The organism is Lyngbya sp. CCY1209 (assembly GCF_055795065.1).
Window position 1 is genome coordinate 1 of the sequence record NZ_JAYFER010000639.1, and the last position, 57671, is coordinate 57671.

Genomic DNA, 57671 nt, shown 5'->3' on the forward strand with positions numbered 1-57671 from the left:
AAATTCCCTCGACATCAGGGTTTAAAGGTTTGTCCCTCTGAGGAAACTGTAAACAGACGAGCGCGCACTGCTATAACCCAGAATTTTCGGGGGGGGGGATTGACAAATCCTCCCAAATCTGCATCCCCCCCAATTCCCCATCTGCGAAAATCTGCGAAATCTGTGGATTGTGTAAGTATTCAAACGGACTTAATATCAGTCAGAGAAGCTGTGATTCGCTATCGCACTGAGGGGGAACAAATCTAAAAATCCCTAAAACTGATACACCGTCCCCACACTTTCCAATCCAATATCGGTATCCGGCGAACCGACGATCGCCCCCGTCCCGAAACCCGCCACGGCGGCGCCGAAACCCAAAACCCCGTCACCCGGACTCGGATTCGGGTGCAGGTAGGTGTCCAAAAATTGTCCCGTCCGCAGTTGAAATTGGAACGCCGCGCCGTAATCAAAGGGGCCGAAACCGGGTGCCCCGACGAGGACGCGGCTATTTCCCGTCATATCCAAAGACGTCCCGAAGCGATCGCCAGACCGCAATTTCGGCGGCGAATAATCCTCGAAAATCGTCCCGGTGATGCCGTCAAGCAGAAAAGCCGCCCCCGCATCCACTCCCCGCCGGTCGTCCCCCGGGGCACCGATGAGGATGTCCCGTCCGATCCCCGTCCCGGCGACAGCGTGGCCGAAACGGTCCGATCCGGGGTTGGGGTTGCGGAAGCTTTGGATCAACTCCCCCGTGGCACCGTTAAACATATAAGCCTCACCCGGACGGTTAGAACCCCCAGCACTCAGGCTTCCCGGGGCGCCGACGAGCACCCAGTCCCCCACCGCCGCGATCGCCGCCCCGAAATAGTCGTCCGGTTGGGGGTCGGGGTTGTTGAAGGTTTGCAATAATTCCCCCGTGGCGACATCAAATAAATAGGCAGTCCCCGATCGCACCCCGGAAGTGCCATCCGTCGGGGCTCCGATCGCCACCGTATTGCCGAAAGCCGCCACGCTGTAGCCGAAATTGTCAAAAGGATCGGGGGTGGGGTTGAGAAATTGCGCGATCGCCCCACCCGTAACCGGATTGTACAGATAAGCCGCACCCGTGGCGGGGGCGAGACTGCTATCCGCCGGCGCCCCGACGATCGGATTTCCCCCCCAAGTGGCAATAGACATCCCAAATTGAGAATTTCCGGCCAAGGACGAGGGATTGTTGAACGTTTGCAATAATTGTCCGCTAGGCACGTCAAACAGGTAAACGAGTCCCTGAGAACCGTTCCATCCCGGCGTTCCGACATAAACCTGGGTGCCCCCCGTTTCCACCGCCGCCCCAAAGCGGGAAAAGGCTTCCGCTGCGGGATTATCAAACGTTTGCACCGGATCGCGGGGCTCTTCGTCCGGGACAATTTCCAAAATGGCGGCGGCGGGTTCGACCAAAACGGCGGTTCCGGTGGGATCTTCCAGGGACAGTTGCAGGGTTTCGGGGTACTCCACCACGCTGTCATCCGCGATCCGGATTGGGACGGGTTTGGGGCCGAGTTCGCCGTTCTCGAAATTGACGATAATCGGGCCGAGATCCACGCCGTCGGGGGGGAGGGGTGTTGTGGGGGTGGGAACTACCGTGACGCCGACGGCGCCATCTTCGCCGCCGGAACGGACGACGGTGACGGGTTCACCGCTGCCGTTTTCCTGAATTTCAAATCGGGGGGACTCGAAGGCGAGGACACCGGGGACGAACAGATCCGATCGCGCAATATTATCTGGACGGACGCCCCGAACCACCGCGAGAATTTCCCCGCTTTCGGCTTCGAGGATCGTATTATTGGCGTTATCGGGTTCTTCGACAATATTTAACCCGTCGATGGGGGTGTCGCCGAGGAGGAAAATGGTATCTTCGCCGGGGGTAAAATCGAAGATCTGGTCCGCTTGGGCGATGGTGGTGACACCCAATCCGGCTTGGATAAAAAACGTGTCGTTGCCGACACCTCCGGCCAGGGTATCGCTGCCCAAATTGCCGAAGAGGCGATCGTTTCCGGCTTCTCCCAGGATGCGATCGTTCCCCCGTCCGCCGAATATTTCATCATCGCCGTCCCCACCCGTGAGGAAGTCGTCCCCCGCTTCGCCATAAATCAGGTCGTTTCCCTCGTCTCCGCGAATTGGGTCGCCCTCGGTTCCCCCGAATAGGGTGTCGTCCCCTTCCCCGCCGATCAGGTCATCTTCGCCGGCATCGCCGCTGATGCGATCGTTTCCTTCCCCCCCCGTCAAACTGTCCCCGTCCTGACCCCCGAAGATCACATCATTTCCGGTTTCCCCGTCTATTAAATCGAAACCCGTCCCCCCCGAGAGGGTATCGGCGCCGGGTCCCCCAAACAGCGTATCCGGGTCGAGTTCCCCCAATAGCTCATCACTGCCCTCATTGCCTTCTAAATAATCGCTTCCGAGTCCCCCGGAGAGAAAATCGTTGCCGCCATTTCCGAATAATTGGTCATCGCCCCCATTTCCCCGGATGGGTTCGGAATCTTGCGACCCCCGCACCGTGTCATTTCCCCCCCGCATGAAGACTCCGAGGGGGAACACTGCCAACTCGTTCTCAAAAAACGTCACATCTTCGGGGATGTCTTCCCCCACCAGGCGAAGTCGTCCGGTAATCGGGTCGGTTTCGGGTCTTAATACCATGTTAAAAGGGCGATCGCGGCTCATTAATCCACAGCAACCAACACGGTATCATCTTTGGGTGCCAATTGTCCGATCGCCCCCCCATCGCCCCGACTATTGCCTATTGCCTTTTGACTTTTACCTGTTTCCAAAACTCGTCAATACTGACAAAATTATACCCCCGCCGCAACAATTCTGGAACGATTTTATCGACCGAGGCGGCGACATCGCACCCGCCAAAGTAGCCGTCGTGGAGGACGACGATCGCGCCGTTTTTCGTCTGCCGCAACACCCGGGAAACCACCGCATCGACGCCCGGTTCCACCCAGTCTTCCGGCACCACCGACCACATCACCGTCCGGTAGCCCCATTCGGCGAGAAGTCCCAAGGTTTTCCAGGTGAAAAAGCCGTTGGGTGGGCGGACATATTGAAGCGTTTTTTGGTCGATGCCACAAGTTTTATGGATGGTTTCTTTTGTCCTTTCCAAAGTTTGTTTTAATTCCTCTTTTCTCAAACGGGTAAATGAGAGATGCTGGTAGCCGTGAATTCCGATAAAATGCCCCCGGCGATACACTTCTCGGGCGACTTCCGGATGGCGATCGACCGACACTCCCAGCCAGAAAAAGCTGGCTTTGATGCCGTATTTATCCAACACATCTAGTAGTTCGAGCGTGTACCGGGGATGGGGGCCGTCGTCAATGGTCAGGGCGATTTCTTTTCGCGATCGATTGCCCGTCCAGAGGCTGTTCGGAGAGATGAGTCTCAACAGGGGATAAAGGAGAGGATAGAAAAAGGCGAATTGGAGTTTGATTCTGGGTTTTAGCATTTTCGATGTTTCTCCAAATAGCCCTCGGGTCGATCGCCACAAATATTGGATTTGAAGATTTTCGCATTTAAAAAGTTAACAAAATGACCGATATTGTCAGCCGTATCGTTTTTGGGAGAGGCGCGAGTCGAGGGAAATGAGAGTGTGTCGTTTCATCCAGGCGCGGGAAAATTGGACCACATAGTTTTCCTGTTCGCGGGTTTCCACGGTATACTGGCGGACGCGGCGAACTTGGGCGATCGCATCTTCGGGGTCGCAGCCCAGGGCGACCAGACAGCAGGACGCCACCACCCCCGTCCGGCCCAGACCCCCCATGCAGTGGATGACCACCGTTTCACCGTCGCGCACGGCGCCGAGAATCTTCTCGACCAGATCCAGCAGGCCCTCCATCGAGGTGGGGACTTTCAGATCCGGGATCGGAAACCACCAACTTTCTATACCCCGGGCCCGCACTTCCGGCATCAAATCGGGGATGTGAACCCGTTCGAGTTCCGGCGCCTCGATCAGAGAAATTAAGATATCCGTTCGATACGCTTCTCCCAGGCGATCCAAATCTTTTTGCAAATTTCGTCGCCAGCAAAAGTGCATTCCCTGGTGTTGCTTTCCGGGGGCGAAGGTCATGCCAATTTTTCCCGGCAGTTCCACCCATTCGGAGGGCAAAAAATCGACGGCGATCGGGTCGTTTTCGGAGGTTCTGATACGGTTCATCGGCGGTTCGGGGGTGGATGTGAAACTTCCCCTCAAATTGTAATGATTTTCGTCAATTTGTCCACCTCCGTGGGGCGGTACTGTCGGGGGGACGTCGGCACCCCGGCGATCGCGTGGCGTCTAGGCCGGAATCGCCGTTACAATCCGCAGGCTTCGACCCGGGAGTAAAATAGGTGGCGAGCTTGAATTTCTTGGGTCGTGAGGGGGAGGGAATTAGGGGAATTTAACTGGAAGCCCGATTCCTCAATTTTTAAGCCCCGGTCTAGGTCATTTAAGCGGGGCAAGTGACCTTCCGGCGCCTCCAGAGAAAAGGTGAGTTTATCGTTGGGTCGCCAGCTTTCTTTTCCGTCCTCGCTGCCGGTTTCGATCCAGCGAATTAGGTCGATAAAATGAATGTACGAATCTAGATCGTATTTGCGGAGATTTTCCGGATTCAATTCGTTGCCAGTTTCCGTATATATTTCCTTCTGAACTTGGAAACCGAAGCGATCGCCAGAGGCCTCCCGCCACAGCATATCAATGACCTTGAGCTCCGGACAGGGAAAATTTCGGAGACTCTCGACATCCAGATAACCTTTCCGACCTTTGTCGCCAAATTCGAGCAGGATTTGATAGGTTTTTCTGTCGGCTTCTTTCCATTTTTTATTCCCCAGCATTTGTTCCAGAGATTGCAGCGATTCTGGCTGGCGATAACAGATTTTTTCGGGGCGCAGTAAATTGATTTCGACCCGGGCTACCTGGCCACCGACATCGACCAATTCCAGGGTTCCAAAGCCCTCGTTTAGCAGGGTATTAATTTGATTTTTAAAGGTCGTAAACTGGGCATCTTTTCTGATGCGATCGTCCTCGATTTCTTGATTCAGAGCGTCGATCTTCAAGCGATCGCCATCCTTGATGGCATCGCCGCAGGGGGAATTCGGCCACGTGTAAATCTCCAAGTTGTCCGGATTGACGGTAATTTCAATATCCTTGATATAGCCCCTGTACAGCTTTTGCCCTTCAAAATATTCCGGCGCAATTCCCAGCAACTCGCCGTAAAAATCGACCACATCTTCCGGGGAGTTGTCGCCCACATATCGATTCAAATTTACGTTTCTTAGCGTTCCATATACGGTGATCACAGATCCGAAAAATAGCCCCGCTATAAAAATCGGTAATGGGCTGAAAATTTGGTTGAAAAATGTTTCATTTTTTGTCGTTAATGACCGATATTTTTTCATGGGATATTGGGGTAGATGCAAACATCGCAGAATCGGGAATTTACTTGACATCAGTCCAATGAAAGCCAACCCCAATGCAGTCCGGTAAAACTCATTTTTTTAGGTGCTCCCCCCGGTCTTATCCCCACTCTCAAGGTCGAGTGATATGGGTCGCGGTGAGCTGGATTGAGATGAAGCATATTTCCAACCTCACGTTGAAAGGGAATTCACAAATTCGAGTTCCAGAAATCTTAGATTTGGATTGAGTCCCTGGGAATTAGACTGAATTGTAAACGCACCCTTCTCTGGCAAAATCTCAGATGACATCGCCCGTATTATACATATAACTCTAACATTTTGGAGATTTTTGTCTTCTACCTAAGAGTCGATTGTGGGGCGATCGCCACCCCCGGGGTCGATGCCGGGGGATTGTGGATTCGATCCATTTCCGTCACCTCATGAAAGATGCGATCGCCGTCCATGGGAGCGAGTACAATTGAAATGCCACCGCGTCCCCCGGACCCGCCAGTGTCGTGGCGGAAAATCACCCTTTAAAGGCGACGACCGACGATAATGAATTACCAGGGAAGTATCTCGCCGTTGGCGTGCCAAAACGTGCCACTATTCTCCAAATTGAGTTGCTCAATTCTCGCCAGCAATCCGTTGACGGACGCGGACGGGGTGATGCCGGTAAAATTGGTCATCCGCGTCTTCACCAACCCCGGGTGCAAAATGGCGACGGCAATTCCCCGGGGCTTCAAATCGTGGCAGAGGGACTTTCCCGCCATACTCACCGCCACCTTCGACATCCGGTAGCCGTAGGAACTGCCGGAGGTGTTGTCGTCAATGGAGCCCATGCGGCTGGTGATGATGGCGATTTTCGAGCCGGCGTGGAGGTTGGGGAGTAAGGCGTGGGTCACCCGCAGCGTCCCCAGGGCGTTGACTTCAAACTGGCGCCGAATACTTTCAAAATCGAGATTTTCCAGGGTGTTTCGCTTCAAAATGCCGGCATTGTTGATCAAAACATCGATCGCGGTGTCTTTCAACTGGCCGGCTAACTCGGCCACCGCCTCATCGGAGGTGATGTCGCACCCGGACTCAACCCGCACCCCCAGGCTTTCGAGTTCGGGGGTGGCTTGGCGGCAGACCGCGATCGCCGTGTCCCCCCGGTCCCGCAACTGCCGACAAAATTCCAACCCGATGCCGCCCGTGGCGCCCGTGACTACATAAGTTGCCATTGTGATCGATTTTTTTTTAACTCTCCTCTCCTGTTGTACCGGGTTTCGGCTGGTTGCGATCGCGCGATCGAGACAATTTGGCAAAGTGGCGACTTCGATGGGACGGCGGCGGACGGGCGCGACGGGGCTTTATGTTATTATGAATTCATTCTAGAATCCTACTGTTATCTCAACTCGGTTTCCACCTGGGCAACCATTCTCGCGCCACCGAGAGAGCGTCCGTAAATTTGCGATCGCTGAAAATCTCACCTTTTTCACAATTCTTTGTTACCCTAAAAATCGAAACCATTCCATCGCAGGTCCGACCGAACATGATCGAAACCGCAACATTCGGCGCCGGTTGCTTTTGGGGAGTCGAAACCGCATTCAAACAGGTCGATGGCGTCACCGAGACGGCCACCGGATACATGGGGGGACACTTCCCCAACCCGTCCTATTTGGATGTCGCCGCCCGGATCACGGGCCACGCGGAAGTTGTGCAATTGCAATACAACCCCGATCGCATTTCCTACGAACAATTATTGGAGATATTCTGGAAAATCCACGACCCCACCTCCCTCAACCGCCAGGGCCCCGATCGCGGCGAACAGTACCGCTCGGTGATTTTTTACCACACCCCGGAACAAGAACGGATCGCCCGACATTCCAAACACCGACTGCAACTCTCGGGCACCTACGATCGCGCGATCGTCACCGAAATTAAACCCGCGTCGGAATTCTACCCCGGCAAGGGGGGACCGTAGGGGGGCGGGGAAGGCGGAAGCAATTGATAATTATCAATTATCAATTATCAATTATCAATTGTCAGATTCGCGATCGCTGATCCGAATCACATAAGGATGATAGGTGTTGGGCTCGTAGGAACCGACCCAAATCTCATATTTCCCCGAAAGCCACTGGCCGGCAATGCCGGGGTTCATGTCCACGAAATCATCGTTACACCAACTGCCCCCCGGCCCCCGAATCACGATCACCGTGTCCTCGCTACTCTGAACCTGCAAACTCAGATAGCTAAAAAACTCGGTCAAAAATAGCGTGTGGTCCGGCTGCTCGTCCACGTAACCGATGCAGGGGCCCGTCGGCGTCTCCTCCCGGCCCGTGGTTTCTTGGGCGGATACCGGGCCGCCGCTGAGTCCCCGGATGGTCAGCGGGTCGGGGCTGAAATCGGGCGATAATGTCAGATTTTCAAACATCGGCGTCGCACTCGGCTGCTGCAATTGAGCCGCTCCGGGAGCGGCGATCGCCAACCCGAGGGTAACAATCATTGAGCCGAAGATGATCTTTTGCGTCTTCCCAACCTTCATTTTTTTGTATGTATTTACTGTAATGACCCAAAAATCGAGTCGAAAGCCTCCCCTTTTTAGGAGTGAGCAATGAGGAGTGAGAAAAAAGTTTCTCTATTCTCTTTTCTCAGGGGTAATACTTTTGACTTTTTCCTTTTTCCTTTTTCCTTTTTCCTTTTTCCTTTTTCCTTTTGCCTTTTGCCTTTTTAAAAGAATCCCCCATCTAGATTCAAGATAGGGGAATTCAATCCGGTGAAGTCCCGGGACTTTCACTTACGTTAAACAGAATTTAATGGAAGTGTAATGATTTAAGTGATACTCACTTCCACTCCATTTGAGAATTGGAAATGTGCGGGTGAGCCTCAAAGCCGAACGATTTCCATTTAGGATTCTTCCCCCAACACTTCCGCTTTTAAAGCGTTGAACTGGGTCACGAGTTCCTGGCGGGTTTCGCTGCGGAGCAAATAGCGGTAGACGAACCAGGCAGAAAATCCAATTCCCACTAATTCCAAGGTCGGTTGAACGAAAGGAATTGTGTTGATGATATCGATGACTCCCACCAAAACCCGCAGTGTCACCAACAACACCACGATCAGAATGACGGTGGTGAGGGGGCGAGAATATTCCCCGAAAAACTGGCCGAAAATTTGCGGTAAATTGGCGATAAATGCCATCACCCGATCCGTGATGGCGGCGACATCTGTGGCTGCCGTTTCCGGGGTTCCGGTCGTCGTTTCGGCGATCGCGGCTTTGGGTTCGGTGGCCGGTTCCAATGGGGGTTCGGGCGGTTTTGCCGCCGCTACGGGTTCGGGTTTGGGTTCGGGCGGTTTTGCCGCCGCTACGGGTTCGGGTTTGGGTTCGGCCGGTTTTGCCGCTACGGGTTCGGGTTGGGGTTCGGGCTTGGCTGGGGGCTCCATTTTGTTGGCAGTTCCCGATGTCGTCGGTTTTGCGGGGGTGGGTTCTGGATTTGAAGCGGGTTTTTGAGCCGCGGGGGAATTGGTTGTGGGCGTTGTTTTATCGTTTTCTGGTTTGGATTTAGAATCCGCCATAACATTCAGCCTCAATAAATTAACGGTCTAATATCTGTTGCAAGCGGGTCAGATCGACGCCGCGTTGGTGGAGGAGAACCCAAGATTCAACCAAATCCGGGCCGTGAACGGCCCCCGTGAGGGCGGCTCTGAGCGATCGCATGATCAGGCCCTTTTTCAGTTTCGTCTCTTTGGTCACGGTTTTGACGATCGCTTTCACCCCGTCGGTGTCGAGCGGCTCGTCGGGCTCCAGTTGGTCCCGGACGGCCTCCAGAACCGCGATCGCCCCCTCCTGTTCCAACTGCCGTTCGGCCTCTTCGTCGGGCGTCACCGTCGGGGCAAAGAACCCGGAAGCCATGTCCACCGCATCTTTGAGGCGGGTCAGACTCGGGCCGATCAGGGCGGTGAGCTGTTCCAGCCAGGGGCGTTCGCCTTCCGGATCGAACTCGTAGCCCGCCTCCTGCCAGTAGGGAATCAAGCGATCGGTCAACTCCGCAACGGGCAGATTGTGGATATACTGACTATTCAACCAATCCAGTTTATCCCAGTCAAATTTTGCCCCGGCTTTGTTGACGCGATCGAAACTAAACTGTTTTGCGGCCTCCTCCAGGGTAAAAATTTCCTGGGTGGAATCCGGCGGCGTCCACCCCAGCAGGGTCATGTAATTCGCCAACGCCTCGGCCGTATATCCCAGCTTTTGGAACTCGGAAATCGATGTCACCCCGTCCCGCTTGGACAATTTCCGCCCGTCCGGATTCAAAATTAACGGCGTGTGGGCGAACTCCGGAACCGTCCCCCCCAAAGCTTCGTAGAGTAGTATCTGTTTGGCGGTATTGGCGATGTGGTCTTCGCCCCGGATGACGTGGGTGATGTTCATGTCGATGTCGTCCACCACCACGGCCAAGTTGTAGAGGGGTTGGCCGACTTCCGTCCCCGTGGCGGCTCGGGCGATCACCATATCCCCGCCGAGGTCGCTGCCCTTCCAGACCACCGAATCCCGAACCCGGTCTTTCCATCGGATCTCGCGATCGTCGTCTATTTTAAAGCGGATCACCGGCTGACGCCCCTGGGCCTCGAACGCGGCCCGTTGGTCCGCCGTCAGGTGGCGGTGGCGGTTGTCGTAGCGGGGCGCCTGATTTTTCGCCTTCTGGGCCGATCGCATCTCGTCGAGTTCTTCCGGGGTACAATAGCAGCGGTAAGCGAGTCCCGCGTCCAACAATTTCTGGATCGCGTCCCGGTAGAGGTCGATCCGCTTGGACTGAAAGAACGGCCCCTCGTCCCAATTCAAGCCCAGCCACTTCAATCCATCTAAAATATTTTGGGTGAATTCGGGCCGCGATCGCTCCAAGTCGGTATCTTCGATCCGCAAAATGAACTGTCCCCCCCGATTTCGGGCGAACAACCAGTTGAACACGGCCGTTCGGGCCGTACCGATGTGTAAGTTACCTGTGGGACTCGGAGCCAGACGAACTCGGACACTCATATCGCAATTGTCTTTGAGTTGTGCTAAATATTTTATCGCAAAAGGTGGTAAGCCTAATTTATCGCCACCAAACTCAATTGACTAATTTGTTAGTCTATCGCATTCGGGGAGTTAAAGGAACCGGGAGTAGGGAATAGGTAATAGGGAATAGATAATGGGGAATCCCTGCCATCCGTGACGCGATTGGCAATAGGGAATTGCAGTCGGCAACCGGGGACGGTTGCCCCCACAGATCTGAGATCTGATCTCCTATTTCTTGGCCCCCAGGCGTAATAGGGAATTGCAGTCATAGGGAATTGCCGTCGGCAACCGGGGACGGTTGCCCCCACAGATCTGGGATCTGATCTCCTATTTCTTGGCTTCCGGGCGTAATAGGGAATTGCAGTCGGCAACCGGGGACGGTTGCCCCCACAGAAAGGTTTATTGACCCATGCTAGACAGGGATTATGAGTAACAAATGGGTAACGGTAGAGGACTGTGGCTCCTTCATGTGCGGGCTAAAGCCCCGGTATAAGGGGAATACTTTTGAACGGGACTGACGGGGCTCGAACCCGCAACTTCCGCCGTGACAGGGCGGTGCTCTGACCAATTGAACTACAGTCCCTTGCAGTTCGCTTTGCTTTTTCGCGCAGATTCTATTATTAACTCATTTTCCGGGATTGTCAACCCCCCCGGACAATATTTTTTGGATAAAGCTTGAAACCCTTTGAGAGAAAGCGTTTGGGCGACTGGAAAGGGGCCTGGCGATCGCGAAGGCGATGACCTGGGTTTGCTGGAGGGGGTTGAAATTGTTGTCGGCGACGAAAATGAGCGATCGCCGTCCGTCGGGTAAAATTGGCCCGAAGGTCAACCCCTCCACGTTGTCCACCGCCAGTCCCAAGGTATTGAAACTCAGCAGCAGGGTTTTGGATGCCGGGGAGACATCGCCGATGTGATTTTTCAGGCTATCGACAGATGCGATATCCGTCGCCGCCGCCAGGGACACCTCGAACAGGCGGATCGTGTTCCCCGTCCCCAATGCGAACGATCGCTCCAACGCCAGCAACCGGGTGTCACTCAACGCCAGCAAGTCCACCAACCCGTTAATTCGGAACCCGCCGGAAATGATCGAACTGGCGACAACCGATTCCGTCTCATAGAGAAATTCGCCCTCGGGCTCGGCTGCCGCCAAATTGTAGCGGAGGATGCGGCTGGGACTGCCCCGGTTTTCGTCGGCTTCCGGACCGTCCTGAATCAAGGCGTTTTCGGTGGCGGTGAACAGGGTATTTCCATCGGGGGTGAGGGTGAGACTTTCCAAAGCGAGGTTATTGCGAATTCCGATATTGCGATCGCCCGAAAAAAATTTGTCGGGAATCGGCAATTCCGCCACTTCTCGCCCTTGCAAAGAGAATTGTTTAACGAAGGGGGGATGCGATCGCTCCACGTTGCCCTCGGAAGAAATCCAAAGATGATTTCCATCGAATGCAATCCCCTCCGGATCGATGCTTCCGACGGGGAAAGATTGCCCCTCGGCATCCACTAAAAACGTCACCCCCACCACTTCGATGCTATCCAATTTTAGCGGCTCGGAATTCCAATTCAATTTGAGCGTATAAAATCGGGGGGGTCCGTTGTCGCCGCGGGAGTCGGAAACCGCATAAAACAGATCTCGCCCCGCGTCGTAGGTGATGCCCGAAAGTCCCCCCACCTCCGTCTGGGCAAATGTGAACCCCGTGGGAAGCGTCGCCGTTCCCAAAACCGTCAATTCCCCGATGCGATCGGGCGCCGGGGGTGTGATTGCGGGGGATTGCGTCAGTCCCAGAATTAGGGTGAGGGTGAGAATTGTGGCGATCGGAAATTTCAGGACAAACATGGGTGGGGATGGGAGTTTATTTTATTGTAAGGGGTGAAGTGCGATCGGCTTATCCGTCAATCAATCCGGCTCTGTCCAGGGTATATTTAAACGTCTGAAGTCTCTATCAAAAGAGGCGATAGATTCATTGGATTGGCGGGCAGTTTCGGCAAGATAAGCATCGACAAAATCAACATTTTTAGTCGCCATACTGTCGAGGGCAGCTATCACCCGTTCGGCAGATTCAAGGACAATCCCTTCCGACGTTAATAAAGAAATCAAAACATCCGCAACTTCCGTTTTAGAATAACCGTAAAAAGAGACGAGTACCCAAACCACTTCAGCCACCACCAGAGAAGAGACTTTGAGAAGCAATTCGCCCCGTTCGGCTTTCTCAATGAATTGGGTAGCTCGTTCGGCTAAATGGCTCGGATCGTTGGTGATAAACCTCAGTAAAACATTGGCATCCACCCAATAGCTATTCATCCTTCCGACTTTAAATTGTTAATGCCCAAAGATTCGGCGACAGTTTGTCGAATTTCCGCCTTTCCAGGATGGGGTCGGGTCGCCGGCAAAACTCCCCGAAATTCGCTCAGACGTTTTCTTTCAATTGGACGCAAATGGATTTCATTGCCGACAACAATAAAAAGTAACTCATCCCCCTCTTTGAGTCTCAAATGCTGGCAAATTTCGGGCGGTATTTTGATTTGCCCGTCGGATTCAATCTGTGTCTTCATAATTCGGCGATCGCTATCAATTACCCGAGGCTATTTTATCATATTTTTGCTAGTTCAGCAATTTTCCCGATTCCTTCAGTTTTGAGAAACCGGGTTTCTATGAATATTTTACATGGGAACTAGAGATCCTTCTAGAAACCCGGTTTCTTCCTCCCCATCGATAACTCTAGAAACCGGGTTTCTATGAATATTTTACATGGGAACCAGAGATCCTTCTAGAAACCCGGTTTCTTCCTCCCCATCGATAACTCTAAAAACCCGGTTTCTTCCCCCCATCTTTCGAGTCAACTCTGCACAAAATCCGCCAGCCACCGCTTCACATGATACGTCGCCCGACAATCATCTTCATTGTAGCGGACGATCGCATCCAATAAAGTGCGATCGCCCGTTTTCAACCATTGTTCGTACCAGCAGACGCACTGGGCGCCGTTCGCCTTCCCATCCCGCCATTCAAAACCGATCCAGCGGGCGATCGATTTGAGGGCGTAACTTTCCACCGGCAGCGTCACCGTCTGCACGACTTGATGATGAACGTCCACCAACCGTTTCATTAGCGGACGCCACAAATAGGATGGAGTCTTGTAGAGTTTAGCGAGGCGGGCGATGGTTTTGGCTTCATAGTCGCAAAAGTGAAAAATGGGGGCGATGGGATACCGCCAAACCAGCGTCAAAAATTGCTCCCAAATCGCCTCTTCGTCCGCCATCGTTTCCGCCAGCAGCGGATAAAATGTTTCGGTGTGCGATCGCCTGTCCACCACCAAAACGCCGTGCAGGTAATCCAAATTCAGATCCGGCTGGGCTTCGATATCGAAGTATAATTCCACCGGGGCTTGCAACCAAAATGGATCGGGTTCCGAACCGTTTCTGCTATTATTTTGATCGGGAATCGTTCCGTTTCCGTCGCCCTCCGATTCGCTCCGCAAAATTGCCCGATTTTGCCATACCGCCTCGGCTTGGCGGATGACTTGCTGGGCGATGCCGTTCTCGAATTCCGGATAGAGGTTCAAATCCTCCGGCGAGGTGCGGGCGAGGGATTCGACGGTGGTGAGATTCAATGTCTCAAGTCGGGTTTGGCGATTGGGGGTAATTCCGGGTAACAAACAGAGGTGATTTTGAGATTTTGCGATCGCGTGACAGTCGGCGTGCCACTGGCAGAGGCTGCACTTTTGGCGGCTGATAAAAATCTCCGGTTCCTGCCGCTCCTGCAGCATGGTAATATAGTCTAAAATCATGTCGTGAAGTTGGGGAAGTCGTTGTCCCAAATTCATCGAATAGGGTCTGCGATCGCGCAACAGTAAAACCGAGCGATCGGGCATCGTTCCTTGAACCCATGCCAAAATTTGGGCGTGCAGGGCGGCGACGAGTTGATAGTCCAATTTGGGGCGCTTTCCGAGGCGGATATCTTGGGGAATGTAAGTCCAATCTCCAAAGACGGAAACGCCGGGTATTTTTACCAACAAATCCGGGTGGCTGAGGAGGGTGATGCCGTCGGGGAGTCGGGATAAAAATTCGCGATCGCTATCTAATATTAGATCCGATTTGTGAGTCGAAAGATCCCCCCCCGCCCCCCCTTGAGAAGGGGGGGAGTAGAGATCCCCCGCCCCCCCTTGAGAAGGGGGGGAGTAGAGATCCCCCGTCCCCCCTTGAGAAGGGGGGGAGTAGAGATCCCCCGTCCCCCCTTGAGAAGGGGGGGAGTCGATCGCCCCCGCCCCCCCTTGAGAGGGGGCTTCTTCTGGGAGTTGGGCGGGGGGTCGGTTGGTGTGAAATAATAAGACGCCGCGATAGATGCGATCGGCGCCTTGTTTCATCAATTCCAGGGTGGCTTGAAATCCGGCTTCCCAGTCTTTGTAGGGGTATTCCGGCTGGGAATAGGTGCGATCGCCGAGAACGGTTTTTCGATAGGCGCCGCTATCGGCGATCAATTTCAGCAAAAAATCGCTGGGCGGTTCTTTCTGGGTGCGATCGCCGTACACATCCAAAAAAGCCCGTCGGTGGCAGCGTTGATAAAACAGAAGCTGTTGATCTTCGATGAGCATCAATACCCGTAGAGGATTCGGAGTCGAGGTTATCCGTTATAGTAGCACCAATCCCCGGAAAGGTGGGAAGTCGGGGATCGAGTCGGACCGTTGCCTATTGCCTTTTGCCTCTTCCCTGCTATACAAGTGGATTTGGCTGCAACCTCAAGAAGATGATGAACAATTTGCCACTCGAAACCCACCGACGAAAGTTCCCCGCCTTGGAAAATAAGGCCTATTTCAATTATGGCGGACAGGGACCGCTGCCGGGTCCCGCGATGGAGGCGATCGCCCGATCCTACGAATTCGTGCAGGTTGGCGGCCCTTTTTCCCAGAAAATCAACGGCTGGGTTCAGGAGGAAATCGCCCTGACGCGGGAGGCGATCGCGGCGGAATTGGGGGTAGAATCGGGAACCGTCACCCTCACCGAAGATGTCACCGTCGGCTGTAATATCGCGTTGTGGGGCATCGATTGGCAAAACGGCGATCATTTGTTAATCTCGGATTGCGAACATCCCGGGGTGGTGGCGACGGTGCGGGAAATTCGGCGCCGCTTCAATGTCGAAATATCCGTTTGTCCGCTGTTGGAGACGCTTAATGAAGGGAACCCCGTCGAAGCGATCGCGGCCCACTTGCAGGCGAATACCCGTTTATTCGTTTTCAGTCACATCCTCTGGAATACCGGCCAGGTGTTGCCCCTGAAAGAAATCGTCGAAACCTGCCACGCGAGAGGGGTGCGGGTGTTGGCGGACGCGGCCCAATCCGTGGGGGTGCTGCCGCTGAATTTGGCGGAATCCGGGGTGGATTTTTATGGGTTCACGGGTCACAAATGGCTGTGCGGCCCGGAGGGGTTGGGGGGATTGTACGTCAGTCCCGAGGGGCGATCGCATCTGAGTCCCACCTTTATCGGCTGGCGTGGCGTGGAGGTGGATGCCAAGGGGACGCCGTTGGACTGGCAACCGGACGGACGGCGGTACGAAATCGCGACATCCGCCTATCCGCTGTTGGGGGGGTTGCGGGAAGCGATCGCCCTCCACAACAACTGGGGGACGGCGGCGCAACGGTACGGGCAAATTTGCGACCTCAGCCGCTACCTTTGGGAACGATTGTCGGAACTTCCCCGGGTGGAGTGCCTGCGGACCGCACCGCCGGAAGCCGGGTTGGTGTCGTTCAAACTCACCGACGGCACCCCGCACAAACAGGCGGTGACGGCGTTGGAGGGGGAACAGATCATGGTGCGGACGATCCTCGATCCCGACTGCATCCGGGCTTGCGTGCACTATTTTACCGAAAAGTCGGAAATTGACCAATTAATTGCCCGGTTGAAATAGCAGCCAAATCGCAAATTTTCGTTACGAAATGGGGGCGAGTGGGCGATCGATTTGCCACAATAGAGGCGTCCGAGGCAGTTCGACCATCCCAAACTGGGGGAACATCATGACGACGCTATACATCATCTGCCTGACGGTCGGCGGCGTATTCGTGGCCCTGGCCGCTTTCGCGGGACTCGACGGCGCGGATTTTGAGTTGGAATTCGATCCGGATGTGGAACTGGCCGATCGCCGAAATCCGACCGAATCCGGCGGAGTCTTGCAACCCAAACGCCGGTCGCCGCGCCTGACGATCCCCTTTTTGAGCCTGCGCTTCTGGACGTTTGGGGTCTGTTTCTTCGGGCTGACGGGGACGATCCTCTCCTTTCTCAGTCCGAGTTTAACTCCGACGGCGATCGCGGCGATTTCCCTTGCCGTCGGGGTGTTTTGCGGGGCGGCGGTCGTGTGGATTTTCGATGTCCTGCGATCGCAGCAGGCCAACAGCATGATGCAATCCAACGACCTGATCGGCCTGGGGGGGACGGTGGAACTTCCCTTCGACCGCGACAGCCGGGGCAAAGTGCGGCTGTCCGTCAAGGGTTGCACCTTCGACATGGGCGCGATGACCGAGGAAAGCCGGGAATTCTCTCCGGGCGATCGCGTGCTGGTGGTCGGAATGGAAAAAAACCGGGTCTGGGTCGTCTCGGAAGATGCCCTGAAACAGTCCCCATCTTAACGGGCCCGCCACCGTCAAGGCGTCTGCTCACTCTTTCTGGAAACCGCCATGAACCAACAATTTGTCGCATCTTTCAACCGGGAAAACGAGGTCGTCGTCGCGGAAGTGGTGCAGGCTCAAGCCCCCTTTCCGGCGACCCGCAGAAATGACATCAGCGATCAGATCGTCACCGGCTTGCCCATCGCCCTCGGCATTTTCGGGGCCTTGCTGCTGCTGTGGTTCCTTAACACCTTCATGCAGATCTGCAAGCCCAACGAGATCCTGATCCTTTCGGGCCGCAAGCACCGCAGCAAAGACGGGCGGGAAGTCGGCTACCGGGTGATTTTCGGTGGTCGGGCGATCTGCTGGCCGATCCTGGAAACCGTCAAAACGATGGATCTGCGGACCATGCCCGTCCCTGTGGAGGTCAAAAACGCCTATTCCAAAGGGGGGACGCCGTTAAATATCCAGGCGATCGCCAACGTGAAAATTTCCAACGATCTGGAAGTGGTGGGAAATGCGATCGAACGGTTTCTCGATCGCGATCGCTCCGAAATCTCCCGGGTGGCGCGGGAAACCCTGGAGGGCAACCTGCGCGGCGTCGTCAGCACCCTCACCCCCGAACAACTCAACGAAGACCGCCTCCGCTTCGCCGAACGCATTGCCGAGGATGTCTCCCGGGATCTGGTGAAATTGGGCCTGCAGTTGGATACCCTCAAAATCCAGAGCGTCTCCGATGACGTAGATTACCTCAACTCCATCGGCCGGCGTCAGATCGCCCTGATCGCCCGGGATGCGGAAATCGCCGAGTCCAACGCCGTCGCCGAAGCCGAACAGGTGGAGGCCGACTGCCGCCGCCAGGCCGAAGTCGCCCAAACCCAGGCCCGCACCTTCATCCAGGAAAAGGAAAACGAACTGCGGAAAATTCGCGCCGAACTTGAACAGCAGGCGCGATCGGAGGAAGAACGCACCACCGCTGCTGGAAAAGAAGCCCGCGCCCGGGCCGAACAGGTACTGCAGACCGTGCGGGCGGAGTTGGAACGGCTGCGCCTGGAAGTGGACGAAGTGCTCCCGGCGGAGGCCGACCGCCAAGCCCGGGAACTGCGGGCTCGGGGCGAGGCGGCGGCCCTGGCCGAAGATGCCCGCGCCTCGGCTGAAGTCAACGACCTGATCAACGCCGTCTGGCAGGAAATGGGGGCGGATGCTTCGGAACTGTTCTACTTGCAGCAGATCGAGATGGTGCTGCGGGAAGCGGCCCAGATTCCCCGCCGGGTGGACTTGCAGAATGTCAACATCATCGACAACGGGGACGGGAAAGCGATCGCCGGGTTGGTGCAGGCCTACCCCGAAATCTTCCGCCAATTCCTCGAAAGCGTCGATCGCACCCTCGGCATCAACGTCTCCCGCACCCTCGGCGACCACCGCAACGGCAACTCCTCGCCCGTTGTCGAAACGCAAAAGTAAAACCTCCTGGAGAGTCGATTATGGGAATTGTCATCGCCATACTGGCTGCATTGGGTCTAGGTACGGGGGCGACGGTGTTTATCATCCGCAACCTCCTGTACATCTGTCAGCCCAGCGAAGTGCTGATTTTCGCGGGCGGACGCCGCCCCACCGAAGGCGGGCGGGATGTGGGCTACCGTCTGGTCAAGGGGGGTCGCAGCATCCGCAAACCCCTCCTCGAACGCGCTTTTCAGATGGATCTGACCAACATGATCATCGAGTTGAAGGTGTCCAACGCCTACTCGAAGGGCGGCATCCCCCTGCGGGTGGACGGGGTGGCGAACATCAAAATTGCCGGGGAAGAACCCACCATCCACAACGCGATCGAGCGCCTGCTGGGCAAGAGTCGCAACGAAATCGAGCAGATCGCCAAAGAAACCCTGGAGGGGAATTTGCGGGGCGTGTTGGCGAGTTTGACACCGGAACAGGTGAACGGCGACAAGTTGGCCTTCGCGAAAAGTTTGCTGGAGGAGGCCGAAGACGACCTGGAACAACTGGGGCTGATTTTGGATACCCTGCAAATTCAGAATATTTCCGACGACGTGGGATATCTCGACTCCATCGGACGCCAGCAGCGGGCGGAACTGCTGCGGGATGCCCGCACCGCCGAAGCCCAGGCGAAGGCGGACGCGGCGATCCGCACGGCGGAAAATCGCAAGATGACGGAGTTGAAGAAGCTGGAAACTGAAGTCGAGGTGTCCAGGGCCGAGGCCGATCGCCGGGTCAAGGATGCTATGACGAAACGGGGGGCGGTGGTGGCCGAGTCCGAGTCGGAAATCGCCTCGGAGGTGGCGAGGACTCAGGCGGAGGTGGCGGTCCAGAAGGAACGTATCAAACAGGTGGAACAGAAGTTGCAGGCGGATGTGGTGGCCCCGGCGGAGGCGGAATGCAAGCGTGCGATCGCCCGGGCGCGGGGGGATGCGTCTCAGATCGTGGAGGAGGGGAAAGCCCAGGCCGAGGGGATTCGACGGCTGGCTGAATCCTGGAAAGCGGCCGGCCCCAACGCCCGGGAAATTTTCTTGTATCAAAAATTGGAGGTGCTGTTGAAGACGATGGCTTCCACCATCCCCGAGGTGTCCGTGGATAACGTCACCATCGTCGATGCCAGCCAGGGCAATACCGCCACCAAAATGGCCGCATTTTTTGAAGAGTTGCGCCAAACTACCGGCATCGACGTGGCCGGTGCCGTGCAGAATTTTGGCGGTCGCGCCCCCGAACCTCCCGTTCCCCCGGCGACTCCCCCGAAATCCATCAAATCTTCCCGCACCAACGGCCAAGCCGTCCGCCACACCCCGGCCTCCCCCCCTCCCAAACCGGAGGAGGCGATCGGATCGCTGCAATTGGAAGTCAAACAACTGCTCGATCGCGTGGCACAAAATACGAAGAATAACGCCGAGGCGGAGCAAGCCGTCGAACGGGCACTCCAACAGTATCCCAATTTCAAACGCCGCCTGCAAACTGTCCTGAAAACTCACGGTTCCCAGGCGGTGCGGACGCTGTTCAACCACCCCACGGTTTACATCCCCACGGCGATGTTGGAAATGTGGCTGGAACAGGATTAGCGATGGCGTTTTGAGACACTGGGTTTTGACGAGAATTGTCGGGGGCGATCGCATTTTGAGAAACCGGGTTTTTATAACCCTTGTCGGGGGTTATCAAAAACTATCATAAAAACCCGGTTTCTTCCCCCGGGCGATCGCGTTTTAGTTCGAGTCAACAATGGAAAGTTCCGAGGAGTGCCGGCAGCGATTATATGTTACACTCGTCGAGTCTCGGCGCGATCGCCACCTTTCCCCCACCCTCACAACCCGACGACGGAGCCGACAATTTCCATGTATCTTCCCCCAGAGTATTTAGAAAAATACGATATCGACATCGACCGGGAAGCCATTCTCCGAAAGCGAAAAGCCTTTCATCCCCGCCTCTTCGATCGCAAACTGCAACCCTACCGAGAAGCGGTTGAAGCCGTCGCAGACCTGGGAAGCGATGAGTTTGACGCGGCCGGTTCCGTGGTGAAAGTCGGCCGCGCGGGGGAACTCTCCGCCGCGGATCGACAACGATTTGAAGCCGCCCTGAAAACCTTCTGTCCCTGGAAAAAGGGGCCGTTTGAATTGTTCGGAACGTTCATCGATGCGGAGTGGCGATCGGACTGGAAGTGGGAACGAATCCTGCCCCACATCAGTTCCCTAAAAGGACGAAAAGTTGCCGACATCGGCTGTCACAACGGCTATTTCATGTTCCGGATGGCGCACGAAAAACCGGAGTGCGTCGTCGGTTTTGAACCCTACGCCAAACAGTTTTGGAACTTTCAACTGATTCAAAATATCGCCCGACAGGATACCCTCCACTTTGAACTGTTGGGGGTGGAAGATATCGACGACTATGCCAATTTTTTCGATACGATTTTTTGTCTGGGCATCCTCTACCACCACACCGATCCGATCAGGTTGCTGCGGAAAATGCGGCGAGCCCTCGCCCCCAAGGGAGAAATTGTCATCGACTGCCAGGGAATCCCCGGAGAAGATGCGATCGCCCTCACCCCCCGCAAACGCTATGCCAACGCCCGGGGAATCTGGTTCCTCCCCACCCAATCTGGCTTGGAAACCTGGATGATTCGGGCTGGTTTTGCTAATATCCGCGCCATTTTCAGTGCCCCCCTCTCCCCGGAGGAACAGCGACGGACGCCCTGGGCGGATATCGACAGCCTGGGGGAATTTCTCGATCCCGGCGATCGCACCCGCACCGTCGAGGGCTATCCGGCCCCGTGGCGATATTATCTCATCGCCCGACGGGGGTGAGGGGGGCGATGGTGGGGGGCGTTCGCGGGGACGGCGGCGGCTGAATTTTAAAAGTTTTGTAAAAAATGTGGATCGATCTGAAAAATTACTGATGAATCGTGTATAAATTGTAGATATTAGTTCGCGAAAATTCTCCGTCGTGATGCGGAGAGCTGTCTTCTCGGGAAAGACAATGGAATCACCGATCGAGCGGTTTCGTTTGTCCGAAGCCGCCAAAGAACAACTGATTCGACTCAAGCGCAGTACGAAAATCGAACAGTGGAACATCTTGTGTCGCTGGGCATTTTGCCGGTCTTTGGCCGAGCCGAGTCTTCCTTCTCCCGTCTCCGACTCGACAAAGGGCGGTATCGAACTGACGTGGCGAGTATTTGGCGGAGAACTGTCCGACGTCTTGCTGATAGCGCTCAAGCAGCGCTGTCACGAGGACGGTTTGGCGACCGATCGCCCAACCCTGGTGGAGCAATTTCGTCTGCACGTCCACCGGGGAATCGGCTACTTGGTTGGGGATGCCGAATCGCAGACCATTGACACTTTAACTCATTTGCTGCCGCCACCAAATCCGTAACTCCAATTACCCGAACGACTCGGTTGCTGTTGTTGCCGGAAAAGATCGCCTTCTTGGCCTCAGATGTAGCACCAGACTCATGTCCTTTTGAATTCTAAAATAATCGGCATGGCACCATCTAAATCCAGAAAATATCATAACATTATGGAAGATCTGGTCGCCGAAGAAGTGCGGCGCCAGTTGGCATTGCTGTCTCCGCGGCTGACCCAGTACATCAAACGGGTGGAGGTGGAAACCTACGCCCTGAACCGTTTGCCCCCCCTCTACGCTTCCAGCAAAGAAGGGTGGCTGCACCAAAAGCGCAAGGCGGGGAACGAATTGCCAGATCAAATTAAACAGTCCGTGCGCCAGGCGATCGCGGCTGTGCAGCGGGATCTGTTGAGAAACTCCACGCCCCTGGTGCCAGAAGAGAATGATGCGTCGTCCCCTGCCACCGCCGCCAAGACGGCCGAAAGCCGGTCGAGATCGGGTTTCAAGTCCGCCAGCGACGAATACCTGTACTGGCGCCGCGCCCGACCTTCCCACTCGGGTTAATCGGGTGAATTAGGGAACCGCCCCCGCAACAGGGGGAAAAAATGTCCGACCGGCCCCTGGCCGCGGCCGATGTGGAGGGAAAAGGCGAGGGCTTCGGTGACGTACTCTTTCCCCCGTCGTGCGGCGATCGCGGGGGGACGGCCGAGGGCGAGGTGGGCGGCGATCGAGGCCGAGAGGGTGCACCCCGTGCCGTGGGTGTGGGGGGTGTCCACCATCGCGGTTTTCAGGGTTTGAAACTGTTCTCCGTCGAACCACAGATCCACCCCCCGCAGTTCGCCTTCCATCCCCCCGCCTTTGACCAAAACCGCCCGCGGCCCGAGGGCGTGAATTCGCGCCGCCGCCTCCCGCATCTGTTCCATCGACTCCACCGCCATCCCCGCCAAGATCTGCGCCTCGTAGCGGTTGGGGGTGGCGATCGTCGCCTGGGGGAGCAACTCGTGCTTGAGGATGGAGATGGCGCGATCGTCGATCAACTGCGCCCCCGTCCGGGACACCATCACCGGATCGACAACCAGCCCCGACACCGGCAGATCCCGCAACCGGCGGGCCACCGCTTCGATAATGCCCGCATCCAACAGCATCCCCGTCTTGACCGCCCCCACCCCGATATCGGCCGCCACCGCGTCAATTTGAGCCGTCACAGCCTCCGGGGGGAGCGCATCGACCCGCATCACCCCCGAGGTATTCTGAGCCGTCACGCAGGTGAGAGCGCAGGTTCCGTGGACGCAGTGAAAGGCGAAGGTCCGCAAGTCGGCCTGAATCCCCGCGCCCCCGCCACTGTCCGAGCCGGCGATCGTCATCGCCACCGGAACCCCGGACAATCCATTTTCGACCCTTTCCATCGCCACTTGATATCAAATCCCGACAATCGACCCCAAAACACCTGCGGGCAAGGATGCCCGGGAAAATGGAGCAATTTTGTTCCGCACCCCTCCCGAATACCGACTTCCGAGTCCCGATCTCGGGTCAGCCTGCGTACCCAATAACCGGATCTGATGATTACCGGGTCGGACGGCGGCGGCGCAGGAAATCGGGGATGTCGAGGTCCGGCTGCTTGGGTTGCTGCGGCTCGGGTTGCGGTGTCGGTGTCGTTTGGGGACGCTGGAACAGCGGGTTCGTCGGTTTGGGAACCGGCGCTTCCCGTCCCGGAGGCGGCATCGTCCCCTTGTTCTCGCCGCTGAATCCGGTGGCGATCACCGTGATCTTCACTTCCCCCTGCATCCGCTCGTCGATCACCGCCCCGAAGATAATATTGGCGTTGGGATCGACCACCTCGTAAATCGTCTCCGCCGCCGCGTTCACCTCGTGCAGGGTCAGGTCGGTGCCGCCGGTGATGTTGAACACCACCCCCTTGGCGCCCTCGATGGAGGACTCCAGCAGGGGCGAAGAAATCGCCGTCAGGGCTGCTTCCCGGGCGCGGGACTTGCCCGATCCGAGCCCGATCCCGAGCAGGGCCGAACCCGCGTCGGCCATCACGGCCCGCACGTCCGCGAAGTCCACGTTCACCAGTCCGGGGATGGTGATGATGTCCGAGATCCCCTGCACCCCCTGGCGGAGTACGTCGTCGGCGTAGCGGAACGCATCCTGCACGGGGGTTTGCTCGTTGATCACCGAGAGCAACTTGTTGTTGGGGATCACGATCAGGGTATCCACCCGGGTCTGGAGGGCCGCAATCCCCTCGTCCGCCTGGGAAATGCGCCGCCGGCCCTCGAAGGTGAACGGCCGCGTCACCACCCCGATGGTCAGCGCCCCGATTTCCTTGGCCACCTCGGCCACGATCGGGGCGCCGCCGGTTCCCGTGCCGCCGCCCAAACCGGCGGTGATGAAGACCAAATCGGAGCCTTCCAAAGCCTGGGCGATCTCGTCCCGGGATTCTTCCGCCGCCTTCTGGCCGATCGCCGGATTGCCCCCCGCACCCAAACCCCGCGTCAATTTCTGACCCACCTGCAACCGTTTGGAAGCCCGGGACTGGGTCAGGGCCTGGGCGTCGGTGTTGACGGCCCAAAATTCCACCCCCGAAACCTCGCTCTCAATCATGCGGTTGACCGCGTTGCCCCCACTTCCCCCAACGCCAATCACCTTGATCTTGGCCGCGTTACTGGGAACAATATCACTACTCCAGGACTCTTCGTGAGACATGGCGTTACCATCACTATTTAAGTTTCCTAATCCTTCGTTTTTGCGAAACGGATTGGCCGATTCTGCTGCCGTCCACAAGTTGGCTTTTCCTTCTGATTGTCGTTCGCTTGGGGTGGAACCCAGATTGCTCTTATGAAGCATGATTTGATTAAGCGGTTGGGGTAGATGAATCAGTTTCAATATTGAGGCAACTCAAATTTAACTATAGGGTAAGTCGGACGAGAAACCAAGACCGAAGGTCGGGCGAAAGGGGGATTCAATCCGAGGTTGACTCGGGGGTAGAGGTGAGGGATTCCGACTGACTATCCGAAACCATCAAAACCAGGGGAGAGCCGGGATTTTTTAAGTCAATGTAGTCGATTTGACTGACATCGAGTTGTTCCGGCAATTTTCTCATCCGATCGAGAACCTGTAATTGTTCCGAAAAGCGACTTCCGTAGGACCCCAAGTGGACTGCCCCGATCTCAGTCATCAAAATAATATTAGCCGGATCTTGCCAATCAATTTCATAAACGTCAACCGGGGAGCGGCTCAGGGTCTCGTACAGTTGTTTCCAGTGCGGGCGGTACTGTTCGACCGGGCCGACGACCTTTAAATCGGGCAGTTGGTCCGTTTGTTTTAGCTCAGTATAGCTCGAGAAGGGCATCCAATTCCCCTCGGCGTCGAGCCATCCCAGGTCGGCGTCGCCCCCCCTGCGGTTCGTGGCGATCGCCGAGGAGGCGATCGCCACGGGACGCCGTTCCGTCACTTCGACGGTCAGGCGGGGGGGGAACACCTGGCGGCTGACGATCGCCTCCTCGATGGGCTGTTCCCGCAACAGGGCCTTTTCCATCGCCCGGGGTTGGATCTGCCAGATGGACTGGGGGTAGGACAGGGGCAGGCTGGAGCGGATCATCCGGTCGGAGAGCAAATAGTTCCCCTCCACGTCCACCTGTTCGGGTTGTCGGATCTGCCAGATGGGTTGGCCGATCGCCCACACCACCCCCCCCGCCAAACTGCCGACGGCCAAAGTTTGCCAGAGGACCTGAACCAATTTCAAACGGCGCTGACGGCGCAGTTGCCGGCGGCGATTCCCCAATTCAGTTGTCGAAACGGATACGATATTGGTCATTGATCCACCGAATGTCTGGTCACATCTATCTCAGAAATCGCCGCGATCGCGATCATATGGGGGGCGAAGCCGATCGGCGACGGCTCCCTTCCCGACAGACCCCACCCCCCGAGGATTCGCTCCCCCGATGCCCATCTCCCCACATCCCCAGCGCTTCGGTGTCATCCTACACTCAAAGTGAGGCATCCTAACACGAGATAGTGAATTTATGGTTGAGCTGAACCTGAATCAATTTTACAAAGCTTGCAACCCCAGCAAAACCATCGACATGGCAAATCCGGAGGATCGGCAGTATTATATCGATTTTTCGGCGGTCCGGGGCAGCGATATCGTCCGGGAGTTGAGTCGCACCATCACGTTGCTCTCGGGGGACGAACCCACCTGCCAACTGTTCTCGGGCCACATCGGCTGCGGCAAGTCCACGGAATTATTTCGTCTCAAAGATGCCTTGGAGCGCCAGGGATACCACGTTGTTTATTTCGAGTCCTCCCAGGATCTGGACATGGCGGATGTGGATGTCAGCGATATCGTCCTGGCTATCGCCCGCCAGGTGAGCGAACAGATGCAGGCGGCGGGGATACGGTTGAAACCGGGATATTTCGGGCGGCTGTTCGGCGAAATTTCCGACTTTTTGCAGACCCCCATCGAGCTGGGAGCCGAAGCGGAAATCTCCGTCGGCATCGCCCGCATCACCGCCAAAACCAAAGACTCCCCCAAATTGCGATCGCAACTGCGGCAGTACCTCGAACCCCGGGTCAGCAGCATTCTGGAAGCGGTGAACTCCGAGCTGCTGAAACCGGCTACCGAGATGTTGCGACAGCGGGGGAAACGGGGTCTGGCGGTGATCGTAGACAACCTCGACCGGGTGGACAATTCCCCCAAATCCTGGGGCCGCACCCAGCCGGAATACCTGTTCGTCGATCGCGGTGAACAACTCCGGCGCCTGCATTGCCACGTCATCTACACCATCCCCTTGACCTTAATTTTTTCCAACGATTACGGCAGGCTTTCGAGTCGCTTCGGGGTAAAGCCGAAAGTGTTACCGATGGTCCCGGTCATCGCGCGCACCGGGGAAGATTACCCCCCCGGCCTGACCTTGCTCCGACAGATGGTTTTGGCGAGGGCGTTTCCCCAGATCCCCCCGGACGACCGCATGGCTCGCGTCCCGGAATTGTTTGAAACCCCGGAAGTGCTCGATCGCCTCTGCCGGATCAGCGGCGGACATATGCGCCGGTTGTTAATGTTCATGTACAGTTGTTTGCAGCAGGAAGATCCCCCCTTTTCCGCCGCCTGTCTAGAAAACGTGATCCGGGAATATCGGGACGATTTGCTCGGGGCGATCGCCGAGGACGAATGGAATTTGTTGCTGCAAGTGGTGGAACATCAGAGCGTGCGCGGGGAGGAAGAATGTCAGACCCTGCTGCGGAGTATGTTCGTCTTTGAATACCGCGATCGCTCCGGGCGCTGGTTCGGGATCAATCCCGCCCTGGCCGAAACCCGGCACTACCAAAATTGGCGTCGGAAACAGCCGGCCATTTCTCCCCCGTCCGAACTGGAAAAGGCCTGACATCAAAAAGACGATATTAAAAAATATTAAGTGGGGCTTGAAAAATCCCCTAAAATCATCGAAAATATTGGCAAAATCGGCGTTCCAGAACGTCAATTTTATCGGGGTTACTACGGGATAATTTTGGCAAAATTCCAGCTATCCCCAGATAGATATCGGGAAAATTTTGACCGGAACTGCCATCTTCGGGAAAAGGGATTCGGGAGTCGGTATTAGGGAGTCGGAGCGAGGGTTTTGACAATTAAGGTCTGTGACGACTCCAGCGCTCACTGCTATATTTCAGGGTTTTCAAAAAGTCAAAAGTGGGTGGGACAGATGGCTTGATCGAGCGGATTTTAAAACGGATCGGCTGGTCTTGTTTTATCCTTTCAAAGTGGGGGCTTTCGACCGGTTTATTCGGCTATTTTACCGGGAAATATCCTCCCACGCAAACCCTCATTTTTGGCAACAACGTGTCATGATAGACCAATTGACCCCTCCCCAAAGCCCGAGCCAAAACGAGCGATCGCTCGCCCGCCTGGTGCGCGCCATCTCCCTGTCCCAGGGACAATTTTCCCTGATTCTAGCCGGCTGCAACTACTCCGGCCTGCGGCGGCAAATGATCAGAAAACTCCAGGAACGGCTCTGCGAGCGCGAAACCGGACAAAAAAGCCTCGAAATTCAAACCCTGACCCTTTCTGCGGACGTCGTCACCCTCTACAGCACCCTAAAAGACGCGATCGCCGCTCCCCCCCCGTCGGCCCTGATGGTGGCGGGGTTGGACGGGGTGGAATCCCCCGACGTCCTGCTCAGTTCCACCAACCAAGTGCGGGACGAATTTCGCAAAACCTTTCCCTTTCCGCTGGTCCTGTGGGTCACAGATAATCTAGCCAAAAAACTGATCCGACTCGCCCCGGACTTCAAAAGTTGGGCGGCGGCCACCATCCACTTCGAGATGGCGACCCCCCAACTGCTGCAGTTCCTCACCTTACAAGCCCACACCCTCTTTTCCCTGGCGGAACTGCGAATCCGCGACTGGGAACCCGAAACTCCCCACCCCGGCGACCAGTCCGGCCCCCCCAAATACGACTTCGCCCCCGGTTCGAGCCGCCGTCGGGAACTCGAGGCGGCCTGGAAAGACCTGGCCGACCGTGGCGTCGAACTGGACCCCTTCCTAGAAGCGAGCCGCCAATTCATCTTCGGCCTCGACTGCGACGGGCTCGACGGGCCGGACCGGGCCCGCCAACATTACCGGCAAAGCTTGGCCCGCCTGCAAAACGCCGGCCCCGAAACCGGCTCCCGCCCCATCTCCCACCGAGAACGTCAGGGGATCATCAGATTCCACATCGCCCTCACCGACTGCCTCCAGGCCGCCCGCAGCCCCGCGGCCGACCGCCCCCCGCTCCTAAGCGCCAAAACCAACCTGGAACGGTGCCGGGACACCTTCGCCGCCGTCGGACGCCCCGACCTGGTGGCGGGGGTGCTCCCTCACCTGGGCGAAGTCCTCAAACGGCTGCAACAGTGGGAGGAGCTGCAAGTTTTGGCCGAAACGGGGCTGAAAATGCACCTCAGCTACGGCCCCGACCGCCAACTGGCCCGGGATTACGGCTTCATGGCAGAAGTCGCCCTCCGGCGCGGCGCCTGGAACGAAGCCCTGGAACTGGCCAAGCTGGCCCTGGCGATCCTCTCCGAGGGGGACTCCCAGAGCGAACGGGGAGCCTACCTGCTGCTGTCGGCCCGCAGTTGCAAACACTTAGATCGCCGGGAACAGGCCATCCGGGAATTGGAAACCGCCCGCCGTTCCACCTCCCCGGGCTACGACCCCCAACTCTACATCGACATCCTCGCCGAGCTGCGGGATCTGTACTACGAAAGCGGCCGATACCTGCAGGCTTTCCGGGTCAAGAAACGGCAGCGGGAAATCGAGCATCAATATGGATTCCGCGCCTTCATCGGGGTCCACCAACTGCAACCACCCAAACGGGTTCTCAACCCCGCCGGCGCCGGAGGTGAAGCCGAAATAGCGGTCGCCCGGGATCTGACCGTTTCCAGCCGCGAACGGGACATCGACAACCTGATCCGGCGGTTGGGGCGCGACGACCACAAATTGATCGTCGTGCACGGCCGGTCTGGGGTGGGGAAGAGTTCCCTGATCGACGCCGGGTTGGTGCCGGCCCTGGAACAAATCAGCCTCGGCGCCCGGAACCTGCTCCCCGTGGTCGTCCGCAGTTACACGGACTGGGTGCGGGAAGTCGAAGGCGCCCTAGCCTATGCCTTACTCCACCAAGATTACATCGAACTCGAAGATGTCAACCTGAAGCGGCTCTGGTACCGGACCGTCCGGGCTTCGCAATACGCCCGGGAGGAGTTCGGTGGCGACCGGGCCGCGTACATTTTGCACCCGGAATCCTTCGTGCCGGACCGGCTGCAAAAAAACGCCGACAAAAACCTCCTCACCGTTCTGATCTTCGACCAATTTGAGGAATTCTTTTTCGTGTCCCGGGAACGGGTGCACCGCCAAACCTTTTACGAGTTTTTGCGGCTGTGCCTGAACATCCCCTTCGTGAAAGTGATCCTCTGCCTGCGGGAAAGCTGCCTCCACTACTTGCTCGAATGCGAGACCCTGTGTCCTTTAGATGCTCTCAACAACAATATTTTGGACAAACGGGTCCGCTACCACCTGCGGGACTTTTCCCGGGCCGAGGCTCGGATCGCGATCGAGCGCCTCACCCGGCGGGCGAAATTTGAGCTCGAAAGCGCCCTGATCGACCAGTTGGTAGAAGATCTGGCCGACGAACGCTGCGAAATTCGCCCCATCGAACTCCAGGTGGTCGGGTCCCAACTCCAGGAAGAGGGGCAGGGGGGCATCCGGACGCTGCGGGACTATCAACGCCTCGGCCTGGACCCGAAAGCTACCCTGATCGGGCGTTCCATCGATGCGATCGTGGGAGACTGCGGGCCGGAGAACGCCGAGGCAGCCTGGGACGTGCTGTTCGCCCTCACCGACGACAAACTCGGCCGCCCGATCAAAACCCGGTCAGAACTCACCGCCGCGGTCCGCCACCCCCCGGCGGTCGGCCACTCCTTCATCGACGTCATCCTCGAATCCGGGCTGCTTTTGCGCCGCCGGGAGGAGCCGGAAGACCGCTACCAACTGATGCACGACTATCTCGTTGTGCCGATCCGATCGCGCTACGCGGTCCTCGATCGCCGGCGGCAGGGGACGATTCAAAAACGGCTCCGGCAGGCCCAGGTGGCCAAGAACGAGGCGGAAGCGGCTCGGAAATTGAGTCAGGAACAGCTCGTCCACCGCAACCGCCTCCTGAAACAACTGCTGTGCGTTGCCCTGGCGGCGGTGGTGGGGCTGGGGATCTCCACACTCGTCGCCTACCAACAGAAGCGCCTCGCCTACATCACCTCCCTGACGGCTACCTCCGACGCCCTGTTTTTCTCCCACTACCATTTCGACGCTATGCTCGAAAGTTTGCAAGCTGCCCGACAACTGCAGCGCCTGCGGCGGTTGACCCCGGGTTCGGCGGCCTTGCGGGATGCCCAAATGCGGGTCGCCGCCACCCTCGGACAGGCCGTCTACGGAACCCACGAGGGCAACCGCCTGGAGGGACACGGGGACGTGGTGTGGGACGTGGCCTTTAGCCCCTCGGGCGATCGCCTGGCCTCGGCCAGCGTCGATGGCACGGTGAAACTCTGGACGCGGGAAGGGGAGGCGATCGCGACCCTGGAAGGACACGGCGAAAGCGTGTCCGCCCTCGATTTCAGCCCGGACGGCCGGATGCTGGCCTCGGCCTCCCATGACCGGACGGTGAAACTCTGGAGTCGGGACGGGGAACTGTTGCAAACCCTGGCCGGACACGGGGATCTCGTCTCCAGCGTCCGCTTTTCCCCGGACGGTGAACTGCTGGCTTCGGCTTCCAAAGATGGCGCGGTGAAACTCTGGAGTCCGGGGGGGGAAGTCCTGAAAACCCTGCGATTTCCCGATTGGCCCCTCAAGTGGCTCGACTTGAGCCCCGACGGCCGGCTGTTGGCGGTGGCCGGGGACGGCCCGCAGGTGCAACTGTTCGACCGCCGGGGCCGGCGGCAGGGGCGCCTGAACCACTGTCCGCCCCAGCAGCAGGAATGTACCATTTACGCGGTCGATTTTTCGTCGGACGGCGATCGGATCGCTACCGCCGGGACGGACGGGACGGCGAAACTCTGGGACCGCCGGGGACGGCTGATCGGGGTTTTGGAGGGACACGAGGGGACTGTCTACAGCGTGGCCTTTTCCCCGGAAGCTGGGATGGTGGCGACGGGGGGAGATGACAAGACGGTGCGGCTCTGGAGTGGGGAGGGGGAATTGTTGCTGACGTTTCGGGGTCACGGGGACAAGGTGACGCGGGTGAATTTTTCCCCCGACGGGGGCACCCTCGCCTCGGCGAGTTACGACAAAACGATCAAGTTGTGGCGTTTGGAAAACAATCCCCTCGACATCCTGGAGGGACACCGACATCGGGTCCTGGATGTGAGTTGGAGCCCCGACGGCCGCATCGTCGCCTCCGCGTCTCAAGACCGGACGGTGAAACTGTGGAGCCGTTCGGGGCAGTTGCTGCAAACCCTCTCGGGCCACGGCGATCGCGTGGCTGAGGTCAGTTTCAGCCCGGACGGCAAGTGGGTGGCGACGGCCGGATATGACCACCGCGTGAAACTCTGGCGGCGCCTCGATGCCGACCAGGACTCGGGCCGGTGGGGCGATCGCCGGCCTTCCCGGGGGAGGCCGACCCGGGGGGTCGCTTCTTCCGCGATCGTTGCCCCCGAACCGGTGAAAACGTGGGTCGCCCACGGGGATAGCGTCATGAGCGTGAATTTCAGCCCCGACAGCCGATATATGGTCACGGGGAGCAAGGATCGGACGGTGAAGTTGTGGACGGCCGACGGCCGGCTGCTGCGAACCCTGCACGGACATCGGGGGTGGGTGAATCGGGTCTGTTTCAGTCCTGACGGCGACACCATCGCTTCGGCCAGCGACGATGGCACGGTGCGGTTCTGGAATTGGCGGGGAAAACAGTTGAAAATGATCCAGGTGTCGGACAGCTACGTTTTGGGCGTCAGTTTCAGTCCCGATGGCAAGGTGGTGGCGACGGCCGGATATGACAATAAAGTCAAGTTGTGGAGTCGGGACGGGGTCTGGCTCGACACGCTGTTGAAGGGAACCAGTGACAGCGTGACGGATGTGGCGTTCAGCCCCGACGGCCGGCTGGTGGCCTCGGCGAGTTACGACGGCTACGTCCGCATTTGGAGCACCCGCGACGGCACGTTATTGAAAACGTTGATGGCACACGGAGATAGCGTCATGGCCCTGAGTTTCAGCCCCGACGGCCGCATCCTCGCTTCGGCGAGTCGAGACCAGACCGTGATCCTCTGGAATTTGGATCTGGATGATTTGATGCGAAAAGCCTGCGACTGGCTCCGGGATTACCTGAAAACCAACCGCAACCTCGGCGATCGCGATCGGCAACTGTGCCGTCAGTAATTGAGAATTGACCGCCGACAATTGACAATTGTCAATTCATTTCCATACCCCGCCCCGGCGGGGTGCACTTCGGGGATTCTGTGTTGACATCCTCATAAAGCCGTCCTCTCAGGACGGGGTTTTAGACCCACACTTATGATAAAGTTAACAATTGTAACGAATATGAGTTTTCGATTATCTCCGGGTTAATAGCACTTCCCTATCGTTCACCTTTGAGAATTTGGTATAAAACATCCATGCAACAGACCTGGCCGCACAAACTCTTCCGATCGCTCGCCGCATTCTGTTTGGCCCTCTCGCTTTGGGCGATCGCACCCGCCGCAGGGGCCTACAACAATCCGGAACTGCTCCCGGACATCCAAACGCCGGTCATCGACCTGGCCGAAGTCCTCACCGACGTCCAGGAAAATCTCCTGGCCGAAGACCTGCAACAGTTTGAATCTGAGACGGGATGGAAACTGAGGGTCCTCACCCAATTCGATCGCACCCCGGGCCGAGCCGTCAAAGCTTACTGGGGACTCGACGACCGCAGTGTCCTCCTGGTCGCCGACCAGCGGGGCGGCAACATCCTCAATTTCAGCGTCGGCCGCGACCTCTACGACCTCCTCACCCGCACGTTTTGGGTGGAACTCCAGACCCGCTACGGCAACCAATATTTCGTCCGCGACAACGGCGAAGACCAATCCATCATCCAATCCATCGAAACCATCGAAGGCTGTCTGCTGCAAGAGGGCGGCTGCCGCGTCGTCCCCGGCCTGCCACAAGAACAGTGGATTTTGACATTAATTACTTCCGCCCTCGGCGGGGTCATTTGCGGGTTCGCCGCCATCCCCCGCAAACCCGGACAACTGGTGGCTTGGCAGTGGGCGTTAATTTTTTCTCCCCTCTGGGGCATCCTGTTTATCGCCTTCGGCATCGGTCCGGTGATCAGCCGCACGTCCGATTGGATTCCCTTGGTCCGCAATATTTCTGCTTTCTTGATCGGCCTCCTCGCCGCCTACCTGACCCCGATGTTCAGCCAGTCTTCGACCTCGGAATCGGAAACTTAAATCTCGATTTTAAAACTGTTGAAATTTTGCGATCGTCGGCGGGAGACTGCCGGCGATTTTGATTCGGGAATTTAAGAACCACAGAGGCACGGAGAACACAGAGAAGGAGTAGTGTACCGAATGAGTTGGGAATGATGAACGCTCCTCAACCCGTCTGAAAAATATTTTGCACCATTTTTTTATCCGTCCCCGCCGCCGCTTTATCCAGTTCCGCAACCTCCCCCGAGTCCAACTGCCAACCCAGAGCGCCGATATTCTGTCGCGCCTGTCCGACACTCTTCGCGCCGGGAATGGGAATGGCGCCCTTACAAATACACCAATTCAGGGCCACCTGAGCCATCGTTTTCTCCCGCGATCGCCCGATCTCTTCCATGCAGTCCAAAAGCGACCGACACCCCGGCAACAACCGTTTGAACAGCCAACCCCTGAGCCCTTTTGGAAACGGGCCGTTTTCGGAATATTTACCCGTCAAAATTCCCAACGCCAAAGGACTGTAAGCAATCAACCGGATGCCCAATTCGTCGCACACTTCTTTGACTCCCAGTTCCGTCACCGGATCAGTCGAAAGTAAGGAATATTGAACCTGTAGGGTGGCGATGGGAACGCCGCGATCGCCCAACCGACGATGCACCCACTTCAACCGTTTTGGGCCGTAGTTGGACAATCCCACCCCCTTAACTTCCCCCCGTTCGTACAGGTCCGCCAAACCGTCCAAAAGCGGCCCCTCCTGCCAGGGGGCGTAATTGGCGGTGGACCAGTGCATCTGTACCAAATCGACCTTTTTACCCAGGCGATCTGCGGAAGATAAACCGGCGGAAACCATAGAACCCCTCGTCAACCGCCAAGGATAGGCGGCGAGTTTGGTGGCGATACAAATATCCTCCTGATTCGGACCGACATACTCCCGGCAAAAACGCCCCAAAAGCATCTCGCTGCGACCGTTTAACCGACCGGTTCCGTAAGAGTCCCCCGTATCGAATACCGTCACCCCATTCTCGACACAAAGGTTAAAAACGGCTTGCAATTCTTCGTCCATCTTCGGGTCGTATCCCCACAGCAGTCGGTTGCCCCATGCCCAGGTGCCGCAACCCATTTTTGAGAGGTGGAGTTTTTGGTGATTCTGCATCATTAATTCCCTGTCGTTTTTGTTATTCCCTACTCCCTCCTCAAGCGATCGCATATCCGGTGTGGGGGCGAACTTCGGGGGGTTGAAATCCCAACACGATATCGGATTTGGGAATACCGGCTTCCAGCAATTCTTCGGTGATTCCGTCTTCGATGCCGTCCCGTTGAATCCAGATTTTGCCGTCGATAATCTGGACGTGGGTGATGCAGCCGTGGACGCGGCGTTTTTGCTGCCAACCGACATCGAATAATAAAAAATGATTGCGATCGCGATCGACGATCACATATTCATCGATTTCTCCGTAAGAATAGGGGATGGCGGCGTGTCGTTTGAGAATGTTTTCGATGGTGTCTCGATAGAATTTTAGGCGATCCATTCTGCGGCCTCCTCTGTTTCGGGATTGAAAATGAATAGGCTGATTTTATTTAACTCGATCATTAATTTCGGTAATTCCTCGGAAAAGAAATCCGAAAATACGGTTTCCGGGATGGCGAGATAAAGTTTGCGATCAGGTTCGAGTTTGGATAAAACTTGGGAATACATGATATATTGTCCCAGAGCTTGTTCCAAATCTTTGACGGGAGAAGGATTTAAAAAGCTTTTGACTTCGATCGCGACTTGATGTCCTTCTTTCTGTGCCGCCAACAACTTCTCGGCACCGAGATCCACATATGTCATCCGACCGCCAAACTTCAAACGGAGGGGATCGTGAGTGATCGTCCATCCGTCTTTGATCAAAGCGGTTTTGACCGTTTCGTGATAGATATCTTTCGCCATTCCACCACTGTCTGATTCGAGCCGATTTTGAGCGGTTTCTCTATTGTAGCGCGATCGCGGACAATTAAGCGATCGCATATCCGGTGTGGGGGCGAATTTCGGGGGGTTGAAATCCCAGGACGATATCGGATTTGGGAATACCCGCTTCCGGCACTTCTGCTGTCGCAACCGAACTCTCATCATCCACGACTCAGGGCAAATGTTCGGATCGCCCGGTCATCGAGAACGAAATGTTGGTTCAAGATAATTTTCAAGCGATCGCGCGTGTCAATAATCAGAATAATTGCTTCGTTAAAGTCGGGTAAAGTGGATGTGGTTGAACGCCATGTTCAGATTGGCGGGATAGACGGCGACAAACAGGGCGACTAAACCCCAGGCGGAAAGTCTGCGGGTGGCGGGTATCAACAGGCCGATGCCCAGCAAAATTTCGATGACACCGCTGATGTAAACCAGGGCGGCGGGGGCGGGTAAAAAGTCGGGGACGATGCGAATGAAGGGTTCCGACGCGGCGAAATGTAAAGTCCCCGCCACCAGCATACAAACCGCCAGAACGCCCCGCAGCGTCCGTTTATTTTGCTGAAATTGGTTTCGGATTTTGTCCAACATGGATAATTGTTCTCTCGGCTTTCTTTCAGTCCCCAGACGGCCAGTTTATATCGAGTCCGACGATGAAGAATCCCCCCCAGCCCCCCTTTGAAAGGGGGGAGAAGAATCCCCCCAGCCCCCCTTTGAAAGGGGGGAGAAGAATCCCCCCCAGCCCCCCTTTGAAAGGGGGGAGAAGAATCCCCCCCAGCCCCCCTTTGAAAGGGGGGAGAAGAATTCCAAGTCCACCTTTCCAAGGGGGATTTATGGGGATTTTCCCATCGCAAACTCCCAGACCCAACTTCCAGGTTGCCAAGAAACGCCCGATCCTTCATCCACCCCAAGTCATAAGATCAGATCCGATCATTTGCCCACATAATCTCCCCAATCCACGAAGCGAGGATTTTTGCTATTAGCTTGGGAATTAATTCCCAAGCGGTTTGGGTATTCGACTTTTCTCGAAGTCCCCCTTTTTAAGGGGGATTTAGGGGGATCGAACCGTATCGCAGCAGAACGAAAACTGCTATAATCGAGTTTGATAGAAGTCGCAGTTCGGCAATTCAAAAAAGATTCTATTTTTTCGGATAGTTGCCCCTGGCGGTCGTTCCGCCGTCAATGGTCAACACCTGACCCGTCATCCAGGCGGCGGCATCGGAACTCAAAAAAACGGCCAATTCTCCGATTTCATCGGTGGTTCCATATCTGCCCAGCAAAATTTTCGGCATCCAAAACTCGCGATTTTCTCGCAATCCGTCTTGATTTCTCTCCACCTCGACGGCGCCGGGGGCGATTGTATTGACTCGAATTTTGGGTTTGGAGGACTCCGTTATAATTGGTTTTATAATGGAGGATAATTTTAGTTTTGTGTCGGGCAAGCGATCGCGCAATCCCCGCCCCGATGCCGCTAGAGGCGCCCGTGATTAGAATGGTTTTATTGTTCAGTTCTTCGTACATCGCTAAATCTGGCAGTATCAAATAATTCGTAAACGTTATATCAGATCCGATTGTTTGACTGCAAATTGATCGTCATCCCCCCCAGCCCCCCTTTGTAAGGGGGGAGAATAGGTTTCAAAGTCTCCCTTGCCAAGGGGGATTTAGGGGGATTTTTCGATCCGGTTAAAGGTGTAGAATCCCCCCCAGCCCCCCTTTGTAAGGGGGGAGAATGGGTTTCAAAGTCCCCCTTTCAAAGGGGGATTTAGGGGGATTTTTCAGAAACTCAAATAGACTCAATTCAAGCTGATGGAGGAACAAACAGATGGAAATTCGACGGGCACGGACGGAAGATTTCGATCGCATTTGGCCGATCTTCAAAGAAGTGGTGAGTCGGGGCGACGCCTACGCCTTCTCCCCCGAAACCGATCGCGCCGCCGCCCATCAAATTTGGATGGAAATTCCCGCCGCCACCTACGTCGCCATTTCCGAGGGAAAAATCGTCGGCACTTACTACATCAAACCCAACCAACCCGGACTCGGTTCCCACGTCTGCAACGCCGGATTTATGGTCGCTTCCGACGCCAGGGGACAGGGGATCGGCCGATCGCTCGGACGTCACGCCATCGCCGAAGCGGTGCGACTCGGATTCCGGGCCATGCAATTCAACTTCGTCGTCAGCACCAACGAACCGGCGGTCAAATTGTGGAAATCACTCGGATTTGCGATCGCCGGAACCCTGCCGAAAGCCTTCCGCCATTCAACCCTCGGATGGGTGGATGTCTATGTGATGTACCAGTGGTTGGGGGATTAGGGATTTTTCGCCGCCTCCACCTGCCGCCGCAAGTCGGCGACTTTATCCAACAAATCGGATTGAGCGATCGCGCTCTGTTCCCCGGTTTTCAGCCATTTCAGGTTGACGGTCCCGGCTTCGGCCTCCGCATCTCCGAGCACCAGGCAAGCCGCCGCGCCGCTGCGATCGGCCCGTTTGAACTGCTTCCCGAAGGCGCTGCCGCTCAAATCCAGTTCCACGCGAAAACCCGCGCCGCGCAGCTTTTGAGCCAAAATCAAAGCCCGACTTTCGGCCTTTTCTCCCCGGGACACCAGATAAAATTCCGGGGCGAGATTGGGGGGCTCGTGGAGTTGCTGCAACAGGATGATCAGCCGTTCCAGACCGATCGCCCAACCCACCGCCGGGACCTGGGGGCCGCCGAGTTCCCGTACCAAACCGTCGTAGCGTCCGCCGCCGCACACCGTCGCCTGGGCGCCGAGGTCGTCGGAGATGATTTCAAACGCCGTGTGGGTGTAGTAGTCCAGACCGCGCACCAATCGGGGATTGAGGGTGTAGGAAATTCCCAATTCCGTCAATAAGTATTGGACGCGATCGAAGTGGGCCCGGGAGCGATCGCCCAGGTGGTCCAAAATGCTGGGGGCGTTTTCCGCGATCTCCCGAGTCCGCTTATCCTTGCTGTCGAGAATCCGCATCGGGTTGCGGGTGAGGCGATCGCGGGAGTCGGGGTCGAGTTCGTCTTGATAGGGAGTCAGATAGTCCACCAACGCCTGACGGTAACGCCGGCGATCTTCGGGATCGCCGACGGAGTTGAGGTCTAGGTGCAGATTTTGCAATCCCAACGTTTGCAGGATTTCCGTCGCCGCCGCGATGACCTCCACATCGGCCCGGGGATCGTCGCTGCCGAGCACCTCGACGCCGATCTGGTGAAATTGTCGCTGTCGTCCGGCCTGGGGGCGTTCGTAGCGGAACATCGGCCCGAAATACCAGAGCCGCTGCACTCCCCCGGCGGCGTGCAATTTCCGTTCGATGTAGGCCCGCACCACCCCGGCGGTTCCCTCCGGACGCAGGGTGATGGAGCGATCGCCGCGATCGGTGAAGGTGTACATTTCCTTGCCCACCACATCCGTCGCTTCCCCGATGCCGCGTTCAAATAAGGCGGTCTGCTCGAAGATGGGTGTCCGAATTTCCTGATAATTGGCCCGGGACAAGACGGCTTCGGCCACCGATGCCACCCGCTGCCAGTACCCCACCTCCTCCGGCAGGATGTCGCGGGTTCCCCGTAACGCTTGAATTGAGTCCATGTCTTCCTGAGTTGGCGATCGCGTCTGTTCAATAGAATACGACACACCCCCCTCCATAGAGAATGGGGCATGATCAATTGTCAATTATCAATTATCAATTTCCCAAGATCCGTGGCGATCGCCGTAATAGGTTAAAATTTCTTCGATTTGCCGGTCGATTTCCGGGTCGGCCGCTTCCGGAGACTCGATCCACAGGCCGGCGACTTGACTTTGGGTGTAGTCGAACGCTGACCATTCCGAATCGTCCGAAACGGCAGGCATGGGAAGCAAACCCGTCCGTACACCCCGCACCTGGCGGAGGTGGGCTGCAACTTCCCGATAGATAGCTAAGGGCAGGCGGGGACAGCGGAGGTGACGGCGGGGAGGGGTTTGTGCTATTGACATGGTGCTGAGTGAGGTTTGGTTTTCCTACTCAACCGAGGATACAGGATGTTCCGCACTTTCGGACGAGGGGGAGTCCGGCAACAGACAGCAGTTGATGCTGTCGATGCAGACTTTGCCCCATTGCAGGGCCCAGCGGACTAACTCTACCCGGTTGTCCGTCGCGGTTTTGGTCAGGATGTTGCTGATGTGGTTGTCCACGGTGCGTTTGCTGATTTCCAGCCGTTCCGCAATTTCCTGGTTTGTCAGTCCGATCGCGACGAGTTCGACCACCTGCAGCTCTCGCTCGGAGAGGGAAACCGGGCTCTTAGACTTACCATGCGACATGACGGTATCCTATCTCTGCATATTTACCTACTTATAATTCTAAATGGATCTTGACCAAAAACGTTATATAACGTGTTAGACCGGTGAGTTGGGGAGATGGAACTTTGAACCATTTGTAACGTCGGGGCGGGGGAATTTTAAGAATTAGGAACAGGACTGCAGGATTTTTTCGGTCTTTTGCCCGCCGCTCCCCGGGAGCTGCACCTGATTGAACTCTATTTTTTACAGTCAAGATGAATCATTCTCGCGTTCTTTGCCTCGGTGAAATTTTGTTCGATTGTCTGGCCGACGGATTGCATCAGTCCTGGGAGGCGGTGGAATCGTGGACGGCTTACCCCGGAGGTGCACCGGCTAACGTGGCCTGCGGGTTGGTGAAGTTGGGGACTTCATCCGCATTTGTCGGGGCGATCGGTTTTGACGAAGGGGGCGATCGCCTGGTGGCATTTCTCCGGGATGCGGGGGTGGACATTACGGGTGTCCAGCGCCACCCCACCGCCCCCACCCGGCGGGTTTTCGTGCTCCGATCGCCATCCGGGGAGCGGGAGTTTGCCGGCTTCGGAACCCTCGACACGACGGCCTTCGCCGACACCCGCCTGCAGGCGGACTGGATGCCCGAGTCATTGTTTCTCGACGCCGATTTTTTGGTGTTGGGGACTCTGGGGTTGGCTTACCCGGAAACCCGGGCTGCGATCGCCCGCGCCCTGAAATTGGCCGATCGCTACAATTTGAAAATTTTGGTGGATGTCAACTGGCGGCCGGTGTTCTGGCCCGATCCCGGGGCGGCCAAGCCGCTGGTGACGGACCTGCTCAAACGGGTGGATTTCGTGAAATTGTCGGAGGAGGAAAGCGAGTGGCTGTTTGACACGACCGATCCCGGCGCGATCAACTACCGCTTGGACTCCGTGGAGGGGGTGCTGATCACCCGGGGCGATCGCGGTTGCGCCTACTGCCTGTCCGACCGCGAGGGGTCGTTTCCGGCTTTCCCCGTGGCGGTCGAGGATACGACGGGGGCCGGGGACGGCTTCGTGGCGGGGTTCGTCCACCAGATCCTGGGGCGGGGTCTGGCTGGCCTGCGGGACCCGCAAACGGCGCGGGAAATCGTCGCCTACGCCAGCGCCGTGGGGGCCCTGACGGCGACGAAACCGGGGGCGATCGCGGCCCAACCCACCGCCGCCGAGGTGGAGGCGTTTCTCCAGTTCGGGGAGTAGGGAGTCGGGAGTCGGTATTAGGGAATTTTGACTTTCTCCACACCCGGCACCCGGCGCGAAGCGCAATATTTTGTAATCGGGAGGACACAGCGGCTTCCGAGTCCGCCGGAAACCAATCCGATGTTAGATGAAAAGAGCGTCCCGCCCCCGCCAGAAGAAGAGGTAGCCGAGACGATGGGAAAAAATGTCGAATCTTTGCAGATTTCCCATGCCGCCTCCCCGGTTGGGGAGTGGGTGACGTTGAGTCTGAGGGTGGTGGCGATCGCGCCCGCCCGGGACACCGAGCCTAAACATTTGATCGAAATAGCCGATCGCGCCCGATATCGCGCCCAAGCCGGTGGCTGAAATCCGGTCAGATCCGTTCTATGATATCCTGATAATTAAGCAGAATTTTCAGACGTCGGGAATTTCAGATTTGAGATTCTCCCTTGGGGACGGAGCTATCGGAATGAGGAGTGAGAAGTCATGGAGTTTCTCACTTCTCTTTTCTCGCTTCTCTTTTCTCCCTACACCCTACACCCCATCTTCACGATCTTACATCCGAGCCAAAGCCGCAATTTTGGCTCGCTTATCTGTCTCCAGACCCTGTAATTCCTCTAAAGTCAACCACTTCTCTTTGAGCAACTGAGCCAACACGAAAATTAGCACCGAATATCGACCGTCGTATTTACCCTCAATTTCGTGCCGTTTGGCACTCAAAAAATCGTGCAGCCGCCAAATGGCATCAATATCAGTAATTTCAACTGCTTTTTGTCGAACTTCATCCATCAACGTTTTAATTTCGCGATCGTAAGCTTTCTGCAAAGCTTCATCTGCGACTGTCTTTTCGGCTTCAGACCAATTAATTTCATTCACAAATCGTTACCCAAGCTGATCGTTATCTAGGGGTGCGTGTCCAGATATTGACAGATTAAAATCATCAAAAATAGCCCGACTCTTTGTTGAAAAAGCCGGCAATTTCAGTTTGCCTTTGATCCGGCACGAAGCACTTTAATCATTATAGAACAGTCAGTCATCCACTTCGCACCCCTCACGGCTTTGGGAGTTCGGTTTTGCCCGAACCGACGTTCATAGTGCGATCGAACAGGGAGCGTTCTGCAAAAGAAAACGTCTCCCTGTCCCCTCGTTCGATGAAAAACCTGATTCTAACGAACCAAATTGAGCAGTTCTTTGGGCGATGCCAACAGATCGATCGCCACGAAGAAAATTTGATTTTCCGGGTTGAGCAAGAATCGCCAAGCAATATTCATGCCGACGTTCCCTCCAAACCACGGCGTTTGCACCTTACCCGTCACTTTAACCTGGGTGTAGCCGTCTTCTGCGGGTTCCTCAACACCGCGCTCGGGGAGTAACTTGAGGTTCTGGCACTCCTCTCGGAAAAAGCGCAATACGTTCTCTTTGCCGACAATTGGTTTTTGGAAAGGAGGTTGCAGGGCGCCGTCAGAGACAAACAGTTCGATGAGCGTATCAAAATCGTTGGCATTTAGGTTGTTCATATATTCCAGCACGGTGGAATTGCTGACACCTTCAATTTTGACTGAAGTTCGCTGGGACACCTCTTGGGGGGGGACGACTGGCTCGGCAACGCGGGTAGAACTGCCTAAGTTACTCGCATCGAGGCCCATGCCAACGACGCAATTCCGCAACACCGTAATTTGCTGGCCGGGATCGAGTCCCTGAATCGTCGCTAAAACGGCAGTGGCATTGGCAGAAAGTTCGTAGCCTTCGGGAATCGGCGCCACACTGCCGTCATCCATCCACTGTCCGAGTTGATACCAGAATCCCAGTTTGATGTTGGGAGACCAGCTTCCGTAGGCGCGACAAATGGGGGTGTCGGCGCGGTTGGCGAGGTCGCACATCGCCTGGGTTTGTTGCATGGGGGTCATCTGCCGAATTTCATTGAGGGTATTCTCGGCAAACTGCATATTAGCCGCCCCGGGCGCCGCAATGGTGATAGTTTTACCCATTTCAAGATAGGCAAACCAGATCAGGGCCAGTTGATCTTCGGCATTGAGCTGCTTGAATCGGGCGATCGTCGCGGGAACGACATCGGCCGATAAGGTTTCGGGGAAAATGCCACGGGCCGAATCAATGGTAAATGGCATGGGGGTACCTCAATTGGTTGTAAAAAAATCCTACCACGGTTCGGTATCAAACCATGCAGAATCTTTTCAGGGACTCCAGTTACCCCGGGAAAGGGGAACTGAGGATGGTCACCGACTGGGGCGCGGGTGTTGCCCCACTGAATTGGGGGTGTTGATTTCCTATCCCCTCAAAGACAATTCAACACCCCTGAAAGCAAAACCAAAATTTTTCTGGGCGATCATCGCGGGCGTCGAAGCGCAACACCGATCGCCCAAAATTTTAAGCCCTCCTAAAACTGGAAGAAAGTTCGGATCACGACGACAAAAGTCGTATCATTTTGGAAATTGTCATCCGGGTTGGTGACGACGTATCCGTAACTCAAAAGATGACCTCTCCCGCCAGTTTTGTCGGGGTCGAAAATTGTTTGGCTTCCAGTTCCCCGGTGTCGGCGTTGAGGCGATCGCGGATCTGGGCTTCCGAATTCGGTTCCGGTTCGAGGGCTGTAACCGGTGCGCCGATGAAGCCGACGGACACGAGGGCTAATTTGACGGCCAAGAATTTTCCGAGGGTGTGTTTCACGTTCCGGGACACCGCCTGCCGGGGGGGGTGGCGATCCAGATTCGGTCAGTTTTCCGGCGGACGAGCGGATAGAATGGGGGCAAACGTTTAAAAATCAATAAAATATGGCTATCGAGATCGAGCGCAAATTTTTGGTGCGGGGGGACGGGTGGCGATCGCTGTCTGTCGGTAGCATTTATCGCCAGGGCTACATCACCAGCACCCCCGGAAAAACGGTGCGGGTTCGGGTTGTCGGCGATCGCGGGTATCTGACGATCAAAGGCACTACGGTGGGGTATCGGCGATCAGAGTTTGAATATCCGATCCCCGTCGAAGATGCGGAAGAGATGTTGGCGACGCTGTGCGATCGGCCGCTGATCGAAAAAAAGCGCTATAAAATTTCCCTGGGGGATTTGATTTGGGAAATCGACGAGTTTTTCGGGGATAATGAAGGGTTGATTTTGGCCGAAGTCGAGTTACTCGACGAAGGGCAAATCTTCGACCTGCCGGAGTGGATCGGCGAAGAAGTTTCCCACGATTCCAGATATTATAACGTCAATTTGATCCGGAATCCCTATCGTAATTGGTCTCTTCGGGAAGGATAAATATGATGAAATTTCAGACTAAAATTCAGCGGGAATGTTACGAACAAGTCGCCACCTGGATGGAAGAGATGTTCGACAAATATCCTTGGGAAAAACTCGACGAACCGGGGTTCGGCTTGTTCATGGGATCGGCTTGGGTGGAAGTGCGGATTCACCCCTGGCATCAGGATGCGGTGATCGAGACGCGATCGCCGGTCGTCAAAGGGGCCGAAATTACCCCGGAATTGATGCAATTTTTATTGTCTAAAAATGCTCAGATGGTCTTCGGCGCTTTTTCTTTGGATGAGAACGACGACATTTGTTTTGGCCATACCATCGTCGGCTCGACTTGCGACCCGGGGGAATTGGAATCTTCCGTTTTGTCCGTGTTAGAAACCGCCGACAAATTTGACGATCAAATTATCGGAAATTGGGGTGGAAAGCGGGCGCTAGATATCGCGCCTTAATCGCCACGTTGCGATTTTACTGTCGGGGCGAATCCGATTCGCCCTTTTCAATTTCTGCCGGCCGTTCGGTCAAATTTTAAAACGCCGCCAACCCCAAATATTTGACTCCTTCCGGACTCACATCAAACCGACAGGGTAGCACTTCCACACCCTTCAAGATCGCCGACCGCAACAGGTTCCCGTAAACCGGATCGGCTTCGTCCCCGGAGGCAAATTTAACGCAATCCCCGCGATTGATAAAATACAGCATCACCGCCCGAGATCCGGCTGCAACAATCCCCATTAACTCGGTCAAATGTTTCTGCCCCCGTTCCGTTACGGTATCCGGAAACAACGCCAACTGTCCCTGCGCCCAAGTCGTATTTTTAACTTCTACATAAATCGGTTTTTCGCCCCCTTCCAAAACAAAATCGACCCGACTTTTTCCCCCTAAGCCGTAGGGGACTTCCCGCCGAATTTTCCCGTACTCTCCCAACTCGGGAAAGAGACGCTGCTGGAGGGCGAGTCCCACAATTTTATTGGGCAAACTGGTGTTAACTCCCACCCAAGTCGGTTCGTTATCTTGAAGCTGAATTAACTCCCAGGTGTAAGCCAATTTTCGCTTGGGATTGTCACTTTTCGACACCCAAACCCGATTTCCGGGAATGCAAACCCCCGTCATCGGGCCGGTATTGGGACAGTGGGCGACGACCACTTCCCCGGAGGCGAGTTCGATATCCGCCATGAACCGCTTGTAGCGGCGGATGAGAGTTCCGGAAATTAGGGTTGGATAGGAGTAGAGAAAGGGTTCGGTCATTTTGGGGTGATGGATTTGAACGGGAGAGTCAAAAACTTGAAACCAAACTAGGGTATCATGTTAACAACCAGTTGGCTCGATGAGGATAAAAATTATGACCGCGACAGCATCTCCTTCTAATCTGCCGACTTTGGAAGAAATCCGCTCGGGTTGGCCCAATATTTGCGGTTGGGAGGCGGAAATCGCATCCGTCGTCAATCACGGCGATCGCATTTTCCAACCCGTCAACAACCTAAATCCAGACCAAATCACCGCCGGATTTGCCTGCGCCCTCCATCTGCACCAACCCACCGTCCCGGCGGGGGCAAATGGGGAACTCATCAGCAATCTCCAGTATATGTTTGAACATCCCAACGAGGGCGACAATCACAACGCCGAACCCTTCGCCTGGTGTTACAAACGCATGGGGGAATTTATCCCCGAATTGGTGGACAATGGCGACAATCCGCGCATCATGTTGGACTATTCCGGCAACTTGCTGTGGGGGCTGCGGCAGATGGGGCGAAATGACGTTCTCGACGCCCTGAAACGGATCGCTTGCGACCCCAAATATTGGCCCCATGTGGAATGGTTGGGGACGATGTGGAGTCACGCCGTTATCCCCTCGACTCCTATCCCCGATATCAAGTTGCACATCCGGGCTTGGCAACATCATTTTGCCTCTATTTTTGGCTTCGATGCCCTGGGACGGGTGAAGGGTTTTTCTCCCCCGGAAATGCACCTTCCCAACCATCCCGACAGTTTGTTTGAATACATCAAAGCCCTGCGGGAGTGCGGTTATCGCTGGCTGATGGTTCAGGAACATTCCGTCGAGCGTTTGGACGGTTCCCCCCTCCACCACGATGATAAATATATCCCCAATCGTCTGGTGGCGCGAAATTCCCACGGCGAAGAAATTGGCATTACGGCGTTAATTAAAACCCAAGGTTCTGACACGAAATTGGTGGCGCAAATGCAGCCCTACCACGAGGCGAAAAGTCGCGGACGGCAGCAGCTTGGAAACTGCGAAGTTCCCGGCTGCGTTACGCAAATCGCCGACGGGGAAAATGGCGGCGTGATGATGAATGAATATCCCCGGGATTTTAAACCGGTGTGGTCTGATATTAAGGACAATGGCCGGGGTTCGACGGGGGTTGTGGGGCTCAACGGAACGGAATATTTGGAATTGTTGGAAGTGGCGGGGGTGCGGCCGGAGGATTATCCCACCTGTCAGGCAGTTCACCAACATCGTGTCTGGGAAAAAGTCGATCGCGCCACGCCGGAAGCCGTCGAAAATGCGATCGCGCAATTGCGGGAAACTGACCCCCAATTCAACATGGATGGGGCATCCTGGACGAACAATTTGAGTTGGGTGAAAGGATATGAAAATGTGTTGGAACCGATGAACCAACTCAGCGCCGATTTTCACCGCAAATATGACCCCCTAGTTGCTGAAGATCCGACCGTGACGCGACGGCAGGATTATCAGGAAGCATTGCTGTATAATTTACTGTTGCAAACGAGTTGTTTTCGCTACTGGGGACAGGGAATGTGGACGGACTATGCCCGAGAAATTTACCGTCGGGGTGAGGCGATAGTCAAGGGTTAAAAAAAATCTCCCTCCCCTCTACCCGGGGAGGGTTCGGAATAGGCTTGACATTTTGAGGCTCAATCCGATAGGATGGACGGTGGTGTTGATTTGTGAAAAACTTTCCTTGAGAATGACAAAGAGTCCCCAAAAAACCGCCCAACCCTTTTTAAAGTGGGCGGGGGGCAAATCCCAACTGCTTTCACAGTTTGAAAATTTATATCCCCTCGAATTAAAGCAGGGTCAAATTCAACACTATATCGAACCCTTTATCGGCGGTGGAGCTGTCTTTTTTGAGGTTGCCCAGAAATATCAAATCGCCTCGGCATCAATTTATGATATTAACCCCGAGTTGATTCTAGTTTATCAGGTCATCCAAAAAGATGTAGAAAGGTTGATCGAGGAAGTTGGCAATCTTGCCAGGGATTACCATCAATGTCCGTTAACTGAGCGAAAATGTTTTTATTTTAAACTGCGCGATCGCTACAATTTACAGAAGCAAGAAATCGGCGATCGGCAATATGATAGCCATTGGGTTTCCAGAGCCGCTCTGTTAATTTTTTTGAATCGCACCTGTTTTAATGGCTTATTTCGCCTCAACAGCAAAGGGGAATTTAACGTTCCTCCCGGCAGCTATAAAAATCCTAAAATATTGGATGCAGACAATTTGCGATCCGTGTCGGAATTGCTACAAATTGCCGAGATCGCAGTGGGGGATTTTGAATTGTGCGAACCAGCCATCAAACCGGGAACGTTGATTTATTTCGATCCCCCCTATCGTCCCCTCAGCAAGACGGCTAATTTTACGTCTTATTCAACATTTACATTTTGCGATCGCCAACAGACTCGACTGGCTCAATTTTTTCGCCACTTGGACACCACCCATGATGTCAAAATGATGTTGAGCAATTCCGATCCCAAAAATGAAGATCCGACAGACGACTTTTTTGAGGAATTATATCAACCCTTCAAGATTCATCGCGTCTCCGCCAATCGCGCCATCAACAGCAATGGCAAAAAACGGGGTCAAATTGATGAATTAGTGATCACCAATTATTGATAGCCTCATGTCGGCGGGATCGTCAATGAGTGGCATTTGTTGTGATTTGGGTAACTGCAACAATCTAATCCATCAATCCGATATAAATGATCGGGTTTTAAGTGAAAATACTCAGATCACGCCGTGAGGCTGCAAAAATTGTGGCAGGTGGGCGAACTTGATCCCTCGTTTCTCCATTCTCCTTTGGGACATTTAATCTGGGGTTGACAATTTTTGATGATTAAGAACGGCAAAAATTGACCCTAGCATCTCTATCCAAATGGGCAGAATTGCTAGGGATAAAGCCGGTCAATCCATCCGATCAGCAGTTATGACTCACCGCTAAAATTCGCCTGTAGTTGTTCTTCCTGCTCGTTGGTCAAATTGGACTGAATCAGTTCGGCAGTTTCGCCTTCAAAAGCTTCTTGAACCTTATCCAAGGTGACATTACCCGTGAGTAAAAACAGGGCGGATGTTCCTTCCGTCACTTTGCTTTTGACATCTTTGATAAAATCATCATTGATACCGTAATCCGATAAAGAACCCGTCAAAGCGCCGACGGCGGCTCCGGCGACCACACCTAAAATGGGCACGAAAAAGAGAATGCCAAACAGCAGTCCCCAGAAAGCTCCATCTAAAGCTCCGGCGCCTGCCAAATCTACAGCTTGCTTGGTTTTGGGCTTTTTCTTGCCTGCGGGCCAAGACACGGTGGCAGCGTCTTTAATTTCAATGAGACGTTGTTTTTGTAGTTCGGCTAACTTGGCCAGGGCTTGCTTGGCTCCTTCGGCGGTGTCAAATTTCCAAACGGTTAATGTTGCCATAGTGGTTTTGATCCTCGATCAATTCAAACGCTACAATCATCGATTCTATCAGAAACTGGGCGAAAAGTTCTCTTTTGACGCGACCAGAATTTTGGGTGGATGTCATGGGTTCACGGGAGTGGGGACGCGCTTTTCACCCGTTGACTCGATCGAAAGTTGCGATCGCGTGTATAATGTTGGATTGGCAAAAAACATCAACTCTGAGCCTCAAAATCCAATCATTTCACAAAAGTCCATAATTCCGTTATCATGCGGGACGGTGAAATATTGATAAGGAGTCCCATGAAAATCCGGTGGAGGATTTTGCCTCTCACTTCGATCGCGATCGCCCTCACAATCCTGTCAAAACCGACACATTCCGAATCACCGCCCGCCAGTTCCTGTCAACCCCCCGCCTGTTTGGATTCCGCGTCGGAACCCGGGGAGATGCAACCCGAACGAGATCTCACCATCGAGGATGTCAAAACCGTCGGCAACTTCCGCAGCAGCTACGGTTCCCAGCCTCAAAAGCCGACTCATGTGCAATCCCGCAGACGCCGGAAACGTCAAATTACATCGGTGTCCCAACTCTCCGACGTCCAACCCACCGACTGGGCCTTCCAAGCCTTGCAATCCCTAGTCGAACGCTACGGCTGCATCGCCGGATATCCGAACGGAACTTTCCGGGGAAATCGCGCGTTAACCCGCTACGAATTCGCGGCGGGTTTGAACGCCTGTTTGGAACGGATAACGGAATTGATCGACGCTTCGACGGAGGGTTTGGTCGGCCGGGGCGACTTACTCGCGTTGCGGCGATTGCAAGAAGAATTTGCGGCCGAATTGGCATCTTTAGCCGGACGGGTTGATGTTTTGGAAGCCCGGACGGCGGAGTTGGAAGCCAATCAATTTTCGACCACGACCCAACTGAGCGGCGTGGTTATTTTTAATTCCATGAATTCTAACAACCCGGAATTTAACGGGAATCGAAAGAATTTCAGTCGCACGGACTCGGATTTAGACCAGGCGGTTTTTGGCAGTCGTTTCACGTTCGATTTTGACACCAGTTTTACCGGGACAGACCGCCTGCGAGTAGAGTTGCGGGGAGGCACGATTGTCCGACAACTCGGAGATCAAACCAACATGGGAGGGTTGGATTACGAATTTGACAGCACGAAAATCGTTCCCACTTCGGTCGAATATCGGAGAAACTTCGACGATCGCTCCTTCTTTTGGGTGAGTGCGTTTGGCGTGGGGTTAGATGCGGTCTTCCTCGACAACTTCAATCCCTACTTTCAACGCAACGGGGCGGCCTTCACCCAGTTTGCCGTCCGCAACCCCATTTATCGCCAACCCAGCGGCACTCAGTTGGCGGCGGGACACCAATTTAACGACTGGTTTGGAATGGCCGTCGCCTACACCCAGCAGGGACCGACAGCCGCCAATGCCAGACCGGGCGACGGTCTATTTAACGGCAGCTACAGTACGGGAGCAAATTTACGATTTACCCCCACGGAGAACTGGCGATTCGGTTTGACCTACATTTTTTCTTACTACAAGAAAGATGACTCATTTTTGCTGGGAAATACGGGAAGCGAACGGACCTTCGACCCCTTTTTTGGCAATCCCACAACCGCCCACAATGTCGGCTTTCAGACGACGGCATTGTTGACCCCCCACTTTAACATTGCCGGCTGGGTGGGTGCGACCTTTGCCCAAGATCAGCGCTCAGATAATAGCGCCAGAATTTATAATTGGGGTGTAGCTTTATCGTTTTTAGATCTGTTTCGGGAAGGGGATCAGATCGGCGTTTTTGTGGGAATGCCGCCGAAATTGGTGGACATCGATCGCGGGCCGGACGACCCCGATACAGCCCTGCAATTTGAGAGTTTTTACACCTTTCCCGTCAACGATTACATCACGATTAATCCGGGATTTTACGTCATTACCAGTCCCGAACACGACCGGCGAAATGATACCATCTTTGTGGGACTGATCCGCACGGTTTTTGCGTTTTAGCCGTTATAATATCGGAGATGATTTTGAAATTGGCGATCGCCGTCACTCCTGGGGGAACTTTAGAATGAAAAAAATTGTCCGTTTTCTGGGAATTTTATTGCTCGCGCTGTGCTTGACTTTAACTTGGGAATCCGAGGCAGTTGCCCAATTTCCGTTCCTTCCAAAAGCTCCCAATACGCGAAATCCCGAAACCCCTTGGTGGGATCTCAATCGGGCGAGGATTTGCGGTTCAAATTGGTGCAGCAATGTCGAACTCAGCGGAAATCTGAGAATCGGTACGGATTTGATCGTGGCAGCACCTCGAGATCTGAACAGCGACGATTATTCGACCGCGTTGAGTTTGGAAAAACGGGCCGTATTAATCGAGCAGTTATTTGCTCAAATCGTCAGGAATGTTACGCGATCGCAACCCTTACCCCAAGTCGCCCGGCAGGATGACTGGGACTTTTGGTGGCCCTACAGCTCGAAAAAAACCCTGCACCCCCTGACCCCGAAATTTAAAATCGGAACTCAAAATAAGCAGACCGTCATCTTTACTCCCGCACAACCCGAATTGGGGATACCAAAAGCCACATTTATAACGGTCAATCGTGCGGATGCGATCGCCAACGGTACGACGGTAAAAGCGCTGGCTCAAACTTGGCAAGATCGGATAGAACTGGCGGCAAGTCGGGCATTGTGGGGACGAGAATTTGACGCTCAATTTCCCTGGACGAGAGCCAATATTGCGATGATTATTGGCGGACTCGCCATCATGTCAATCGTGCTTCTCTCCGAATTTAGACATCTATTAAGTCGGTGGCAAGATCGGATCGAAAAAAAGCTGAATAGCCTGATTTTATCTCATCAATTTAATCCGGAAGCGGCATCTGGAGAAACGATCCCAAAGTCGGACGATCTGGGGGAAACGGAACCGACAGACTCTCCCCGGCAGATGGCGACGACCGACACCCCGATCGATCCCAAAGAGAAAAAGTACAATTTTTCGTTCGATTTCCAACAACCCATTGCCGATTTTCCAAAAGTGATCGCGACACATATCTACAGCCAAACTGCACTTCGGCAAGAAAAAAATGTGGTCGAGTTGTTGCGAAGATTTATTCTAGTTGGGAATCTATTTATTCTTTTGGTGGGCCTCATCGCGATCGGCTTTCTATTTCGCCAAACTCGCCCGTTTATGCTTCAGATTGCCATTCAAGCGACCGTTATATCTGCACTTTGGATCGGAATCGCCGTGATGGATAAACTGCTCGACTTTGCCATCGATTCCGCCCTGAATGACTGGGCAAGAGAAAAACAGAAAACCGATCTGAAATCGAACCGATACGCCATGCGGGCGAGTACCTACTCTCCGGCTCTTAAAAATGGAACGATGGCGATTTCTATCGCTTTGGGAGCTTACGGAACGATCCTTTTTCTCGGCATCAATCCGGCGATCTTGGCCGGGGCGGGAGCCTTCGCACTGTTGACCGCATTTCTGTCCAGACAGGGGATTCCCAGAAGACTCAGGACAAAAATTTTCAAAATGACGTGACTCAATCATAAATAATCCGCGATCGCCCCCCATTTCTCCGACAATTTTTGTGAGCTTGCACCGCATGGGGTTTGCGTTTGGGCCGGTATAATGTCTGAGGTTGTCTTTAAATTGGCGATCGCTGTCACTTTTAGGAGAACTGCCAAATGAAGAAAATTGCCCGTTTTCTGGGAATTACACTCCTCGCATTTTGCCTGACTTTCGCCTGGAAATCCGATGCGGTTGCACAATTTCCGTTTCTTTCCGCGGCACCCGATGTAGAAAATCCCGAAACCCCTTGGTGGGATCTAAATCGGGCTGAGATCTGCGGTTCCCATTGGTGCAGTCACGTTTATCTGAGTGGGAATTTACTCAAACACAATGGAGATTTGACGTTGGGAGCGGCTCGAAATTTGGAACGAGATGACCGGGAAATTGCCGTGAATTTGGAAAGACGCGCCAACCTCCTCGAAGAATCTTTCAACCGGGGCGTCCGCAACATCACCCGGGCGCAATCTTTGCCCCAGGTTTCCGAGCCCAAAGATTGGCACTTTTGGTTGCCTTACAATTCGGACAAACCCCTGCACCCTCTCACACCGAGAGCGGAAGTCGGAACTGAAAATCAGGAAACGGTCATCTTTACTCCCGAACAGCTCGACTTGGGAGTACCCAAAGTCACATTTGTAACCGTTACCCGCCCGGATGCAGTCGTCAATTCCACCACGGTTCAAGAGTTGGCTCTCACTTGGCGAGATGTGGTCCGACAATCGGCCAGCGAAGTCTTGTGGGGACGAGAATTTGATGCCCAATATCCTTGGGCGAGGTTACAAATTGCACTGGGTATCAGCGGGATTGCCATCATTGCAATTTTGATTCTGTCCCGGCTTCGAGAATTGCTGAGGCGATGGCGTCAGCGTGTGAAAAGAAAATTGGAAGCGCTGATAGTCTCCGCTCAATCGAATCCAGAAGCCGCGTCGGGGGAAACCCTTCCCGAATCTGACGGCGAAGAAACAGAGGGGGTCGATTCTGACCCACCCGAAACGGAGTCCGAGCCTCCACTGTCCGCCCCAAATAGAAAGGGAAAGTTCAATTTCGGTTTCAAACAAAAACTTGCCAAAGTTCCCCGAGCGATCGCGGCCCGTCTCAACAGCCAAACCTCGCTTCAGCAAGAAAAGAATTTGGTCGAATTGCTGCGGCGATTTCTCCTGGTCGGGTATCTATTTATCATTTTGTTCGGCCTGGGTCTGATCTTTTTTATCTTTCGTCAGACCCGCCCCTTTATGATTCTGATTGCGGTGCAGGCGATCGCCATCCCCGCCCTCTGGTTCGGAATAACAGTCATCGATAAGATCTTCGACTTTGCCATCGATTCCTCCCTGAACAGTTGGGCGATAGAACAACAAGAAGCCGACCCCAAATCCAACCGCTACACCATGCGGGCGAGTACCTATTCTCCGGCGTTGAAAAGTGGAAAGACCGTCATTATGGTTGTCCTCGGTATTTACGGGACGATTGTTTTGCTCGGCATCAATCCGGCGATTTTGGCGGGGGCGGGCGCCTTCGCACTGTTGACGGCATTTCTGTCTCGAAATATCGTCGAAAATATGCTGAACGGAGTTTTGATTTTGTCTACCGATCGCTATGCGGTGGGAGACGTGGTTGAAATCGGACAGTATGCGGGGGCGGTGGAAAGCATGAACCTTTACGTCACCAACCTCCGCAATTTGGACGGTCAGTTGATCGCCATCCCCAACGGTCAAATTTCGGCGGTCATCAACAACACCAAAGATTGGTCGCGGGTCAACTTCGGCTTGCAAATTTCCTGGGATGCGGACATCCGAAAAGCGATGGAAATTATTCGGGATGTCTCTCAAAAAATGCAAAGCGAACCGGAGTGGAAAGACAAAATTTTGGACCCTTTGGAAATTTTGGGGGTCGATGAAATTTCCCACGAAGGAACCGTGATTCGCTTTTTGATCAAAACTTTACCGGGCGAACAGTGGCCCGTGGGGCGGACGTTTCGATTTCGACTCAAAACGGCTTTGGATGAAGTGGGAATTGCCCTCGGCGTCCCCCAGCGATCGATCTGGTATTGTCAGGATTCGGGATATTCTCTGAAGTTGCCGAAGCGATCGGACTCCAAAGATACCCCGGACAAAAAGAGTCAGAACGAAGTGACTCAATCTTAAATGATCCTCTATTTTCTTTTGCCTTTTATGCCCTCTCCCAGACTCGATATCGGCTACATTCCCACCCCCCAAGATTTGCTGGGGGACGTCCTGACTTGGGCCGCAGTGTGCGAAGATGATATCCTCTACGATCTCGGCTGCGGTGACGGACGGGTGACGATCGCGGCAGCGAAACGATTCGGAGCCCGGGGGGTCGGCATCGACATCGATCGCGATCGCATTTCGGAAGCCGCCGAAAACGCCAAAATAGCGGGCGTTGGCGATCGCGTTCAATTCCGCCAGGGAAACCTATTTGAAAGCCATTTCGGCGAAGCGACCGTGGTTTTTCTCTACCTTTTACCCCACCTCAATCTCCGCCTGAAACCCCGATTATTCGAGCAACTCCAACCCGGAACCCGCATCGTTTCCCGAGACTTCGACATGGAAGATTGGAAACCCGATCGCACCCTACATTTACCCCATCCCGAAGAGGAATGCACCTTCTATTTTTGGCAAATTCCAATTCAGTAGGGAGTCGAGAGTCGGGAGTCGGGAGTCGGATTCAATTCTAAAAAAATGGATTCAAAATTATGACAAATAAAGCATTTAAATCCTATCGAGATTTGAGGGTATGGGGAGAAGCGATGAATTTGGCTCAGATGTGTTATCAGATCACTCAAGCGTTTCCGCCCGCTGAAATTTACGGAATGACTTCACAAATCCGCAGGGCAGCGGCATCGGTGCCAGCCAACATAGCAGAGGGATATGGTCGAGAGAACAGAGGAGAATATATTCAATTTTTGAAAATAGCTCAGGGCTCTCTAAAGGAACTCGAAACCCATTTGCTCCTGTCAGAAAGAGTGAAATCGATCGATAATCAAACGATTGAACCGCTTCTGCGACAATGTGATGTAGTGGGTAAAATGCTACGTTCTCTGATTCGCTCGCTCCAGAAAAAAACTAAAGAGGAAATCCTAAAAATGGATTTCGTATCGACGCTTTCCGACTCCCGACTCCCGACTCCCGACTCCCCACCCCACTCGGCGCGATCGGTGAGATAATAGTAGACGTTGAAGATAACCTGCGGGAGTCCAATGGCGTGGGGTTTCGGATGTTGGGGGAACGGACAAACTGGGGACGTTGTGACATCCTCCCGAACCGCTCGAAGCACGGTTGCTCCTCGTTCGATCTGCAACCCAGAAGACTTGAGATATTTGGATTATGAAAATCGCGATTCTGTCCCAAGATAGTTCCCTGTACTCTACGAAGCGACTCAAAGAAGCGGGAGAACAGCGGGGTCATGAGATGTACGTCATCGACTACCTGCGCTGTTATATGAATATCACCTCCCACAAGCCGATGGTCATGTACGGGGGGAAACCCCTGGAAGGCTTCGACGCCATTATCCCCCGCATCGGCGCCTCCAAAACCTTCTACGGCACGGCGGTGGTGCGCCAGTTCGAGATCATGGACGTGTTCACCGCCAACGAGTCCCAGGCGATCTCGCGATCGCGGGACAAGTTGCGCTGCCTGCAATTGCTGGCCCGGGAGGGGATCGGCCTGCCGGTGACGGGGTTCGCCCACTCCACCAAGGATATCGACGGGTTGATCAATATCGTCGGCGGGGCGCCGCTGGTGATCAAATTGCTGGAGGGAACCCAGGGGATCGGGGTGGTGCTCGCCGAAACCTACCAGGCGGCCAAGTCCGTGATCGAGGCGTTCCGGGGGTTAGATGCCAATATTTTGGTGCAGGAATTTATCAAAGAAGCGGGGGGAACGGACCTGCGCTGTTTCGTGATCGGCGATCGCGTGGTGGCCTCGATGAAGCGGCAGGGGGCCGAGGGGGAATTTCGCTCCAACCTGCACCGGGGGGGAACGGCCGAGAAGGTGAAATTGACCCCGGAGGAGCGATCGACCGCCGTCCGCGCCGCCAAGATTATGGGGTTGAAGGTGGCGGGGGTGGACCTGCTGCGATCGAACCACGGCCCGGTGGTGATGGAGGTGAACTCGTCGCCGGGACTCGAAGGCATCGAGAAGGCGACGGGGGTGGACGTGCCGAGGAAGATCATCGAATATCTGGAAAAACACGCCGGAAAAGGCAACCCCCGCGATCGCACCCAAGGTTAAACTGTGATTATGGGGTCAAGACGGTCAATCTAATGATATCCTGGGGAAGTGATAGTCGCTTTAACAAGGCTGGATAGTTATGGACGTTAATGACCTCGGATTTGTTGCCAGCATCCTTTTTGTGCTGGTTCCTTCCGTATTTCTTCTGATTCTGTACATTCAGACCCAGAGTCGCGAAGGAAAGGAAGGGTAAACCTGATTTTTCCCTTTTTTATCAACCCCAAAAAAAGCGCTGTCGGCAATTTGCTCCAGCGCTTTTTTATTTAGGGCTGTCTGAAAAAGTCGCCTCGTTGAATTTAGAGGCTGTACAGATGAAAAGTCGGGTCGGGAGTGGCAGTCACGTCCAATCGGGCGTCAAAATACGGTGCCGGAGTATTTCCACCAATTGCCTTTGACGGGCGAAGCGGTGATAGAGTCCATGTACCGGGTGGTCTGGACGCAGGCTTCCTTGCCGTCCGGGACGTAGACGTAGCCCGCCTCGCCGAAGAATTCTTCGGTGACGAAAAAGACGCAGGTTCCCTCCCCCTCCAGGTTGTGCCCTGCCTTCCAGATGTAGTGGACGCGCAGCCAGCCGATGTGATCGTCTTCCCGGCAAGACGACGGGTTTCCCGCGCACTTTAACAGAGCCGCTTCGGAGCGATCGAATTTCATCGATTCGATGTCGGGAACCGCCACCAGGAAGGTGAGCGCGATCAGTGCGGGGATGCCGAAGATTTTAGTCAGGGTTTTGAGTGGCGGATACTTCCA

General features: G+C 55.1%; 56 protein-coding genes and 1 tRNA gene (1 of these 57 running past the window's edge). 26 read left to right on the forward strand and 31 right to left on the reverse strand.

Going from position 1 to position 57671, the window contains the following annotated elements:
* Positions 1-252 precede the first annotated feature (252 nt).
* The 5 genes from AC0QHF_RS24840 to AC0QHF_RS24860 form a co-directional block, all read right to left on the reverse strand.
* Positions 253-2655 carry a hypothetical protein gene (locus tag AC0QHF_RS24840; protein ID WP_324706954.1) on the reverse strand — a complete coding sequence of 801 codons (2403 nt, stop codon included), beginning with the start codon at positions 2653-2655 and terminating at the stop codon, positions 253-255.
* Between the two features lie 100 nt (positions 2656-2755).
* Entirely contained in the window at positions 2756-3460 is a 705-nt protein-coding gene (locus AC0QHF_RS24845) for a polysaccharide deacetylase family protein (protein WP_324706955.1), read from the reverse strand.
* Between the two features lie 96 nt (positions 3461-3556).
* A complete protein-coding gene (locus AC0QHF_RS24850; RefSeq protein ID WP_324706956.1) occupies positions 3557-4204 on the reverse strand; it encodes a cyclin-dependent kinase inhibitor 3 family protein in 648 nt (215 codons plus the stop codon).
* A 101-nt stretch (positions 4205-4305) separates the two neighbouring features.
* A complete protein-coding gene (locus AC0QHF_RS24855; RefSeq protein WP_324706957.1) occupies positions 4306-5253 on the reverse strand; it encodes a GUN4 domain-containing protein in 948 nt (315 codons plus the stop codon).
* A 692-nt stretch (positions 5254-5945) separates the two neighbouring features.
* Entirely contained in the window at positions 5946-6605 is a 660-nt protein-coding gene (locus AC0QHF_RS24860) for an SDR family oxidoreductase (protein ID WP_324706958.1), read from the reverse strand.
* Between the two features lie 33 nt (positions 6606-6638).
* Between AC0QHF_RS24860 and AC0QHF_RS24865 the strand changes: the two genes are divergently transcribed.
* Together AC0QHF_RS24865 and msrA are read left to right on the forward strand one after the other, a co-directional pair.
* Positions 6639-6830, forward strand: coding sequence for a hypothetical protein (locus tag AC0QHF_RS24865; protein ID WP_324706959.1), 192 nt, complete (start codon positions 6639-6641; stop codon positions 6828-6830).
* Positions 6831-6916: 86 nt separating this feature from the next.
* The gene (msrA, locus tag AC0QHF_RS24870; RefSeq protein ID WP_473113743.1) at positions 6917-7348 is read left to right on the forward strand and encodes a peptide-methionine (S)-S-oxide reductase MsrA; all 432 of its coding nucleotides are present in this window, start codon (positions 6917-6919) and stop codon (positions 7346-7348) included.
* 54 nt (positions 7349-7402) lie between these two features.
* Here the strand turns inward: msrA and AC0QHF_RS24875 are convergent, their stop codons facing one another.
* From AC0QHF_RS24875 to AC0QHF_RS24910, 8 genes are all read right to left on the reverse strand, one after another.
* On the reverse strand, positions 7403-7870 hold the full coding sequence (locus tag AC0QHF_RS24875; RefSeq protein ID WP_324706960.1) for a hypothetical protein: 468 nt from the start codon (positions 7868-7870) through the stop codon (positions 7403-7405).
* Between the two features lie 401 nt (positions 7871-8271).
* A complete protein-coding gene (locus tag AC0QHF_RS24880; RefSeq protein WP_324706961.1) occupies positions 8272-8937 on the reverse strand; it encodes a CAAD domain-containing protein in 666 nt (221 codons plus the stop codon).
* Positions 8938-8956: 19 nt separating this feature from the next.
* Complete coding sequence (gene gltX / locus AC0QHF_RS24885; RefSeq protein WP_324706962.1) at positions 8957-10399, reverse strand: glutamate--tRNA ligase; 1443 nt, start codon at positions 10397-10399, stop codon at positions 8957-8959.
* 530 nt (positions 10400-10929) lie between these two features.
* Positions 10930-11003, reverse strand: a tRNA-Asp gene (locus tag AC0QHF_RS24890).
* Positions 11004-11045: 42 nt separating this feature from the next.
* The gene (locus AC0QHF_RS24895) at positions 11046-12251 is read right to left on the reverse strand and encodes an esterase-like activity of phytase family protein (protein WP_324706963.1); all 1206 of its coding nucleotides are present in this window, start codon (positions 12249-12251) and stop codon (positions 11046-11048) included.
* A 60-nt stretch (positions 12252-12311) separates the two neighbouring features.
* Entirely contained in the window at positions 12312-12716 is a 405-nt protein-coding gene (locus AC0QHF_RS24900; protein ID WP_324706964.1) for a PIN domain-containing protein, read from the reverse strand.
* A complete protein-coding gene (locus AC0QHF_RS24905; RefSeq protein ID WP_375341465.1) occupies positions 12713-12967 on the reverse strand; it encodes an AbrB/MazE/SpoVT family DNA-binding domain-containing protein in 255 nt (84 codons plus the stop codon). The genes AC0QHF_RS24900 and AC0QHF_RS24905 overlap by 4 nt, the downstream gene beginning before the upstream one ends.
* 284 nt (positions 12968-13251) lie before the next feature.
* Positions 13252-15003: a TM0106 family RecB-like putative nuclease gene (locus tag AC0QHF_RS24910; RefSeq protein ID WP_324706965.1), complete on the reverse strand. Its 1752-nt coding sequence runs from the start codon at positions 15001-15003 to the stop codon at positions 13252-13254.
* A 155-nt stretch (positions 15004-15158) separates the two neighbouring features.
* Between AC0QHF_RS24910 and AC0QHF_RS24915 the strand changes: the two genes are divergently transcribed.
* From AC0QHF_RS24915 to AC0QHF_RS24945, 7 genes are all read left to right on the forward strand, one after another.
* Complete coding sequence (locus AC0QHF_RS24915; protein ID WP_324707089.1) at positions 15159-16313, forward strand: aminotransferase class V-fold PLP-dependent enzyme; 1155 nt, start codon at positions 15159-15161, stop codon at positions 16311-16313.
* 106 nt (positions 16314-16419) lie between these two features.
* Positions 16420-17028 (forward strand): NfeD-like protein, encoded by a 609-nt coding sequence (locus tag AC0QHF_RS24920; RefSeq protein WP_324706966.1) that lies wholly within the window; start codon positions 16420-16422, stop codon positions 17026-17028.
* Between the two features lie 48 nt (positions 17029-17076).
* Positions 17077-18471: a flotillin family protein gene (locus AC0QHF_RS24925; RefSeq protein ID WP_324706967.1), complete on the forward strand. Its 1395-nt coding sequence runs from the start codon at positions 17077-17079 to the stop codon at positions 18469-18471.
* Positions 18472-18491: 20 nt separating this feature from the next.
* A complete protein-coding gene (locus AC0QHF_RS24930; protein WP_324706968.1) occupies positions 18492-20072 on the forward strand; it encodes a flotillin family protein in 1581 nt (526 codons plus the stop codon).
* 174 nt (positions 20073-20246) lie between these two features.
* The gene (cmoB, locus tag AC0QHF_RS24935) at positions 20247-21308 is read left to right on the forward strand and encodes a tRNA 5-methoxyuridine(34)/uridine 5-oxyacetic acid(34) synthase CmoB (protein WP_324706969.1); all 1062 of its coding nucleotides are present in this window, start codon (positions 20247-20249) and stop codon (positions 21306-21308) included.
* A gap of 172 nt (positions 21309-21480) precedes the next feature.
* Positions 21481-21873, forward strand: coding sequence for a DNA sulfur modification protein DndE (gene dndE / locus AC0QHF_RS24940; RefSeq protein ID WP_324706970.1), 393 nt, complete (start codon positions 21481-21483; stop codon positions 21871-21873).
* A 144-nt stretch (positions 21874-22017) separates the two neighbouring features.
* Entirely contained in the window at positions 22018-22407 is a 390-nt protein-coding gene (locus AC0QHF_RS24945; protein ID WP_324706971.1) for a late competence development ComFB family protein, read from the forward strand.
* Here the strand turns inward: AC0QHF_RS24945 and thiD are convergent.
* From thiD to AC0QHF_RS24960, 3 genes are all read right to left on the reverse strand, one after another.
* Positions 22404-23249, reverse strand: a complete 846-nt coding sequence (gene thiD, locus AC0QHF_RS24950) for a bifunctional hydroxymethylpyrimidine kinase/phosphomethylpyrimidine kinase (RefSeq protein WP_324706972.1) — start codon at positions 23247-23249, stop codon at positions 22404-22406. The genes AC0QHF_RS24945 and thiD overlap by 4 nt on opposite strands.
* 157 nt (positions 23250-23406) lie before the next feature.
* On the reverse strand, positions 23407-24687 hold the full coding sequence (gene ftsZ / locus AC0QHF_RS24955) for a cell division protein FtsZ (protein WP_324706973.1): 1281 nt from the start codon (positions 24685-24687) through the stop codon (positions 23407-23409).
* Between the two features lie 115 nt (positions 24688-24802).
* Positions 24803-25657 carry a cell division protein FtsQ/DivIB gene (locus AC0QHF_RS24960; RefSeq protein ID WP_324706974.1) on the reverse strand — a complete coding sequence of 285 codons (855 nt, stop codon included), beginning with the start codon at positions 25655-25657 and terminating at the stop codon, positions 24803-24805.
* 208 nt (positions 25658-25865) lie between these two features.
* Between AC0QHF_RS24960 and AC0QHF_RS24965 the strand changes: the two genes are divergently transcribed.
* The 3 genes from AC0QHF_RS24965 (at position 25866) to AC0QHF_RS24975 (ending at position 33779) form a co-directional block, all read left to right on the forward strand.
* On the forward strand, positions 25866-27224 hold the full coding sequence (locus AC0QHF_RS24965; RefSeq protein WP_324706975.1) for an ATP-binding protein: 1359 nt from the start codon (positions 25866-25868) through the stop codon (positions 27222-27224).
* A gap of 457 nt (positions 27225-27681) precedes the next feature.
* The gene (locus tag AC0QHF_RS24970) at positions 27682-32730 is read left to right on the forward strand and encodes a WD40 repeat domain-containing protein (RefSeq protein ID WP_324706976.1); all 5049 of its coding nucleotides are present in this window, start codon (positions 27682-27684) and stop codon (positions 32728-32730) included.
* 236 nt (positions 32731-32966) lie between these two features.
* Positions 32967-33779, forward strand: a complete 813-nt coding sequence (locus tag AC0QHF_RS24975; protein ID WP_324706977.1) for a TPM domain-containing protein — start codon at positions 32967-32969, stop codon at positions 33777-33779.
* A gap of 145 nt (positions 33780-33924) precedes the next feature.
* Here AC0QHF_RS24975 and AC0QHF_RS24980 read toward each other — a convergent pair whose 3' ends face one another.
* The 6 genes from AC0QHF_RS24980 to AC0QHF_RS25005 form a co-directional block, all read right to left on the reverse strand.
* Positions 33925-34905 carry an aldo/keto reductase gene (locus AC0QHF_RS24980; RefSeq protein WP_324707090.1) on the reverse strand — a complete coding sequence of 327 codons (981 nt, stop codon included), beginning with the start codon at positions 34903-34905 and terminating at the stop codon, positions 33925-33927.
* 40 nt (positions 34906-34945) lie between these two features.
* Positions 34946-35281 carry a XisI protein gene (locus tag AC0QHF_RS24985; protein ID WP_324706978.1) on the reverse strand — a complete coding sequence of 112 codons (336 nt, stop codon included), beginning with the start codon at positions 35279-35281 and terminating at the stop codon, positions 34946-34948.
* A complete protein-coding gene (locus AC0QHF_RS24990) occupies positions 35269-35682 on the reverse strand; it encodes an element excision factor XisH family protein (RefSeq protein ID WP_324706979.1) in 414 nt (137 codons plus the stop codon). Before AC0QHF_RS24990 ends, AC0QHF_RS24985 begins: the two co-directional genes overlap by 13 nt.
* A gap of 64 nt (positions 35683-35746) precedes the next feature.
* The gene (locus AC0QHF_RS24995; protein WP_324706980.1) at positions 35747-35869 is read right to left on the reverse strand and encodes an element excision factor XisI family protein; all 123 of its coding nucleotides are present in this window, start codon (positions 35867-35869) and stop codon (positions 35747-35749) included.
* Between the two features lie 104 nt (positions 35870-35973).
* Positions 35974-36288, reverse strand: a complete 315-nt coding sequence (locus AC0QHF_RS25000) for a DoxX family protein (RefSeq protein WP_324706981.1) — start codon at positions 36286-36288, stop codon at positions 35974-35976.
* Positions 36289-36836: 548 nt separating this feature from the next.
* Entirely contained in the window at positions 36837-37139 is a 303-nt protein-coding gene (locus tag AC0QHF_RS25005) for an SDR family NAD(P)-dependent oxidoreductase (protein ID WP_324706982.1), read from the reverse strand.
* Positions 37140-37519: 380 nt separating this feature from the next.
* Between AC0QHF_RS25005 and AC0QHF_RS25010 the strand changes: the two genes are divergently transcribed.
* On the forward strand, positions 37520-38008 hold the full coding sequence (locus AC0QHF_RS25010) for a GNAT family N-acetyltransferase (protein WP_324706983.1): 489 nt from the start codon (positions 37520-37522) through the stop codon (positions 38006-38008).
* Here AC0QHF_RS25010 and hisS read toward each other — a convergent pair.
* The 3 genes from hisS to pedR all read right to left on the reverse strand — a co-directional run bounded on the left by hisS (position 38005) and on the right by pedR (position 39996).
* Positions 38005-39288: a histidine--tRNA ligase gene (gene hisS / locus AC0QHF_RS25015; RefSeq protein WP_324707091.1), complete on the reverse strand. Its 1284-nt coding sequence runs from the start codon at positions 39286-39288 to the stop codon at positions 38005-38007. The genes AC0QHF_RS25010 and hisS overlap by 4 nt on opposite strands.
* Positions 39289-39375: 87 nt before the next feature.
* Positions 39376-39672 (reverse strand): hypothetical protein, encoded by a 297-nt coding sequence (locus AC0QHF_RS25020; RefSeq protein ID WP_324706984.1) that lies wholly within the window; start codon positions 39670-39672, stop codon positions 39376-39378.
* Positions 39673-39696: 24 nt separating this feature from the next.
* Positions 39697-39996, reverse strand: coding sequence for a photosynthetic electron transport-dependent transcriptional regulator PedR (gene pedR / locus AC0QHF_RS25025; protein WP_324706985.1), 300 nt, complete (start codon positions 39994-39996; stop codon positions 39697-39699).
* 233 nt (positions 39997-40229) lie between these two features.
* Between pedR and AC0QHF_RS25030 the strand changes: the two genes are divergently transcribed.
* Both AC0QHF_RS25030 and AC0QHF_RS25035 read left to right on the forward strand, forming a co-directional pair.
* On the forward strand, positions 40230-41204 hold the full coding sequence (locus tag AC0QHF_RS25030; protein WP_324706986.1) for a carbohydrate kinase family protein: 975 nt from the start codon (positions 40230-40232) through the stop codon (positions 41202-41204).
* A gap of 120 nt (positions 41205-41324) precedes the next feature.
* Entirely contained in the window at positions 41325-41549 is a 225-nt protein-coding gene (locus AC0QHF_RS25035; RefSeq protein ID WP_324706987.1) for a diguanylate cyclase domain-containing protein, read from the forward strand.
* 189 nt (positions 41550-41738) lie between these two features.
* On the opposite strand, the gene AC0QHF_RS25040 is transcribed toward AC0QHF_RS25035, so the two are convergent.
* From AC0QHF_RS25040 to AC0QHF_RS25050, 3 genes are all read right to left on the reverse strand, one after another.
* Complete coding sequence (locus AC0QHF_RS25040; protein ID WP_324706988.1) at positions 41739-42059, reverse strand: hypothetical protein; 321 nt, start codon at positions 42057-42059, stop codon at positions 41739-41741.
* Positions 42060-42349: 290 nt separating this feature from the next.
* The gene (locus tag AC0QHF_RS25045) at positions 42350-43309 is read right to left on the reverse strand and encodes an orange carotenoid-binding protein (RefSeq protein WP_324706989.1); all 960 of its coding nucleotides are present in this window, start codon (positions 43307-43309) and stop codon (positions 42350-42352) included.
* Between the two features lie 358 nt (positions 43310-43667).
* Positions 43668-43844 (reverse strand): hypothetical protein, encoded by a 177-nt coding sequence (locus AC0QHF_RS25050; RefSeq protein ID WP_324706990.1) that lies wholly within the window; start codon positions 43842-43844, stop codon positions 43668-43670.
* A 128-nt stretch (positions 43845-43972) separates the two neighbouring features.
* Between AC0QHF_RS25050 and AC0QHF_RS25055 the strand changes: the two genes are divergently transcribed.
* Entirely contained in the window at positions 43973-44452 is a 480-nt protein-coding gene (locus AC0QHF_RS25055; RefSeq protein ID WP_324706991.1) for a CYTH domain-containing protein, read from the forward strand.
* A gap of 2 nt (positions 44453-44454) precedes the next feature.
* Positions 44455-44898 (forward strand): T3SS (YopN, CesT) and YbjN peptide-binding chaperone 1, encoded by a 444-nt coding sequence (locus tag AC0QHF_RS25060; protein WP_324706992.1) that lies wholly within the window; start codon positions 44455-44457, stop codon positions 44896-44898.
* A 76-nt stretch (positions 44899-44974) separates the two neighbouring features.
* Here the strand turns inward: AC0QHF_RS25060 and sfsA are convergent, their stop codons facing one another.
* Positions 44975-45694: a DNA/RNA nuclease SfsA gene (gene sfsA / locus AC0QHF_RS25065; RefSeq protein WP_324706993.1), complete on the reverse strand. Its 720-nt coding sequence runs from the start codon at positions 45692-45694 to the stop codon at positions 44975-44977.
* Positions 45695-45788: 94 nt separating this feature from the next.
* Between sfsA and AC0QHF_RS25070 the strand changes: the two genes are divergently transcribed.
* Positions 45789-47282 carry a glycosyl hydrolase family 57 gene (locus tag AC0QHF_RS25070; RefSeq protein WP_324706994.1) on the forward strand — a complete coding sequence of 498 codons (1494 nt, stop codon included), beginning with the start codon at positions 45789-45791 and terminating at the stop codon, positions 47280-47282.
* 112 nt (positions 47283-47394) lie between these two features.
* On the forward strand, positions 47395-48321 hold the full coding sequence (locus AC0QHF_RS25075; RefSeq protein ID WP_324706995.1) for a DNA adenine methylase: 927 nt from the start codon (positions 47395-47397) through the stop codon (positions 48319-48321).
* Between the two features lie 308 nt (positions 48322-48629).
* Here AC0QHF_RS25075 and AC0QHF_RS25080 read toward each other — a convergent pair whose 3' ends face one another.
* Positions 48630-49121 (reverse strand): DUF1269 domain-containing protein, encoded by a 492-nt coding sequence (locus tag AC0QHF_RS25080; RefSeq protein WP_324706996.1) that lies wholly within the window; start codon positions 49119-49121, stop codon positions 48630-48632.
* A 303-nt stretch (positions 49122-49424) separates the two neighbouring features.
* Between AC0QHF_RS25080 and AC0QHF_RS25085 the strand changes: the two genes are divergently transcribed.
* The 7 genes from AC0QHF_RS25085 (at position 49425) to psbM (ending at position 57117) form a co-directional block, all read left to right on the forward strand.
* Positions 49425-51116, forward strand: a complete 1692-nt coding sequence (locus AC0QHF_RS25085) for an iron uptake porin (protein ID WP_324706997.1) — start codon at positions 49425-49427, stop codon at positions 51114-51116.
* Between the two features lie 64 nt (positions 51117-51180).
* Complete coding sequence (locus AC0QHF_RS25090; protein WP_324706998.1) at positions 51181-52650, forward strand: mechanosensitive ion channel family protein; 1470 nt, start codon at positions 51181-51183, stop codon at positions 52648-52650.
* 146 nt (positions 52651-52796) lie between these two features.
* Positions 52797-54818 (forward strand): mechanosensitive ion channel family protein, encoded by a 2022-nt coding sequence (locus AC0QHF_RS25095; protein ID WP_324706999.1) that lies wholly within the window; start codon positions 52797-52799, stop codon positions 54816-54818.
* A gap of 27 nt (positions 54819-54845) precedes the next feature.
* Positions 54846-55328, forward strand: coding sequence for a class I SAM-dependent methyltransferase (locus tag AC0QHF_RS25100; protein WP_324707000.1), 483 nt, complete (start codon positions 54846-54848; stop codon positions 55326-55328).
* A gap of 59 nt (positions 55329-55387) precedes the next feature.
* The gene (locus AC0QHF_RS25105) at positions 55388-55858 is read left to right on the forward strand and encodes a four helix bundle protein (RefSeq protein WP_324707001.1); all 471 of its coding nucleotides are present in this window, start codon (positions 55388-55390) and stop codon (positions 55856-55858) included.
* A gap of 160 nt (positions 55859-56018) precedes the next feature.
* Complete coding sequence (gene rimK / locus AC0QHF_RS25110; protein ID WP_324707002.1) at positions 56019-56924, forward strand: 30S ribosomal protein S6--L-glutamate ligase; 906 nt, start codon at positions 56019-56021, stop codon at positions 56922-56924.
* A 79-nt stretch (positions 56925-57003) separates the two neighbouring features.
* Positions 57004-57117 carry a photosystem II reaction center protein PsbM gene (gene psbM / locus AC0QHF_RS25115; RefSeq protein WP_324707003.1) on the forward strand — a complete coding sequence of 38 codons (114 nt, stop codon included), beginning with the start codon at positions 57004-57006 and terminating at the stop codon, positions 57115-57117.
* 161 nt (positions 57118-57278) lie between these two features.
* Here psbM and AC0QHF_RS25120 read toward each other — a convergent pair whose 3' ends face one another.
* Positions 57279-57671, reverse strand: partial view of a hypothetical protein gene (locus AC0QHF_RS25120; protein WP_324707004.1) — the 3' portion only. The gene runs 285 nt beyond the window's last position; only the last 393 of its 678 coding nucleotides appear in the window; its start codon lies off the right edge, out of view — the gene reads right to left on this strand; the stop codon is at positions 57279-57281.

Coding starts and splice junctions, on each gene's coding strand:
- AC0QHF_RS24840 (WP_324706954.1), bottom strand. CDS start 2,655: ATGGTATTAAGACCCGAAACCGACCCGATTACCGGACGACTTCGCCTG.
- AC0QHF_RS24845 (WP_324706955.1), bottom strand. CDS start 3,460: ATGCTAAAACCCAGAATCAAACTCCAATTCGCCTTTTTCTATCCTCTC.
- AC0QHF_RS24860 (WP_324706958.1), bottom strand. CDS start 6,605: ATGGCAACTTATGTAGTCACGGGCGCCACGGGCGGCATCGGGTTGGAA.
- msrA (WP_473113743.1), top strand. CDS start 6,917: ATGATCGAAACCGCAACATTCGGCGCCGGTTGCTTTTGGGGAGTCGAA.
- AC0QHF_RS24875 (WP_324706960.1), bottom strand. CDS start 7,870: ATGATTGTTACCCTCGGGTTGGCGATCGCCGCTCCCGGAGCGGCTCAA.
- AC0QHF_RS24880 (WP_324706961.1), bottom strand. CDS start 8,937: ATGGCGGATTCTAAATCCAAACCAGAAAACGATAAAACAACGCCCACA.
- gltX (WP_324706962.1), bottom strand. CDS start 10,399: ATGAGTGTCCGAGTTCGTCTGGCTCCGAGTCCCACAGGTAACTTACAC.
- AC0QHF_RS24895 (WP_324706963.1), bottom strand. CDS start 12,251: ATGTTTGTCCTGAAATTTCCGATCGCCACAATTCTCACCCTCACCCTA.
- AC0QHF_RS24900 (WP_324706964.1), bottom strand. CDS start 12,716: ATGAATAGCTATTGGGTGGATGCCAATGTTTTACTGAGGTTTATCACC.
- AC0QHF_RS24905 (WP_375341465.1), bottom strand. CDS start 12,967: ATGAAGACACAGATTGAATCCGACGGGCAAATCAAAATACCGCCCGAA.
- AC0QHF_RS24910 (WP_324706965.1), bottom strand. CDS start 15,003: ATGCTCATCGAAGATCAACAGCTTCTGTTTTATCAACGCTGCCACCGA.
- AC0QHF_RS24915 (WP_324707089.1), top strand. CDS start 15,159: ATGAACAATTTGCCACTCGAAACCCACCGACGAAAGTTCCCCGCCTTG.
- AC0QHF_RS24920 (WP_324706966.1), top strand. CDS start 16,420: ATGACGACGCTATACATCATCTGCCTGACGGTCGGCGGCGTATTCGTG.
- AC0QHF_RS24925 (WP_324706967.1), top strand. CDS start 17,077: ATGAACCAACAATTTGTCGCATCTTTCAACCGGGAAAACGAGGTCGTC.
- AC0QHF_RS24930 (WP_324706968.1), top strand. CDS start 18,492: ATGGGAATTGTCATCGCCATACTGGCTGCATTGGGTCTAGGTACGGGG.
- dndE (WP_324706970.1), top strand. CDS start 21,481: ATGGAATCACCGATCGAGCGGTTTCGTTTGTCCGAAGCCGCCAAAGAA.
- AC0QHF_RS24945 (WP_324706971.1), top strand. CDS start 22,018: ATGGAAGATCTGGTCGCCGAAGAAGTGCGGCGCCAGTTGGCATTGCTG.
- thiD (WP_324706972.1), bottom strand. CDS start 23,249: ATGGAAAGGGTCGAAAATGGATTGTCCGGGGTTCCGGTGGCGATGACG.
- ftsZ (WP_324706973.1), bottom strand. CDS start 24,687: ATGCTTCATAAGAGCAATCTGGGTTCCACCCCAAGCGAACGACAATCA.
- AC0QHF_RS24960 (WP_324706974.1), bottom strand. CDS start 25,657: ATGACCAATATCGTATCCGTTTCGACAACTGAATTGGGGAATCGCCGC.
- AC0QHF_RS24965 (WP_324706975.1), top strand. CDS start 25,866: ATGGTTGAGCTGAACCTGAATCAATTTTACAAAGCTTGCAACCCCAGC.
- AC0QHF_RS24970 (WP_324706976.1), top strand. CDS start 27,682: ATGATAGACCAATTGACCCCTCCCCAAAGCCCGAGCCAAAACGAGCGA.
- AC0QHF_RS24975 (WP_324706977.1), top strand. CDS start 32,967: ATGCAACAGACCTGGCCGCACAAACTCTTCCGATCGCTCGCCGCATTC.
- AC0QHF_RS24980 (WP_324707090.1), bottom strand. CDS start 34,905: ATGCAGAATCACCAAAAACTCCACCTCTCAAAAATGGGTTGCGGCACC.
- AC0QHF_RS24985 (WP_324706978.1), bottom strand. CDS start 35,281: ATGGATCGCCTAAAATTCTATCGAGACACCATCGAAAACATTCTCAAA.
- AC0QHF_RS24990 (WP_324706979.1), bottom strand. CDS start 35,682: ATGGCGAAAGATATCTATCACGAAACGGTCAAAACCGCTTTGATCAAA.
- AC0QHF_RS25000 (WP_324706981.1), bottom strand. CDS start 36,288: ATGTTGGACAAAATCCGAAACCAATTTCAGCAAAATAAACGGACGCTG.
- AC0QHF_RS25010 (WP_324706983.1), top strand. CDS start 37,520: ATGGAAATTCGACGGGCACGGACGGAAGATTTCGATCGCATTTGGCCG.
- hisS (WP_324707091.1), bottom strand. CDS start 39,288: ATGGACTCAATTCAAGCGTTACGGGGAACCCGCGACATCCTGCCGGAG.
- AC0QHF_RS25020 (WP_324706984.1), bottom strand. CDS start 39,672: ATGTCAATAGCACAAACCCCTCCCCGCCGTCACCTCCGCTGTCCCCGC.
- pedR (WP_324706985.1), bottom strand. CDS start 39,996: ATGTCGCATGGTAAGTCTAAGAGCCCGGTTTCCCTCTCCGAGCGAGAG.
- AC0QHF_RS25030 (WP_324706986.1), top strand. CDS start 40,230: ATGAATCATTCTCGCGTTCTTTGCCTCGGTGAAATTTTGTTCGATTGT.
- AC0QHF_RS25035 (WP_324706987.1), top strand. CDS start 41,325: ATGTTAGATGAAAAGAGCGTCCCGCCCCCGCCAGAAGAAGAGGTAGCC.
- AC0QHF_RS25045 (WP_324706989.1), bottom strand. CDS start 43,309: ATGCCATTTACCATTGATTCGGCCCGTGGCATTTTCCCCGAAACCTTA.
- AC0QHF_RS25055 (WP_324706991.1), top strand. CDS start 43,973: ATGGCTATCGAGATCGAGCGCAAATTTTTGGTGCGGGGGGACGGGTGG.
- AC0QHF_RS25060 (WP_324706992.1), top strand. CDS start 44,455: ATGATGAAATTTCAGACTAAAATTCAGCGGGAATGTTACGAACAAGTC.
- sfsA (WP_324706993.1), bottom strand. CDS start 45,694: ATGACCGAACCCTTTCTCTACTCCTATCCAACCCTAATTTCCGGAACT.
- AC0QHF_RS25070 (WP_324706994.1), top strand. CDS start 45,789: ATGACCGCGACAGCATCTCCTTCTAATCTGCCGACTTTGGAAGAAATC.
- AC0QHF_RS25075 (WP_324706995.1), top strand. CDS start 47,395: ATGACAAAGAGTCCCCAAAAAACCGCCCAACCCTTTTTAAAGTGGGCG.
- AC0QHF_RS25080 (WP_324706996.1), bottom strand. CDS start 49,121: ATGGCAACATTAACCGTTTGGAAATTTGACACCGCCGAAGGAGCCAAG.
- AC0QHF_RS25090 (WP_324706998.1), top strand. CDS start 51,181: ATGAAAAAAATTGTCCGTTTTCTGGGAATTTTATTGCTCGCGCTGTGC.
- AC0QHF_RS25095 (WP_324706999.1), top strand. CDS start 52,797: ATGAAGAAAATTGCCCGTTTTCTGGGAATTACACTCCTCGCATTTTGC.
- AC0QHF_RS25100 (WP_324707000.1), top strand. CDS start 54,846: ATGCCCTCTCCCAGACTCGATATCGGCTACATTCCCACCCCCCAAGAT.
- AC0QHF_RS25105 (WP_324707001.1), top strand. CDS start 55,388: ATGACAAATAAAGCATTTAAATCCTATCGAGATTTGAGGGTATGGGGA.
- rimK (WP_324707002.1), top strand. CDS start 56,019: ATGAAAATCGCGATTCTGTCCCAAGATAGTTCCCTGTACTCTACGAAG.
- psbM (WP_324707003.1), top strand. CDS start 57,004: ATGGACGTTAATGACCTCGGATTTGTTGCCAGCATCCTTTTTGTGCTG.